The organism is Kibdelosporangium philippinense, assembly GCF_021390435.2.
GTDB classification, from domain to species: Bacteria; Actinomycetota; Actinomycetes; order Mycobacteriales; family Pseudonocardiaceae; genus Kibdelosporangium; species Kibdelosporangium philippinense.
Map to the genome: position 1 here is coordinate 1 of NZ_JAJVCN010000004.1, position 56,223 is coordinate 56,223.

General features: G+C 63.7%; 58 protein-coding genes and 2 pseudogenes. 42 read left to right on the forward strand and 18 right to left on the reverse strand.

Annotation, left to right across the window (positions count from 1 at the left end):
• Positions 1–253: 253 nt before the first annotated feature.
• The 8 genes and pseudogenes from LWC34_RS42850 to LWC34_RS42885 form a co-directional block, all read right to left on the reverse strand.
• Positions 254–990, reverse strand: a pseudogene (locus LWC34_RS42850) (IS630 family transposase); the annotation flags it as partial.
• A gap of 28 nt (positions 991–1,018) precedes the next feature.
• Complete coding sequence (locus tag LWC34_RS42855; RefSeq protein ID WP_443667751.1) at positions 1,019–2,362, reverse strand: IS701 family transposase; 1,344 nt, start codon at positions 2,360–2,362, stop codon at positions 1,019–1,021.
• A gap of 130 nt (positions 2,363–2,492) precedes the next feature.
• The gene (locus tag LWC34_RS59360; protein WP_443667761.1) at positions 2,493–2,882 is read right to left on the reverse strand and encodes a hypothetical protein; all 390 of its coding nucleotides are present in this window, start codon (positions 2,880–2,882) and stop codon (positions 2,493–2,495) included.
• Positions 2,883–2,921: 39 nt separating this feature from the next.
• Positions 2,922–3,119 carry a hypothetical protein gene (locus LWC34_RS42865; RefSeq protein WP_233731044.1) on the reverse strand — a complete coding sequence of 66 codons (198 nt, stop codon included), beginning with the start codon at positions 3,117–3,119 and terminating at the stop codon, positions 2,922–2,924.
• A 45-nt stretch (positions 3,120–3,164) separates the two neighbouring features.
• Positions 3,165–4,067, reverse strand: a complete 903-nt coding sequence (locus tag LWC34_RS42870; protein WP_233731045.1) for an amino acid ABC transporter permease — start codon at positions 4,065–4,067, stop codon at positions 3,165–3,167.
• Positions 4,064–4,720, reverse strand: a complete 657-nt coding sequence (locus LWC34_RS42875) for an amino acid ABC transporter permease (protein ID WP_233731046.1) — start codon at positions 4,718–4,720, stop codon at positions 4,064–4,066. The genes LWC34_RS42870 and LWC34_RS42875 overlap by 4 nt, the downstream gene beginning before the upstream one ends.
• Positions 4,721–4,795: 75 nt before the next feature.
• The gene (locus LWC34_RS42880) at positions 4,796–5,689 is read right to left on the reverse strand and encodes a glutamate ABC transporter substrate-binding protein (RefSeq protein ID WP_233731047.1); all 894 of its coding nucleotides are present in this window, start codon (positions 5,687–5,689) and stop codon (positions 4,796–4,798) included.
• Positions 5,690–5,757: 68 nt separating this feature from the next.
• A complete protein-coding gene (locus LWC34_RS42885; protein ID WP_233734019.1) occupies positions 5,758–6,486 on the reverse strand; it encodes an amino acid ABC transporter ATP-binding protein in 729 nt (242 codons plus the stop codon).
• Between the two features lie 161 nt (positions 6,487–6,647).
• Here LWC34_RS42885 and LWC34_RS42890 point away from each other — a divergent pair, with 161 nt between their 5' ends.
• Both LWC34_RS42890 and LWC34_RS42895 read left to right on the forward strand, forming a co-directional pair.
• Positions 6,648–7,316 (forward strand): response regulator transcription factor, encoded by a 669-nt coding sequence (locus LWC34_RS42890; protein WP_233731048.1) that lies wholly within the window; start codon positions 6,648–6,650, stop codon positions 7,314–7,316.
• 4 nt (positions 7,317–7,320) lie between these two features.
• Positions 7,321–8,718: a sensor histidine kinase gene (locus LWC34_RS42895; RefSeq protein WP_233731049.1), complete on the forward strand. Its 1,398-nt coding sequence runs from the start codon at positions 7,321–7,323 to the stop codon at positions 8,716–8,718.
• Here the strand turns inward: LWC34_RS42895 and LWC34_RS42900 are convergent.
• Positions 8,715–9,623 (reverse strand): TAXI family TRAP transporter solute-binding subunit, encoded by a 909-nt coding sequence (locus LWC34_RS42900; protein WP_233731050.1) that lies wholly within the window; start codon positions 9,621–9,623, stop codon positions 8,715–8,717. The genes LWC34_RS42895 and LWC34_RS42900 overlap by 4 nt on opposite strands.
• A gap of 67 nt (positions 9,624–9,690) precedes the next feature.
• Between LWC34_RS42900 and miaB the strand changes: the two genes are divergently transcribed.
• The 3 genes from miaB (at position 9,691) to LWC34_RS42915 (ending at position 13,807) form a co-directional block, all read left to right on the forward strand.
• Positions 9,691–11,175 (forward strand): tRNA (N6-isopentenyl adenosine(37)-C2)-methylthiotransferase MiaB, encoded by a 1,485-nt coding sequence (gene miaB / locus LWC34_RS42905; protein ID WP_233731051.1) that lies wholly within the window; start codon positions 9,691–9,693, stop codon positions 11,173–11,175.
• Positions 11,172–11,651, forward strand: a complete 480-nt coding sequence (locus tag LWC34_RS42910) for an Rv2732c family membrane protein (protein ID WP_233731052.1) — start codon at positions 11,172–11,174, stop codon at positions 11,649–11,651. The genes miaB and LWC34_RS42910 overlap by 4 nt, the downstream gene beginning before the upstream one ends.
• 140 nt (positions 11,652–11,791) lie before the next feature.
• Entirely contained in the window at positions 11,792–13,807 is a 2,016-nt protein-coding gene (locus LWC34_RS42915) for a M6 family metalloprotease domain-containing protein (RefSeq protein WP_233731053.1), read from the forward strand.
• A gap of 56 nt (positions 13,808–13,863) precedes the next feature.
• On the opposite strand, the gene LWC34_RS42920 is transcribed toward LWC34_RS42915, so the two are convergent.
• Positions 13,864–15,261: a DUF349 domain-containing protein gene (locus LWC34_RS42920; protein WP_233731054.1), complete on the reverse strand. Its 1,398-nt coding sequence runs from the start codon at positions 15,259–15,261 to the stop codon at positions 13,864–13,866.
• A gap of 178 nt (positions 15,262–15,439) precedes the next feature.
• Between LWC34_RS42920 and LWC34_RS42925 the strand changes: the two genes are divergently transcribed.
• The 5 genes from LWC34_RS42925 to LWC34_RS42945 all read left to right on the forward strand — a co-directional run bounded on the left by LWC34_RS42925 (position 15,440) and on the right by LWC34_RS42945 (position 20,508).
• Positions 15,440–16,141, forward strand: coding sequence for a class III extradiol dioxygenase subunit B-like domain-containing protein (locus LWC34_RS42925; RefSeq protein ID WP_233731055.1), 702 nt, complete (start codon positions 15,440–15,442; stop codon positions 16,139–16,141).
• On the forward strand, positions 16,138–17,040 hold the full coding sequence (gene miaA / locus LWC34_RS42930) for a tRNA (adenosine(37)-N6)-dimethylallyltransferase MiaA (protein WP_233731056.1): 903 nt from the start codon (positions 16,138–16,140) through the stop codon (positions 17,038–17,040). The genes LWC34_RS42925 and miaA overlap by 4 nt, the downstream gene beginning before the upstream one ends.
• 10 nt (positions 17,041–17,050) lie before the next feature.
• A complete protein-coding gene (gene dapF / locus LWC34_RS42935; protein WP_233731057.1) occupies positions 17,051–17,887 on the forward strand; it encodes a diaminopimelate epimerase in 837 nt (278 codons plus the stop codon).
• Positions 17,888–18,031: 144 nt separating this feature from the next.
• Complete coding sequence (hflX, locus tag LWC34_RS42940; protein WP_233731058.1) at positions 18,032–19,453, forward strand: GTPase HflX; 1,422 nt, start codon at positions 18,032–18,034, stop codon at positions 19,451–19,453.
• 23 nt (positions 19,454–19,476) lie between these two features.
• The gene (locus tag LWC34_RS42945) at positions 19,477–20,508 is read left to right on the forward strand and encodes a hypothetical protein (protein ID WP_233731059.1); all 1,032 of its coding nucleotides are present in this window, start codon (positions 19,477–19,479) and stop codon (positions 20,506–20,508) included.
• A gap of 549 nt (positions 20,509–21,057) precedes the next feature.
• Here the strand turns inward: LWC34_RS42945 and lexA are convergent.
• The gene (lexA, locus tag LWC34_RS42950) at positions 21,058–21,726 is read right to left on the reverse strand and encodes a transcriptional repressor LexA (RefSeq protein WP_233734021.1); all 669 of its coding nucleotides are present in this window, start codon (positions 21,724–21,726) and stop codon (positions 21,058–21,060) included.
• Between the two features lie 246 nt (positions 21,727–21,972).
• On the opposite strand from lexA, the gene LWC34_RS42955 reads away from it, so the two are divergent.
• Complete coding sequence (locus LWC34_RS42955; RefSeq protein ID WP_233731060.1) at positions 21,973–22,461, forward strand: LysM peptidoglycan-binding domain-containing protein; 489 nt, start codon at positions 21,973–21,975, stop codon at positions 22,459–22,461.
• On the opposite strand, the gene LWC34_RS42960 is transcribed toward LWC34_RS42955, so the two are convergent.
• Positions 22,462–22,827 carry a hypothetical protein gene (locus LWC34_RS42960; RefSeq protein ID WP_233731061.1) on the reverse strand — a complete coding sequence of 122 codons (366 nt, stop codon included), beginning with the start codon at positions 22,825–22,827 and terminating at the stop codon, positions 22,462–22,464.
• A 223-nt stretch (positions 22,828–23,050) separates the two neighbouring features.
• Here LWC34_RS42960 and LWC34_RS42965 point away from each other — a divergent pair, with 223 nt between their 5' ends.
• From LWC34_RS42965 to LWC34_RS42995, 7 genes are all read left to right on the forward strand, one after another.
• Positions 23,051–24,370: a CHAP domain-containing protein gene (locus tag LWC34_RS42965; RefSeq protein ID WP_233731062.1), complete on the forward strand. Its 1,320-nt coding sequence runs from the start codon at positions 23,051–23,053 to the stop codon at positions 24,368–24,370.
• 17 nt (positions 24,371–24,387) lie between these two features.
• A complete protein-coding gene (locus LWC34_RS42970) occupies positions 24,388–25,692 on the forward strand; it encodes a tachylectin-related carbohydrate-binding protein (protein ID WP_233731063.1) in 1,305 nt (434 codons plus the stop codon).
• Positions 25,693–26,285: 593 nt separating this feature from the next.
• On the forward strand, positions 26,286–26,759 hold the full coding sequence (gene nrdR / locus LWC34_RS42975; protein WP_233731064.1) for a transcriptional regulator NrdR: 474 nt from the start codon (positions 26,286–26,288) through the stop codon (positions 26,757–26,759).
• Between the two features lie 113 nt (positions 26,760–26,872).
• Positions 26,873–29,674, forward strand: coding sequence for a vitamin B12-dependent ribonucleotide reductase (locus tag LWC34_RS42980; protein ID WP_233731065.1), 2,802 nt, complete (start codon positions 26,873–26,875; stop codon positions 29,672–29,674).
• Between the two features lie 83 nt (positions 29,675–29,757).
• Positions 29,758–30,267, forward strand: a complete 510-nt coding sequence (locus LWC34_RS42985; protein WP_233731066.1) for a hypothetical protein — start codon at positions 29,758–29,760, stop codon at positions 30,265–30,267.
• Positions 30,268–30,350: 83 nt separating this feature from the next.
• Positions 30,351–30,605, forward strand: a complete 255-nt coding sequence (locus tag LWC34_RS42990) for a type II toxin-antitoxin system Phd/YefM family antitoxin (protein WP_233731067.1) — start codon at positions 30,351–30,353, stop codon at positions 30,603–30,605.
• A complete protein-coding gene (locus tag LWC34_RS42995) occupies positions 30,602–31,012 on the forward strand; it encodes a type II toxin-antitoxin system VapC family toxin (protein WP_233731068.1) in 411 nt (136 codons plus the stop codon). Before LWC34_RS42990 ends, LWC34_RS42995 begins: the two co-directional genes overlap by 4 nt.
• Here the strand turns inward: LWC34_RS42995 and LWC34_RS43000 are convergent.
• Positions 30,974–31,522 carry a hypothetical protein gene (locus LWC34_RS43000; RefSeq protein WP_233731069.1) on the reverse strand — a complete coding sequence of 183 codons (549 nt, stop codon included), beginning with the start codon at positions 31,520–31,522 and terminating at the stop codon, positions 30,974–30,976. The genes LWC34_RS42995 and LWC34_RS43000 overlap by 39 nt on opposite strands.
• Positions 31,523–31,921: 399 nt before the next feature.
• Between LWC34_RS43000 and LWC34_RS43005 the strand changes: the two genes are divergently transcribed.
• Together LWC34_RS43005 and LWC34_RS43010 are read left to right on the forward strand one after the other, a co-directional pair.
• Complete coding sequence (locus LWC34_RS43005) at positions 31,922–32,794, forward strand: RNA polymerase sigma-70 factor (RefSeq protein WP_284051879.1); 873 nt, start codon at positions 31,922–31,924, stop codon at positions 32,792–32,794.
• A 10-nt stretch (positions 32,795–32,804) separates the two neighbouring features.
• Positions 32,805–33,806 carry an NAD(P)/FAD-dependent oxidoreductase gene (locus tag LWC34_RS43010; protein WP_233731071.1) on the forward strand — a complete coding sequence of 334 codons (1,002 nt, stop codon included), beginning with the start codon at positions 32,805–32,807 and terminating at the stop codon, positions 33,804–33,806.
• Here LWC34_RS43010 and LWC34_RS43015 read toward each other — a convergent pair.
• Positions 33,772–34,308: an O-acetyl-ADP-ribose deacetylase gene (locus LWC34_RS43015; RefSeq protein ID WP_233731072.1), complete on the reverse strand. Its 537-nt coding sequence runs from the start codon at positions 34,306–34,308 to the stop codon at positions 33,772–33,774. The genes LWC34_RS43010 and LWC34_RS43015 overlap by 35 nt on opposite strands.
• A gap of 23 nt (positions 34,309–34,331) precedes the next feature.
• Between LWC34_RS43015 and LWC34_RS43020 the strand changes: the two genes are divergently transcribed.
• The 3 genes and pseudogenes from LWC34_RS43020 (at position 34,332) to LWC34_RS43030 (ending at position 36,199) form a co-directional block, all read left to right on the forward strand.
• Positions 34,332–34,961 (forward strand): hypothetical protein, encoded by a 630-nt coding sequence (locus LWC34_RS43020; protein WP_233731073.1) that lies wholly within the window; start codon positions 34,332–34,334, stop codon positions 34,959–34,961.
• An 89-nt stretch (positions 34,962–35,050) separates the two neighbouring features.
• Positions 35,051–35,793 (forward strand): annotated as a pseudogene (locus LWC34_RS43025) (ADP-ribosylglycohydrolase family protein).
• A 103-nt stretch (positions 35,794–35,896) separates the two neighbouring features.
• Positions 35,897–36,199 carry a helix-turn-helix domain-containing protein gene (locus tag LWC34_RS43030; RefSeq protein WP_233731074.1) on the forward strand — a complete coding sequence of 101 codons (303 nt, stop codon included), beginning with the start codon at positions 35,897–35,899 and terminating at the stop codon, positions 36,197–36,199.
• A gap of 19 nt (positions 36,200–36,218) precedes the next feature.
• Here the strand turns inward: LWC34_RS43030 and LWC34_RS43035 are convergent, their stop codons facing one another.
• Entirely contained in the window at positions 36,219–37,100 is an 882-nt protein-coding gene (locus LWC34_RS43035) for a DNA adenine methylase (protein ID WP_233731075.1), read from the reverse strand.
• Entirely contained in the window at positions 37,097–38,641 is a 1,545-nt protein-coding gene (locus LWC34_RS43040; RefSeq protein ID WP_233731076.1) for a hypothetical protein, read from the reverse strand. Before LWC34_RS43040 ends, LWC34_RS43035 begins: the two co-directional genes overlap by 4 nt.
• Before the next feature lie 370 nt (positions 38,642–39,011).
• On the opposite strand from LWC34_RS43040, the gene LWC34_RS43045 reads away from it, so the two are divergent.
• The 10 genes from LWC34_RS43045 to LWC34_RS43090 all read left to right on the forward strand — a co-directional run bounded on the left by LWC34_RS43045 (position 39,012) and on the right by LWC34_RS43090 (position 45,626).
• Entirely contained in the window at positions 39,012–39,248 is a 237-nt protein-coding gene (locus tag LWC34_RS43045; protein ID WP_233731077.1) for a hypothetical protein, read from the forward strand.
• A gap of 8 nt (positions 39,249–39,256) precedes the next feature.
• Positions 39,257–39,772 (forward strand): DUF6879 family protein, encoded by a 516-nt coding sequence (locus LWC34_RS43050; RefSeq protein ID WP_372496825.1) that lies wholly within the window; start codon positions 39,257–39,259, stop codon positions 39,770–39,772.
• Between the two features lie 25 nt (positions 39,773–39,797).
• Positions 39,798–40,625, forward strand: coding sequence for a helix-turn-helix domain-containing protein (locus tag LWC34_RS43055; RefSeq protein ID WP_233731079.1), 828 nt, complete (start codon positions 39,798–39,800; stop codon positions 40,623–40,625).
• 129 nt (positions 40,626–40,754) lie between these two features.
• Positions 40,755–41,906, forward strand: a complete 1,152-nt coding sequence (locus LWC34_RS43060; protein WP_233731080.1) for a radical SAM protein — start codon at positions 40,755–40,757, stop codon at positions 41,904–41,906.
• Positions 41,903–42,481: a 3'-5' exonuclease gene (locus tag LWC34_RS43065; protein ID WP_233731081.1), complete on the forward strand. Its 579-nt coding sequence runs from the start codon at positions 41,903–41,905 to the stop codon at positions 42,479–42,481. Before LWC34_RS43060 ends, LWC34_RS43065 begins: the two co-directional genes overlap by 4 nt.
• Complete coding sequence (locus LWC34_RS43070; protein ID WP_233731082.1) at positions 42,459–43,322, forward strand: aldo/keto reductase; 864 nt, start codon at positions 42,459–42,461, stop codon at positions 43,320–43,322. The genes LWC34_RS43065 and LWC34_RS43070 overlap by 23 nt, the downstream gene beginning before the upstream one ends.
• Positions 43,322–43,969 carry a dTMP kinase gene (gene tmk / locus LWC34_RS43075; RefSeq protein WP_233731083.1) on the forward strand — a complete coding sequence of 216 codons (648 nt, stop codon included), beginning with the start codon at positions 43,322–43,324 and terminating at the stop codon, positions 43,967–43,969. Before LWC34_RS43070 ends, tmk begins: the two co-directional genes overlap by 1 nt.
• Positions 43,969–44,328: a hypothetical protein gene (locus tag LWC34_RS43080; RefSeq protein WP_233731084.1), complete on the forward strand. Its 360-nt coding sequence runs from the start codon at positions 43,969–43,971 to the stop codon at positions 44,326–44,328. Before tmk ends, LWC34_RS43080 begins: the two co-directional genes overlap by 1 nt.
• Before the next feature lie 53 nt (positions 44,329–44,381).
• Positions 44,382–44,936, forward strand: a complete 555-nt coding sequence (locus LWC34_RS43085) for an ATP-binding protein (protein WP_233731085.1) — start codon at positions 44,382–44,384, stop codon at positions 44,934–44,936.
• A gap of 408 nt (positions 44,937–45,344) precedes the next feature.
• On the forward strand, positions 45,345–45,626 hold the full coding sequence (locus LWC34_RS43090) for a hypothetical protein (protein ID WP_233731086.1): 282 nt from the start codon (positions 45,345–45,347) through the stop codon (positions 45,624–45,626).
• 33 nt (positions 45,627–45,659) lie between these two features.
• Here LWC34_RS43090 and LWC34_RS43095 read toward each other — a convergent pair whose 3' ends face one another.
• The gene (locus LWC34_RS43095; RefSeq protein WP_233731087.1) at positions 45,660–47,708 is read right to left on the reverse strand and encodes a tetratricopeptide repeat-containing protein; all 2,049 of its coding nucleotides are present in this window, start codon (positions 47,706–47,708) and stop codon (positions 45,660–45,662) included.
• Positions 47,709–47,759: 51 nt separating this feature from the next.
• Positions 47,760–48,308, reverse strand: a complete 549-nt coding sequence (locus LWC34_RS43100; RefSeq protein WP_233731088.1) for a hypothetical protein — start codon at positions 48,306–48,308, stop codon at positions 47,760–47,762.
• Between the two features lie 499 nt (positions 48,309–48,807).
• Between LWC34_RS43100 and LWC34_RS43105 the strand changes: the two genes are divergently transcribed.
• The 9 genes from LWC34_RS43105 (at position 48,808) to LWC34_RS43145 (ending at position 56,207) form a co-directional block, all read left to right on the forward strand.
• On the forward strand, positions 48,808–49,035 hold the full coding sequence (locus LWC34_RS43105) for a hypothetical protein (protein WP_233731089.1): 228 nt from the start codon (positions 48,808–48,810) through the stop codon (positions 49,033–49,035).
• Positions 49,036–49,050: 15 nt separating this feature from the next.
• A complete protein-coding gene (locus LWC34_RS43110) occupies positions 49,051–49,380 on the forward strand; it encodes a hypothetical protein (protein ID WP_233731090.1) in 330 nt (109 codons plus the stop codon).
• A gap of 8 nt (positions 49,381–49,388) precedes the next feature.
• Complete coding sequence (locus LWC34_RS43115) at positions 49,389–49,706, forward strand: hypothetical protein (protein ID WP_233731091.1); 318 nt, start codon at positions 49,389–49,391, stop codon at positions 49,704–49,706.
• Positions 49,703–49,906: a hypothetical protein gene (locus LWC34_RS43120; RefSeq protein ID WP_233731092.1), complete on the forward strand. Its 204-nt coding sequence runs from the start codon at positions 49,703–49,705 to the stop codon at positions 49,904–49,906. The genes LWC34_RS43115 and LWC34_RS43120 overlap by 4 nt, the downstream gene beginning before the upstream one ends.
• A 219-nt stretch (positions 49,907–50,125) precedes the next feature.
• Positions 50,126–50,773 (forward strand): hypothetical protein, encoded by a 648-nt coding sequence (locus tag LWC34_RS43125; protein ID WP_233731093.1) that lies wholly within the window; start codon positions 50,126–50,128, stop codon positions 50,771–50,773.
• Positions 50,774–51,187: 414 nt separating this feature from the next.
• A complete protein-coding gene (locus LWC34_RS43130; RefSeq protein ID WP_233731094.1) occupies positions 51,188–53,365 on the forward strand; it encodes a type IV secretory system conjugative DNA transfer family protein in 2,178 nt (725 codons plus the stop codon).
• A gap of 115 nt (positions 53,366–53,480) precedes the next feature.
• Positions 53,481–54,293 carry a replication-relaxation family protein gene (locus tag LWC34_RS43135; protein WP_233731095.1) on the forward strand — a complete coding sequence of 271 codons (813 nt, stop codon included), beginning with the start codon at positions 53,481–53,483 and terminating at the stop codon, positions 54,291–54,293.
• The gene (locus LWC34_RS43140; RefSeq protein WP_233731096.1) at positions 54,290–55,351 is read left to right on the forward strand and encodes a DNA-methyltransferase; all 1,062 of its coding nucleotides are present in this window, start codon (positions 54,290–54,292) and stop codon (positions 55,349–55,351) included. The genes LWC34_RS43135 and LWC34_RS43140 overlap by 4 nt, the downstream gene beginning before the upstream one ends.
• Before the next feature lie 19 nt (positions 55,352–55,370).
• Complete coding sequence (locus LWC34_RS43145) at positions 55,371–56,207, forward strand: antirestriction protein ArdA (protein ID WP_233731097.1); 837 nt, start codon at positions 55,371–55,373, stop codon at positions 56,205–56,207.
• The last annotated feature ends 16 nt before the right edge of the window (positions 56,208–56,223 follow it).

Consider the following 56,223-nt stretch of genomic DNA (forward strand, 5'->3'; position numbering starts at 1 on the left):
CTACCAAGGGCTCCCCGCCCATCTTTCCCCGGGTCTCACCACTCCCCAGCACATCGACCAGCGCTCGTCCGAGCAGCTTCGCGGCTCAACAAACGAACCAGAATCTTGGTGAGATTACCTCATTGTAGGCACGTAGATAGAACGCATCATTCGTGACGCCTTTCTGTGACACTCGTCAAAACAAATAGGTTGATCGGCGTTGCATTGGAAAGGCGTTCAAGGGTCCTGCGCCTGAATTTTCGAGTTCAGGTGCTTATGTTGTTTTGGTGTTTGGTGGGACGATCTTGCTGAGGTGGTCGGCGAGGGAGTTCAGGATCTCGTCGGCGGTTTTGGTCCAGGTGAAGGGTTTCGGGGCTTGGTTCCACGTGTCGATCCATTCCGTAATGGCCTTTGGAGCGCTGTCACAGATGTGTGCACGCCACGGCGGATGAGTTTGTCGGTCAGCAGGCCGAACCAGCGCTCGTCCTGGTTCATCCAGGACGAGCCGGTCGGAGTGAAATGCACGTGGAACCGCGGGTGTTTACTTAGCCAGGTCTTGATATCGGAGGTGTTGTGCGTGCCGTAGTTGTCACACACCAGGTGCACGTCGAGCTCTGCGGGTACGGCCTTGTCGATCGTGACGAGGAACTTGCGGAACTCCACCGCGCGGTGACGGCGGTGCAGTTCGCTGATGACCGTGCCGTCGGCGATGTTGAACGCGGCGAACAGGCTGGTGATGCCGTGCCGCAGATAGTCGTGTGTTCGTGCCCGGCATCATCGGCAGCACCGGCAGCACCGGTTGCGAGCGATCCAGTGCCTGGATCTGGGACTTCTCGTCCACGCACAGCACCACCGCCTTTCTCCGGCGGATTGTGGTACAGGCCAACGACATCCACGACCTTGCCCACGAACTGCGGGTCGGTGGACAGCTTGAATGAGTCCTGCCGAGAAGGTTTGCGGTTTGAGATCGAACCTCTTCCAGATCCGCCCGATCGTCGATTTGGACAATCCGGTGCGCTAGTACGGCAGCAGCCATTCGTTAGCTGACCTGGGTGATCTTGATGTCGCGGGCGAGTCTGGCGCGTTTGTGGAACCAGCGTGATCGTGCTTGATGCCTGCGGCGCCAGTTCACCCAGTGGGTTGCGTGTCCAGGTGGTCGGGGTGTGGTGGTGCCGGCGATCAGATGCTTGATTTCGGGGATGGTGAGCGGGATCAGGCCGGGATCAGCGGGTGGGAGCTGGTCGGGGTGTAGGGGTTCGGGGGCTTGACTGTCGGTGCGGTCGCGGAGCAGTGCGGCGGTGACCGCGCAGACCGCAAGAGCGGCGCATACAAGCACGGCGTGTCGGGCGATCGCGGTGTAGAGCCTGACCTGAGCCTGGTCCAGGCCGAAACAGTCTTTGCCGAACTCGAATCCTTCCTCGACAGGCCAACGCAGCCCGGCGGCGCGGATCAGCCGGGTCTTGGTGAGCAGTGCGCTTTCGGGCACGTAGCAGTAGTGGAAGGCCAACTCGCCGGTGCGCAGGTGTTTGCGGATGAGGAGGTAGTGGCGGGCCGAGTTGGTGGCGATCCAGGCCCAGGCATACCACCGGTCGCCTTTGGAGCCCTTGCCGGCCGAGCGGATTTCCCACTGTCGCTCGCGTTTCAGCAATGTCTTCGTGGCCTGGTCGCAGGACAGCTCCATGCCGCTGGACAGGATGATCCGGAAGTTCTTCTGAACCCGCAGCACATAGGCTTGCTTGTCGGCCTCGAAGTGGGCCCGCAACTCGGTGCAGCTGCCGTAAACCTCGTCCCCGCAGTAGAAATCAGGCCGGAACCCGTCCGCGGCCACCGTCGTGCAGATGTCGATGGCCAACTGTCCTTTGGTGCGGAACGTCAGATCCAGGGGAAGCGCCGAGCGCAGCGACGTCACCGGGTCGCTGATGTGCTCTTCGGGAATCCACTGTTGGAACCCGATCAACGCATGCCCGACACCTTCGCGCACATAGGACAGGTGCACCGTGTTGATCCCGTTCTCCACCCGACCCGCGCAGCCCAGATGCTGCCGTTTGACACCCGCGGTGGCTTCACCTTTCTTCTGCTGCCCCGTCTCATCCAGCGCCCCGATCACCAACTTCCCGCGCCGGCGCCCGCCCTTGCGGGCCGCTTCCTCCAACCCGGACACCGCGAACCGCCGGATCTGCGCCATCGCCTCGGCCTCGTCCCACACCGCCCGGTTCAGCAGCCGCTGCGTCCGATCCGGTGTCCGGTCCCCGACATACTCAGCGATGGTCCAGCCGTTCCGTTTCGGCAGCTCGCTTGTCACCGCCCGCACGTACTTACGCGCCTGCACGAACGGCTCGATCCGCCGAAAACACGAACGCAGCCGTTCGGACAGCTCACCCAGTTTCCGCCCAGCCAACCGAGCACCTATCCTGGCAGCCGCAGCCGCCTGCGATCCTGTAGTTCTCACAAACACATGATCAACAGGCGGCTGCCCCATGTCGCCACCGGCCCCAGCTACACATCCCCACAGGTCACAACCCGAATGGCTGCTGCCGTACTAGGCCATCGACGCGCGCGACCAGTGCGTGTCGATGGCCCAGCGCGGACACCAACGTGGCCACCACAACATCCTCGACCCGATCCGGCAGGATCGAGGCGGGCGCCCCGAGCGAGGCGCGTCGAGCAGGCCTTTCAGTCGGTCCCGGACGAACCGCGCCCGCCAGCGGTTCACTGTCGCCTGGGCGACCCGCAACTCGGCGGCAACCTGTTTGTTCGTCCCCCTGGGCGCAGGCCAGCACAATCCTGGCGCGCACCGCCAGAAACTGCGCCGTCTTGGCCCGCCTCGCCCAGCGCGTCAACTGCGCACGCTCCTCGTCGCTGAGCACCAGTTCAGCTTTCTCCTGGCCTGGCCGCGAGCGCATCGGCCAAGCCCGCCAGCCGATCAGCAGCGAACGCGAACGTCACTTGCCCACCGTCATCGTGGTCAACCCCACACCGGCCGCCACCGACGTGTTCGACGCGTCATCAGCACACGCCAGAATGATCCGCGCCCGTTCGGCCACCGATGGCCGCGCTTCATCAGCAGCCCGGCGCCCCCACTCAGCACGCTCCACATCGGACAAGACGATCTCCACAGCCCGCGGACCACGATGCGACATGAAAACAGCCTATAGATCTAGACTCGAAATTTCTGACGCAGGACACTAGTGGAAAGTGGGCGTCGAATCAGTGATTTCAGTGCTAAAACTCGCAGGTACCCTGGCGCCGTCCTCGATCGCTGTCGGACCGGCTGGACCTTTGGTCTCGATGTGCTTCTTGCTGCGCTGTTCCCGCTTGCTGAGGTAGTTCGCCAGCCAGGAGAGCAGAAGACACATTGTGATGTACATGGCTGCGACCACGATCGTGATCGGCACGAGTGGACGGCCGAACTCGATGATGCCACCGAGGTACTGTGCGTAACGCAGCAGCTCGTCGTAGGTGATCAGGTATCCGAGTGCGGTGTCCTTCAAGACGACCACGAGCTGGCTGATGATCGTCGGCAGCATCGCCCGCAGCGCCTGGGGGAGCAGCACATTCGTCATCACCTGCGCCTTGCGCATGCCGACCGCGTACGCGGCCTCGGCTTGACCGCGCGGCAAGGAGAGGATGCCCGCTCGAAACACCTCTGCGAGCACGGATCCGTTGTACAGCATCAAACCAAGCACGACCGCCAGGAACGGTGATCCCACCTGCATGCCGTAGTAGAAGACGAACATCAGGATCACAGCCGGCGTGGCGCGGAAGAATTCGACAATGACCATCGACGGCACGCGGAAGATGGCGTGATCGGAAAGCCTGCCGGCAGCGAAGATCGCACCGAACGCCAGCGCCAGTATCGAAGCAAGAGCAAACGCCTTCAGCGTGTTGCCCAGCGCGGACAGCAGTGACTCCTGAACAGTCTTGTACTCAAGCCAGGTCCACTTGGAACCGTCGAACTGCCCGGTGAAAGCGAACCGGTAGACGATGAAGGCGACAAGGCCGATGACCACGAGCACGCCGGCAACAGCGTACAAACGGTGGCGCACGCGGGCTTTGGGCCCGGGAATGTCGAACAGTGCCGAGTTCATCGGGCCACACTCCAGCGCTTCTCGAGGCTGCGCTGCAGCAGCGTCAACGGGACCACTAGCAATACGAAGAAGAACGCCACCCACAGCAAGCCGATCAGCGCGTCCTCGCCACGTTCGGAGAGATAGTTGCGGATCGCGCCAGCCTCGACGACGGAGAAGCCCGCGGCGATCGTGGTGTTCTTCAACAAGGCGATCATCGTGCTCATCAATGGCGGTACAACGGAACGCGTAGCTTGTGGCAGCACGATGTTGGTCAGCGACTGTCCAAAAGTGAGCCCGAGCGCTCGCGAGGCTTCGAGCTGGCCGACTGCGACGGTGTTGATACCGGAGCGGACTACCTCGCACACGAACGCGGCCGTGTACAACGTCAGCGCTGTGATGGCCACAGCGAAGGGGGAGTACAACTCCCGGTCGACGATGTCGAGCAGCGGGAAGGCGAAGAAGAAAAAGAAGAAAACTAAGGTCAGTGGTGTGTTGCGGGCTACGGTCACATATACGGCCCCCGCCGCCCGGAAGATCGGCACCGGACTCACTCGCAGCATCGCGAGGAAGGTACCCAGGATCAGCGAGCCGACTGCGGCCAGCAGGAACAACAGAATGGTCCTGCCGAACGCGGGCAGGAAGACGTCGAGATTGTTCAGCAGGACGTTCATATGATCCTCGTCGACGACGGGTTAGCAGACCGGCCGATGACCACCATGGCGGTCATCGGCCGGTTCACATCGGAGTCAGGACTTGTCGAGCACCGGCTTGGTGGCCGGGGAACCCGACTGGCCCAGGGTGTTGTTGTAGATGTTCTGCCAGGTGCCGTCGTCGAGAGCTGTCTGCAGGATCTCGGTCACTTTGGTCTTGAGCGCCGCGTCGGTCTTTGGCAAGCCGATGCCGTACGGTTCAGAGGAGAAGGTCTTGCCGACCACCTTGAACTTGTCCTTCTCACGGGCCGCGTAACCCTTGAGGATTGCGTCATCGGTGGTGACGGCGTCGACCGCCTTCTGCTCGAGCTGCGTCACGCACTGCGAGTAGCTCTGCAGCTCCACTATGTTGTTTGGCTCGGTCAGATTGTCGGTCTTGACCTTCTGGATCGGCGTTGAGCCCGAGATCGAGCAGACCTTCTTGCCCTTCAACGTCTCCGGGCCAGTGATGTCGGTGTTGTCCTTGCGGACCAGCAAGTCCTGGCCAGCGGTGAAGTACGGGCCAGCGAAGTTGATCTGTTCTTTGCGCCTTGCGTTGATCGTGTACGTGCCTACGTAGTAGTCGACATCGCCATTGGCGATCGCAGCCTCACGGCCTGCCGACTGCACGACCTTGTACTCGATTTTGGTCTCTGGGTCGAAGCCAAGCTTCGCGGCGACCAGCTTGCCGATCTCGATGTCGAAACCGCTGAACTTGCCTGTGGTCGGGTCCTTGTAGCCGAGGCCAGGCTGGTCTTCCTTGACCCCGATGACGACCTTGCCGCGAGCCTTCATCTTGTCGAACGTCGCCGAACCTGCCACGGTCACGTCGGCGGCCGCCGACTGCTGAGGCGCTGCGGAACCGGAGTCTCCGGGAGCGCCTTCCTTGCCGCACGCGGTCAGTGCGAGACCACCGACCAGCAGCCCAACTGCCAGGGTACGAACCCTCATCGTTCTCTATCTCCTGCTCTGCTGTTCCGCGCGGCGCCGATATCCCTGCACACGCCGCCTGTCCATCCTCAATGCGTCAGGATCTTGCCAAGGAAGTCCTTCGCGCGGTTGGACTTCGGGTCAGTGAAGAACTCGTCCGGAGTGGAATCCTCAACGACCTCGCCGTCGGACATGAAAATCACCCGATCGGCTGCTTTGCGCGCGAAGCCCATCTCGTGGGTGACGACCAGCATGGTCATCCCCTCCTTGGCGAGGCTGGTCATCACGTCCAGCACCTCCTGGACCATTTCCGGGTCCAATGCGGAGGTCGGCTCGTCGAACAGCATCACCTTCGGACGCATCGCCAGCGCCCGCGCGATGGCCGCCCGCTGCTGCTGGCCACCGGAGAGCTGGGCCGGGTACTTCTCCGCCTGGTTGGCGATACCGACCCGCTCGAGCAGTGCCATCCCCGTCTTGCGGGCCTCGTCCTTGGAGACCTTGCGGACCTTGACCGGCGCGAGCGTCACGTTGTCGACGATGCTCTTGTGCGCGAACAAGTTGAACGACTGGAACACCATGCCCACGTCCGCACGCAGCCTGGCCAGTTCCTTGCCCTCGGCGGGCAGTGGCTTGCCGTCGACCTCGATCACGCCGGAGTTGATCGGCTCCAGCCGGTTGATCGCCCGGCACAGCGTCGACTTGCCAGACCCGGACGGGCCGAGCACGACGACGACCTGACCCTTGGGAATCTCGAGGTTGATGTCCTTGAGGACATGCAACGGCCCGAAGAACTTGTCCACCGCCTCCATCCGAATCATCGGAGGCGCGGCAGCGGCTTCGGTCATCGATCCTCCCAAAACTCCACAAGCGTGCGTTGGCGGAAACCTAGGGGCCTCGGCTCACACAGTCCAGCGACCTTGAGCAACACTTAGGGTCTCAACTCTGTCACATGGTCATGACACCTGCGGAGGGGACACGCGTGCGAGTGCTCCTTGTCGAGGACGACGACCGGGTCGCTCAGGCGCTGGTCCCGGCGCTGGTCAAGCGTGGCCTGGCGGTTCGGCGGCTCGCCCACGGGCGTGGCGTGCTGGATCTTGTCGCCGAAGTCGACGTGATCCTGCTGGATCTGGGCCTTCCCGATATCGACGGGATGACCCTTTGTCGTCAGATCAGGGCGGTGAGTGACGTCTCGATCATCGTCGTCTCCGCGCGTGGCGAGGTGGATGACCGCATTCTGGCTTTGCAGGCAGGCGCCGACGACTACTTGGTGAAACCGTATGACGTCGGTGAGTTGGTTGCCCGCGTGCACGCGGTTCGGCGCAGGAGCACGGATCGTGGTCAGTCGAACACGGAACCCATTGTGTTCGAGGATGTCCGCGTCGACATCGGCAGGCACGAGGTCACCGTCGCGGGCAAGCCAGTTGGATTGTCCAGGAAAGAATTCCAAGTACTGACACTCGTGATGTCGGCACGCGGCGCGGTGTGCCCGCGCGATCAGATCCTCGCGGAGGTGTGGGGCCGCGGCGGTGCGGCGGAGAACCGGTCGTTGGACGTGCACGTGGCCACGTTGCGCACGAAACTCGGGCGGCCCGCGCTGATCGAGACCGTGCGCGGCGTGGGATACCGGCTCGCTGGCCGACCGGAGTGATGCGATGCGCGTCCGGCTGCTCGGCATCGTCCTGTCACTGGTCGCTTTGCTCGTCGTCGGCCTCGGTGTGCCGCTCGCGCTAAGCGTCGCGCAACGCGAGCAGCAGTTCCTGTTCCTCGACCGGCTCACCGACACCAGCCGATACGCCTCGCTGGCGCAACGGCCGTTGCTCGACCAGGAAGCCGAAGCGCTCCGGGACGAGTTGATCAGTTTCCGTACCACGTTCGACATCGACGCCGTCGTGTTCGACCGGGACCGGCAACCTGTCGCCAGTTCCAACGCGCTGGGCCAGGGGGAGCCGTTCCAGGCCGACCAGGTCACGCAGGAGTTGAACAACGCGCTTGGCGGCAAGCACCCCGAATCGGCGTCGTTGTTGTTGCCCTGGAACACCGACCTGTTGGTGATCGCCGAACCGGTGCTGGTGGACGGTGAAGTCCAAGGCGCGGTGATCACCCGGTCGCCGACGGGCGCGGCACGCGGACGGGTGGTTTTCTGGTGGTCCGTCATCCTTATCGGTGGAATTCTGGCGCTCGGTCTGGCGGTGTTGGTCGCGTTGCCGTTGGTCGGCTGGACCTTGCGGCCGGTGCGCAGACTCGATCAGGCGACGGGTTCGTTGGTCGCCGCGGTGATGAGCGGTCGTCCGGTGCCGCCGGTCGATGACGGGCACGGTCCCGCGGAACTCAGGCATCTCAGCAAATCCTTCGACCAGATGGCCGCGAGTGTCAGCGATACCCTTGCGGCGCAACGGGCTTTTGTCGCCGATGCGTCACATCAGTTGCGGAATCCGTTGACTGCCTTGCGGTTGCGGCTGAGCAACCTGGAAGGGCATGTCGACGAGGAAGAGGCCGAGCACCATGTCGCCGCGATGGCGGAAACCGATCGGCTGAATCAGATCGTCGACGACTTGCTGGCGATGGCCCGTGCCGAAGGGATGGGCGGGGAACTCGTTGCGGTGGATGTCGTGGCGACGGTGAGTACGCGGATGACCGACTGGGAGGCGGTCGCGGATTCCCGTGACGTGTCGTTGGAGCTGTCGGCTTCGGCGGACGAGGTGTTCGCCACGGCCGCGCCGCGCAGTGTCGAGGCAATGCTGGATGCCTTGCTGGACAACGCTTTGAAGTTCACCGCCGAGGGTTCGTCGGTCACTGTCGGGATCGCCGAAGATGACACGAACGTGTACATCTCGGTGCGTGACCATGGACCCGGGCTGCAGCCGGAAGAACTCGAACGGGCGACAGACAGGTTCTGGCGCAGTCCGGCGCATCAGAACATCGGTGGGTCGGGTCTCGGGCTCGCGATCACACGCAGGCTCGTCGAGCGGGCAGGCGGGGAAATCGGGCTGGACCTTCCAGATGATGGAGACGGCGGGCTGCGGGTGACGATCCAGCTGCCGAGGGCCTAGATACGTTTTTCGTCTCGATAGAACTCGCGGGCGCCCGGGTGCAACGGGACCGGCTGCGTTTCCACCGCCGACCGGATGTCGATCGAGTTCGCCGCCCTGCTGACCGCCGCGAGCTCCTGCTGCGCCGCGAAAATGGCCTGAGTCAGTGCCTTGGCCGCGTCCGCGTTCAACCGGTCGGTCACCATCAACAGGTTCGGCACGGTCAACGTGGTCACCGGAACTGTGTTCTTCGTCCGGTAGGTCGACAACGGGATCGTCGCGGCGCCGTAGTACCGGTACACGCCACGGATCGTCTTCATCTGCTCGCTCATGTCGAGCAGGCGGATGTCCTCGTCCTTGCCCAGCGCGACGATCTCGTCGGTCGGCAGGCCGCCGGACCAGAAGAACGCGTCGATCGCACGACTGCGCAGCGCGGCTGTGGACTCGGGCAGGCCGTACTCCAGACGGGTCGCGTCGATCTTGGTGATGTCCAGTACGCGGTTGGCGATGTTGATGACGCCCGAGTTCGGCGCGCCGACTCCGATCCGCTTGCCGTTCAGGTCGGCCATGGTCCGGATCGGCGAGTCCGCGCGTACGACGATGTGTAGATAGTCGTCGTAGATCCGGGCCAGGGCGCTGAACTTGTCGTTGCGCCGGTCAACCGCTACGTCGGCCGCGCTGAACGCGATGTCGGCCTGGCCCGATTCGAGCCGTTTGACGTTGTCGATCGAGCCCTGGGTGGACAGCACAGTCGGCGTCGGCATGCCGGTCTGCTTGTTCCATTCGCTGGCCAGCGAATGGCCGAGCTTGTTGTAGACGCCGCTGGGGAACCCGGTCGCGATCGTCAGCCGGAGGTTCTCGGTCACGCTGGTACAACCGGCCAAAACCAGCAGGGCGGTAATCAGCGTGACGAGCTTTCGAGACACGGTCTCGATGGTGCCAGACGCGGGAACTACCCTGGATGGGCGCGACACTATCGTTTGAGGAGCAATTGTGACTCGGAGTTACGCCATTCGCACGTTCGGTTGCCAAATGAACGTGCACGACTCCGAACGGCTGGCCGGCATGCTCGAAGAAGCCGGGTACACGGCCGCGGGCGGTGACGAGACCCCTGACCTGATGGTCCTCAACACGTGCGCGGTCCGCGAGAACGCGGACAACAAGCTCTACGGCAACCTCGGCCACCTGCTGCCGACCAAGAAGGCCAACCCCGGCATGCAGATCGCGGTAGGCGGCTGCCTCGCGCAGAAGGACAAGGGCGAGATCGTCAAGCGCGCGCCATGGGTGGACGTGGTGTTCGGCACGCACAACATCGGCTCGCTGCCGGCGCTGCTCGAGCGTGCCCGGCACAACGACGAGGCGCAGGTCGAGATCCTCGAGGCGCTCGAGGTCTTCCCGTCGAGCCTGCCCGCGCGGCGCGACTCGGCCTACTCCGGCTGGGTGTCGATCTCGGTCGGCTGCAACAACACGTGCACGTTCTGCATCGTGCCGTCGTTGCGTGGCAAGGAAAAGGACCGCCGTCCCGGCGAGATCCTCGCCGAGGTTCAAGCTCTTGTGGACGAGGGCGTGCTTGAGGTGACGCTGCTCGGGCAGAACGTCAACTCCTACGGCGTCGAGTTCGGTGATCGGCTGGCGTTCGGCAAGCTGCTGCGCGCGGCCGGTGAGATCGACGGGCTCGAGCGCGTCCGGTTCACTTCGCCGCATCCCAAGGACTTCACCGACGACGTGATCGCGGCGATGGCCGAGACCCCGAACGTCTGCCACCAGCTGCACATGCCGCTGCAGTCCGGCTCCGACCGGGTGCTCAAGGCGATGCGCCGCTCCTACCGCACCGAGCGCTACCTCGGGATCATCGACAAGGTCCGTGCCGCCATGCCGGACGCCGCGCTGACCACCGACATCATCGTCGGCTTCCCCGGCGAGACCGAGGAGGACTTCCAGGGCACGCTCGACGTGGTCCGCCAGGCGCGGTTCATGGGCGCGTTCACGTTCCAGTACTCCAAGCGTCCCGGCACGCCCGCCGCCGAGATGGACCTGCAGGTGCCCAAGCAGGTCGTGCAGGAGCGCTACGACCGGCTGGTCGCGCTGCAGGAGGAGATCTCCTGGGAGCTGAACAAGGAACTGGTCGGCAAGACCCTCGAAGTCCTGGTGTCCGCCGGAGAGGGCCGCAAAGACGCTGACACGCTCCGGATGAGCGGCCGGGCCAGAGATGGTCGGCTGGTGCATTTCACGCCGGGAGAGACCCAGATAAGGCCCGGAGACGTGGTCGAGGCGACGGTGACCTACGGCGCGCCGCACCACCTCGTGGCCGACGGCCCACTGGTGAGTCACCGGCGGACCCGTGCGGGTGACAACTCCGAAGCCGGTCTGCGGCCGAAGACCAACGGGATCAGCCTCGGGCTGCCCGGCTTCGGCACGCCACCGGCCGCATCGACGAATTCTGGGCCAACCACCGAAGAGGGATGTGCTGTCCGATGAGCGACGTCGACCACCTGCGCGAAGAGATCGACGCGGTGGAGCGCAAGGCGATTCGAACGGTCGACCTCGGCGCGCGGGCGATCGTGATCTCGGCCGCGGTGATGGTGCTGCTGATCGGCCAGCTGCTGCCGTGGATCAATGGCGCGAACGGCTGGCAGGTGCTGCTTGGCCAGGTCGAGGGCAAGGCGGGCGTGGTGCCACGGCTGTTCGCCGCGACTTCCGTCGGGTTCGGCGTGCTTGCCTCGATGCTCGCGTTGATCACCCGCCGGTGGGCGCTGACGTGGGTGTGCGCGATCGGTGGCTGGTTCGCCTCGGTCGACGGCGTGCTGGCGATCTGGTCGCGTCAGTCGACGCCGGACGCCTCGCCCGGCATCGGGCTGGTCATCGCCGAGATCGCCATGGTCGTCATCGCGACGTACTGGTTCCGCACCGCGTGGTCGCGGCCCGACCTCCCACACACCGACACGACCGCCTGATTTTTCCTTGAAACGGCCGACTTTCGGCCGATTGATCGGCCGTTGAGCGCGCTCATAAGCTCGCGGGACAGGCTTTTCTTTCCCTGCTTCCTTCCGGAAGGAATGTCATGTCCCCACCTGGCCGTCGTTTGCTTACGCTAATGGCCGTCACCGGGTTAGGTCTCGCGTTGGCCACGGCGCCGTCCAACGCCGCCCCCGGCAGACCGTGGCCGAGCGCGGCTGAGGTCTTAGCCCCCGTCGACCCGCAGAACTGGGAGAACCCCGACGCGATGACGTGGGAGGACCTGCGAGGAGTCCCCGACATCGACTGGTCCGACCCGAACCGCAAGGGTTCGGTCCGCACGATCAAGGCGGCGCTCGTGCTCGGCGACTACCCGAACGAGCAGTTCGCCATCACCAGGGCCCGCAACACCGACATCTACAACAACCCGCGCTCGGACCTGAAGCTGGACCCGAAGCAGGTCGCGAACTTCTACCGCGATTTCCTGAACAAGCCACAGGACATCAACCACCGCCTGACCATGCACGGGTACTGGATGGAGGTGTCGAACGGGCGCATCGGCGTCACGCTCGACGCGTTCGGCGTGTACCGGATGCCGGGCAAGAAGCACGAATACGGCTTCAACGAATGGGATCAGGCATCGGGCAGTTGCCCGACCGGTGACCGCTGCAACCGCAGCCTGCGTACCGACCTCGGCGGCGCGTGGCGCACCGAGCAGGGCGCGGACGTCGAAAGCAAGTATGACGTGATCTTCTACCAGACCGCGGGCAACGACGAATCCTCGACGTGGCAGGAATTCGGCGAGATGAAGTTCGCCAACTGCGAGTCGATCCCCGCCGAGTTCGGTGGTCCGGATCCCACGAAACCGCGCTGTGCCAAGACAAGGTACGTGCCGTGGACGACATGGCAGGCCGCGGCGAACCACTGGCCGAACGCCTCCGGCAAGTCCACGACACAAGCCGAGAGCTCCGGCCTCGGCACGTTCTCGCACGAGCTGAGCCACGTCTTCGGTATCGGCGACAACTACAACAATCCTTACGGCACACCGCAACGCCGTGCGGGCGCGGGCCCGTGGAGCATGCTCGACCGCGGAACCTTCAACGGGCCAGGCGGTCCGCACACGCGGTTCCACATTCCCGCAACGCAAGGTGGCGCCGCGGGCGTGCAGCACACGTTGCGCGACAAGATGAAGCTCAACATCGTCGACGAGGCGAACCTCCTGCGGCTGTCGCGGGAAGCCCTTGCCACATCGGGTGTTGTGGTGATGAACGTGACCGCACGCGCGGTCCCGATGGGACCTGCCGGGCGACAAGGCTTGTCTGGCGCGAACATCACGATGAACCGCGACCAGTCGCCGACGTGCAACACCTCCACGGATCCCTTGTGCGACGGCGGAAACTACAACAACTACACCGTCGAGGTGGTCGACCGGATCGGCTACGACTCCTTCACGCCGGACTCCGGTGTGCTGCTGTCGAAGACCAAGAACGCGGACGCGACACCGTTCGTGTGGGTCGTCGACTCGCACCCGGAGGACATCCGGAGTGTCGACTTCGTCCGTCCCGATGGGACGAAGCAGTACTACACGATCGGCGACTACCGGCAGTTGTCGGACGCCTTGTTCCACGCGGGAACCGGCTCGGGCTCGAAGTACGAGTACGTCGACACGGCCAACCGGCTGCACTTCTACATCATCGACGTCAACCGGGACGACAAGGGCGTGCTCAGCTACAAGCTGGCCGTGCGGTCGCTTGACGGCCAGGGCCCGCACGTTCGCGGAGTTTCCCTCAGCCGGGGTAACCCGGTCGGGCGGGTGCCTGCCGAGATCGCCACGTGTCAGTTCCCGTTGCGCAACACCGGCCAGGTCCGGCCGTTCACCAACGGGCACCCGGAGAACGTCAGCGCCTACGTGGACTCTGACGTCTACCGGCTGTCGGCTTCGGTTTCCGGCACCGGGTGGAGCGTGAACCTGCCGTCGGAGATCGTCACCGCCAAGGCCGGGACCACGGTGAACGTGCCCGTCAACGCGGTTCGCGCGGCCGGTGGCATGCCGCACGCGACCGTCACGCTCACCGCGAAGTCGGAGAGCAGTGCGACCGCCACGAGCACGGCGACCTGCCAGCTCTCGGTGATCAACACCATGCCGGGCCATTAAAAGACTCGTGAGTGGTTATCGGGGTTCTAACCCTGATAACCACTCACGAGGGTTTTTCAGCGGGTCGCGACGGCCTGTTCGGCCGCGGCCAGCCACTCACGCCACTGCGCGGCCTGCGCCTCGGCCTGCTCGGCCCGGCGGTTGTCGCCAGCGGCACGGGCCTTGGCTGCCTTGGACTCGAACTCCTCGACACGCTCGCGGAACTGCGCCGCACGGGCCTGCGCCTCGGGGTCGGTACGCCGCCACTGCTGGTCAGCGGCCTGGCGGACCTTCTCCTCGATGGTGCGCAGGCGGCCTTCGAGCTCACGGACCCGCTCGCGCGGGACCTTGCCGATCGACTCCCAGCGCTCCTGGATGCGGTGCAGGTGGGAGCGGGCCGAGTCGAGATCACTCGTGTTGATCTTCTCGGCCTCGGCCAGCAGCTCTTCCTTGGCCTTGGCGTTCTCGGTGAACTCGGCGTCCCGCTCGTTGAAGGCCGACGAGCGGCGCGCGAAGAACTTGTCCTGCGCCGCACGGAAGCGCTGCCACAGCGCGTCGTCTGAGTCCTTCGGCGCCCGTCCGGCCGCCTTCCACTCGGTCATCAGCGCCTTGTAGCGGCCAGCGGTCGGGCCCCAGTCCTCCGACTCGGCCAGCTGCTCGGCCTCCTCGACCAGTTCCTGCTTGCGCGCCTTCGCCGTCGAGCGCTGCCGGTCGAGGTCGGCGAAGTGCGAGCCGCGCCTGCGGTTGAAGGTGTCGCGGGCCTTGGAGAACCGGCGCCACAGCTGCTCGTCGGTCTTCCGGTCGACGCCGCGGATCGTCTTCCACTCGTCGAGGATCGCCCGCAGCCGGTCACCGGCCACCTTCCACTGTGTCGAGTCAGCCGCGATCTTCTCGGCTTCCTCGGCCAGCTCCTGCTTGCGCGCGACCGACGCGGCCCGTGCGGCCTCGCGGGCGTGCTTCGACGCCTCGATCGCCTGCTTGGCGTGCGCGAGCACGAACTCGACGCGGGCAGCCAGCGCGGCCAGATCGCCGACCACGGCCGCGCCGACCAGGCTTTCCTTGATGTGCTTCGCGCTCGTCAGCGACTGCTTCGGGTCGCCTGCCCCGGATACGATCCGGGCTTCGAGCAGCTCAACCTCGGTACGGATGTCGTCGAACCGACGCGCGTAGTGCGCGAGCCCTTCCGTCGGTTCGCCCGCTTGCCATGAGCCGACCGAGCGCTCGCCGTCCGCGGTCTTCACGAAGACCTCGCCCGACTCGTCGACACGACCCCACTTGCCGGGGTCGGTTGACGCGACCGGAACCGGCGCGGGTGCTGTGAGCGCGCCTGCCGCGACCGGCTCGGCCGGGGCCGCGTCAGCCGGGGCCGGATCAGCGGCAGCGGTCTCGGCCGGAGCAGCCGGCTCAGCCACAGCCACCTCCGCAACCTCGACCTCAGCCACGTCCGTGCTCTGGGTTGTTTCCCTGTCCGTCATCGCCGGTTCCTCCTCGCCTGCGTGCCCGCGCCTCCCACGGGCGCCCCGTCGTTCGCCGGGGCCCAGCAACGTGGAATCCGGTCGCGAAGGCGACAGGTTCCGCGCGCATTCAAACAGGTCAACGCCCGAGTCGGAACCACCAGGCTCAGCTCTGATCATCCTAGTAACGTTCCTCAGCGTGATCGTCCGCGCCGTCGTCGTGCCTTACGCCCCACTTTTAGTGCCCGAACTGGTGGTCGGACAGGTGCCTGAGGTGTCCGAGGTGCGGCGGGCGTGCGTGGCCGCGGTCGGCGCGCTGGCGGCGAGTTCCCGCAGGTGGATCGCTGTCGCGCCGGGATTTGGCGAGGTCGCGGACGATGCGGCTGGCAGTTTTCGCGGCTTCGGCGTCGATGTCCGGGTTCGGCTGAACCAGAACACGGAGGGTGACTTCGACCCGGCGTTGCCTTTGCCGGTTTTGATCGCTGGGTGGTTGCGGGAGCAAGCAGGTGCACAGACGGTGAGCGTCCAGTTGGTCTCACCCAGTGCGACAAGTGCGCAGTGCCGGGCGTTGGGCGAACGTCTCGCGCGGGCGGCGAACAGTCCAGTTGGACTGCTTGTGCTCGGAGACGGCTCTCCTAAGCACGGTGAGCGCGCGCCGGTCCGTCCGGACCCACGGGCCTCGGATTTCGATCAGCAGGTCCACACGGCGTTTAAAAACGCTGATACGGAGGCATTGCTCGCTCTGGACGAGGGCCTGGCAGCCGAATTGGGCGCACAGGGACGGTCCGCTTGGCAGGTTCTCGCCGGTACCGGTTCCGGATGGCAGTGCGTGTCCAGCGAGCTCATGGTGCCGTTCGGTGTCGGCTACCACGTCGTTGTCTGGGATCGTGTCGAGCCGTGAGCAGACCCATCGCCATCGTCGGCCCCACCGCGACCGGCAAGTCCGACCTGGGCATCGCGCTTGCCGAAAAACTCGGCGGCGAGGTCGTCAACACGGATGCCTCGCAGCTCTACCGCGGGATGGACATCGGCACCGCGAAGGTCACCACAGCCGAACGTGCGGCTGTCCCGCATCACCTGCTCGACGTCTTGGAGCTCACCGAGACCGCGTCGGTCGCCGCGTACCAACGACATGCTCGCCGGATCGTCGAGGAGATCCAGGCCGCGGGCAAGGTCCCGATCCTGGTCGGCGGTTCCGGCCTTTACGTCCAGGCTGTACTGGATGACCTGGAGTTTCCGGGTACCGACCCGCAGATCCGGTCCAGGCTGGAACAGGAACTTGAAACCGTCGGCGCTCCGCTGATGCACGAACGACTGGCCGCGCTCGATTCGATCGCGGCTGGCGCGATCCTGCCAACCAACGGGCGCCGCGTGGTCCGTGCGCTGGAAGTCATCGAACTGACTGGCCGTCCGTTCTCCGCGACGATGCCTAAGCCTGGGCCTGCGCGTTATGGCACGGTCCTGATCGGGCTGGACCGCGAGCCGGCCGAACTGGACGCCCGGATCGACGCCAGGGTGACCAGGATGTTCGCGGCCGGATTCGTCGACGAGGTCCGTGAGCTGGAGAAACTTGGGCTTCGGGATGGCCTGACCGCGTCGCGTGCGCTCGGCTACCAGCAGGTTCTCGCGGCCTTCGACGGTGAGTACGACCTGGATGAGGCGGCGAGGTTGACCGCGCAGGGGCACCGGCGGTTCGTGCGCAGGCAGCGGTCCTGGTTCCGCCGCGACAAGCGGATCACGTGGCTGGACGCTGGTGCCGAGGACCTCCTCGACGAGGTGCTCCGGATCGTCACCCCGTAACCTGAGTGGGGTGCAAGACATCGACTTCGTCAAGGGACACGGCACCGAGAACGACTTCGTGGTGCTGCCTGACCTCGACGGCACTCTGGACCTGACCGCGTCGCGTGTTCGCGCGCTCTGCGACCGCAACCGCGGGCTTGGCGCGGATGGTGTTCTGCGCGTTGTCAAAGGCGCCGCGGTCGCGGACGCGCCGTCTGATGTGGACCCTGACGGCTGGTTCATGGACTACCGCAACGCTGACGGGTCGATCGCCGAGATGTGCGGCAACGGTCTTCGGTTGTTCGCCAACTATCTCGTGGACGCTGGGCTTGCTGAGCGAGGCGAGTTCGTGGTCGGTACCCGGTCGGGCCCTCGGCCGGTCGAGACGCACGACGACGGCTCTGTCACGCTCCACATGGGACCGGCTCGCGTTTTCGGGCGTTCGCACGCTTCCGTTTCCGGTGAAGGTTTTGCCGGTGTGGCAATCGATGTCGGCAACCCGCACTTGGCTTGCTTGATCGACAGCGATCCCGCGGACCTGGATCTGACCGTTCCACCCGGACACGATCCGGTGCTGTTCCCGCATGGCGTGAACGTGGAACTGTTCCGCCGCAAGGGACCTGACGCGATCCAGATGCGCGTGCACGAGCGTGGGGTTGGCGAGACCCGGTCATGTGGAACGGGAACGGTCGCTGCTGTGGCCGCGATGCTGCACCTCGCCGACCAGCCGACCGGTTGGTCCTATGTGGACGTTCTAGGCGGTCGGGTGCGGGTGGAGATCACCGAGGACGGCAGCACGCTGACCGGTCCCGCGGTGCTCGTCGCTCGTGGCACCCTCGACCGGCGCTGGTGGGAGTCGGCTTCCTGAGTTTCGTCAACTATCCACGTCATGGGAACGAAACGGGTGGTTCCCAGCGTTGTAACGGGTGCGATAACCAGTCGGCGGAATCGGCTGATCGTGCGACTATGGGTAGGAACGATAAAGACGACAGGTAAGGACAGGGCTTACTCAATGACGGAAGACTACGCGGAAGAACTGGTCTCGACGGGGGAATTGGAGCTCGAGGACAGGTCCGCGCTACGTCGAGTGGCCGGGCTGTCCACCGAACTTTCCGACATCACCGAGGTCGAGTACCGGCAACTCCGACTCGAACGAGTGGTTCTGGTCGGTGTGTGGACCGAAGGGACCGCCGAGCAGGCCGACGCGTCGCTCACCGAGCTGGCGCGGCTGGCCGAGACGGCCGGTTCGGAGATCCTCGAAGGGCTGATCCAGCGGCGTGACCGGCCAGACCCGGCAACGTACGTCGGTTCGGGAAAGGTCGACGAGATCTTCCAGACCGTGCTCGCGACCGGCGCGGACACGGTGATCTGCGACGGTGAGCTGTCGCCGGGCCAGCTCCGCCAGCTTGAGGCACGCCTCAAGGTGAAGGTGATCGACCGGACCGCGCTGATCCTGGACATCTTCGCGCAGCACGCGCGGTCCAAGGAGGGCAAGGCCCAGGTCGAGCTGGCACAGCTGCAGTACCTGCTGCCGCGCCTGCGCGGCTGGGGTGAGTCGCTGTCCCGGCAGGCCGGTGGCCGTGCCGGTGGCGGCAACGGCGGTGTGGGTCTGCGTGGCCCCGGTGAGACCAAGCTGGAAACCGACCGGCGGCGGATCCGCGCCAAGATCTCCAAGCTCAGGCGGGAGATCGCGGCGATGTCCGGCGTACGGGCGACCAAGCGTGGCCGCCGGGTGGCCAACGAGGTTCCGAGCGTCGCGATCGCCGGTTACACCAACGCGGGCAAGTCCAGCCTGCTCAACGCCATCACCGGCGCGGGCGTGCTGGTCGAGGACGCGTTGTTCGCCACGTTGGACGCGACAACCCGCCGCACCCAGACACCGGACGGCCGGACGTACACGCTGACCGACACGGTCGGCTTCGTACGGCACCTGCCGCACCAGCTGATCGAGGCGTTCCGGTCCACGCTTGACGAGGTGGCCGACGCCGACCTGCTGGTGCACGTGGTCGACGGCGCGGACGACAACCCGGAGTGGCAGGTCAACGCGGTGCGCGAGGTGCTCACCGAGATCGCCGAGCGCAACGACACGCCGATGCCGCCCGAGGTGCTCGTGGTGAACAAGATCGACGCGGCGGACGAGTTGCAGCTGGCGCGCTTGCGTCACCTGTTGCCTGGCGCGTTGTTCGTCTCGGCACACAAGGGACTCGGGCTTGACGAACTGCGTGAGCACTTGGCCACGGCACTGCCACGGCCGAACGTCGAGGTCGACGTGCTCGTGCCGTACGCCCGTGGCGAGCTCGTGGCCAGGGTCCACCGGGAGGGTGAAGTGCTCGCCGAGCGTCACACCCCGGAGGGCACCCAGCTGCACGCCAGGGTGAACGGCGACCTGGCCGGGGCACTTGGCCAGTTCGCAAGCAACGTGGCACCGGCCTGAGACGTCTACTGCTCGTGATCGGGGTGAAGAGAGTCTTGGCGTGGGGAGGCGCCCTGGCTCTCGCTGTGGCGCTCGCACCGGTGACCGCCGCGCACGCGGACCCGGTCGAGCGCTGCAAGCTCAACGTGAAAAGCATCGGAGAGCTGTCCGGCCTGGCGTCGGACGGCTCGAAGATGTACGCGACCAACGACGGCGGCACGAAGGTCAGCGTGAGCGTGCTGAGCAAGGACTGCAAAGTCGAACGCACGATCACCAACAAGCTCGACCCATTCGACGTCGAAGACATGGCGGTCGCCAAAGACGGCACGATCTGGCTGTCCGACACGGGTGACAACAGCAAGAAACGCGAGACCGTCGCGTTGATCGCGTTGAAGCCGAACGGCAACGCGACGCTGTACCGACTGACCTATCCGGACGGTCAGCACGACGCGGAAGCGTTGCTGCTCGACCAGAAGGGCGTTCCGTACATCGTCACCAAGGAGCCGTTCGGTCCCGCCGAGGTCTACCGGCCCGAAGGTGAACTGGCGAGCCCAGGGCCGACCAAACTGACCAAAGTGGGCTCTGTGGACTTCAAGACCACGGAGACTCCCGGTGGCCCGACCCGGATCCCGCACGCGATCGCGACGGTGCTCGTGACCGGCGGCGCGGTGAGCGCTGACGGAAAGGTTGTGGCGCTTCGGACCTACACCGATGCGTATCTGTTCAGCGCACCGGATGGGGACATCGCCGCGGCTTTGAAGCGTGAGCCCGTGCGGGTTGGACTGCCTGACGAACCACAGGGCGAGACGATCGCTTTCGAACCGGACGGCACGTTGCTGACTGGTTCGGAAGGCGTTGGCCAGCCGATTCGCACGATCGCTGGAGCGACCGGAATGGTGTCGCCGAATCCTCAGGGCGGTAACAGTCCTGGGAATTCCGGTGGTGCGGCGGGGGATGCCAATGCCGCGTCGGCCACTTCGGACTCAGGGTTCCCGTCGTGGCTGGCGATCATCATCGGTGTGATCGTCGTCCTGGGTGGACTGGCGTTCATGGCCCGCAAAGGCACCAGCCGCTAGTGGCTCATACTGGGCTTCCGGTCTGTCTATAATGGACGATCAATCGTCACATGCGTCACACCTGTTGCACAAGTTGATGCCGTGAAGGTCACCTTGACGGCGTTCACGCCCCTAATTCGGCCCTCATGAACAGTCGCGAGCGTGACCAGCGCCGGACGATACAGGAGGCGGCCTTCCCGCCAGGGAAATGCCTCATTCGAGTCAGGCCAGCGGAGACCGGCTCCGCCGAATAAACGCGGCAACCTTACGAGACAAGCCGCTAGCTCCGCGTGATCTTGGCCAGGGTCGGCGTCGTGCAGGTCGAGCCGCAGGTGACGTCGTTGTCCCGCAGACCGAGCGGCCGGAACACACCGATGTCCTTGCCAGCTGGTCAGTGCGCGACCTGCTCGGGTGCTATCGACTTGCATTGTCTGACCGCGAGCGCGCTGCCACCCAGCATTAGCCCAGCCACGACCACACCGCCGAGCAGTCTGCTCCAGGCAGTGCGACGCAACGGTTTGCCTACCGAGCAAGCTCCCGCGACGCGGGAGATCGCTCGTTGGTGACTTTTCAGAGGCGCCTGAGAACCGCGACCACCTTGCCGAGGATTGTGGCCTCGTCGCCGGGGATCGGCTCGTATGCCTCGTTCTGCGGCAGCAGCCAGACATGCCCGTCGCGCAGCTTGTACGTCTTGACCGTGGCCTCGCCGTCGATCATCGCCGCGACGATCTCGCCGTTGTCCGCGACCGACTGCTGGCGCACCACGACCCAGTCGTCGTCCGCGATCGCCGCGTTGATCATCGAGTCACCCGCGACCTTGAGCAGGAACAGCGAGCCCTCGCCGACGATCTCCTTCGGCAACGGGAAGACGTCTTCGATGGCCTGTTCGGCCAGGATCGGCCCACCGGCGGCGATCCGGCCGAGGACCGGGACGTACGCGGGCGTCGGTGCCGGGGTGTCCTCGCCGACCAGTTGCGCCGCGTCCGCGTCGGGCGGCAGGACGCCGATCGCGCGCGGGCGGTTGTGGTCCCGGCGCAGGTAGCCCTTCCGCTCCAAGGCTTTGAGCTGGTAGGCGACCGATGAGGTCGACGTGAGGCCGACCGCCTCGCCGATCTCCCTGACGCTGGGGGGATAGCCCACCCGTTCGACCCACGCTCTGATCACTTCGAGCACCGCGCGCTGACGCGGCGGCAGGGTGCCCGAGTCCAAGTCGTCAGCCTGCTCAGGGAAGGGGCGGATGTTGTCGCCCTGCTCTGGTGTCTTGCTGCGCTGCGGCACCGCTTCCGCCTCCAAAAATCCTCGCCCACCTGTGGGCGAGCTCGATCATCTTCACCGACCGTAGTCCGCTTCGACCTGGAGATCAAACACCTGTTCGAGGGACACGCCGAGCAGATCTCGATTTTTGTCGGTGGTTGGTGGTACACATTCGCACGAACGTTCGATCGAACCGGTGTTCGATCTCAGGGCACGCGAGAAGGGTACGACATGGCGGCTCCGGTACGCACGAGGATCGACCTGTCGCAGCTGGAAACCCGGCCAGTGCTCCGGCTGGTGCCGCCGCTGCCCGAGGTCGACGAACCCAAGAAGCAGCAGGCACGCCCCCGCAAGGCGCGCCGGGTCGAGACCAAGACGCGGCGCGTCGCAGGCCGCCGCCCTTCTCATTCGCGAGTGGTGCCGTGCAGCCCAGCGGTCCGGCGCCGACGGCGAGTCGCGGCATCCATCCTGGTTGGAGCAGGCATGTTCCTCGCGGTGCTCGGCGTCGGCGCCATGGCCAACGCCTTCACGGCCAACACGGTTCCCGACCAGACGGCCGTCGTGTGGGTCCAGCCCGGCGAGACCTTGTGGGATGTCGCCGAGCGTTCGGCCCCGGGCTACAACCCCGAGGCCGTCGTCGCCCGGATCCATGAGCTCAATGAGATCCCCGGCAACATCGTGCTGGCCGGTCAAGCGTTGGAGGTTCCGTCCGCATCCTGATCACCATGAATGGTGGATCGCCTCGTGGTGATGGGCGAACGGCGTGACGTCGACATCCCCAGGCTTCAGCCGGTCCTTCGAAAGACGGTTCACCCGTCGGCGGATATCGGTGAGTTCACCGCGAAGCCGTTGACGAGCGCGGCGTTCGGTGATGGCGGACAGCCGGGCGACCTCGGTATCGCGGGGCAGTGCGCGCGGGTAGCGATAGAAACTGACTTCGCGGCGAATGGCTTGCGGCCACGGCCGTCGGTCGTATGCCTCGGCCAGACATGCTGCGCTGTAACGAAAGCCTCGCGCTGTGGCGATTCGCCATGGCCGCCAGCCGCCTGGCCATGGGCCGGTCCGGTGATGTGCGGTGCGGGACAACCCGTGCTCCCTCGTGACACCGCCAGGCTTTTCCTGGCGTCGCTAGAAGAAGCCGCTCGGGTAGGTCCGCACATGATCGACTTTACCGGTTTTTCCCGCTCGCTCGCATTCAATTTTGTGCACGTGGCGCGGAATCGAAAGAAAACCGGGAGAACACTGCGTGATCGGGCTGATCTACTCCTGGCCGTACCCCGCATCCATGGGACCACAGGAGTGATTTCCGTTGCGCGCACACCTTCTTTCGCATGCCCGAAGATTGTCGGCGATCGTGCTGACGTTCGTCTTCGCGGTGGCCGGAATCGCTGTCGCCACAAGCGTTCCCGCCTACGCGGACGCCACATGTGCCGGTAGCGTCTCGGTTTACGGCGTCCTGCCGGACGGACGGCTGACCTACACGGCGATCGACCCGAAGAACGGCAACGTCCAGCGCACTGTTGTCTCGTCGAAAACCCTTGGGTTCACGCCGAAAGCGATGGCCACGCTGAACTTCAACACCATCCTGGTCAACTCGGCCGGTGGTGTGCTGTACCGCGTCGACGTCATCACCAACAACACCTCGCTGACGTTCAACGATCCGGTCTCGATCGAAGGTGGCTGGACCCACAACCTGCTGACTTACGACGGCCACGGTCATCTGTACGGCACGACCTCAAGCGGAACGTTGTTGCAGTACGTGGTTTCCCAGCCGAAACCGAGTTCGCCGCACATCGGCCAGCGCCGCGAGATCGGCACCGGCTTCACCCTCAAGACCCTTGCCGCCGCCGCGGACGACTGGCTCGTCGCCACCGCGAGCGATGGCCAGCTGATCAGCTACGCCATCAACGCTTCCGGTGGCTACAAGCGGTACCAGTTGGACGACAAGGGCTGGCAGAGCTTCGAGAACTTCGTCTCGCCCGGCGGTGGCCTGTACTACGGCAAGAACCCTGACGGCGCGATGTACTGGTACGAGGACGGCAACCCGACCGACGGCTCCGGCACCGACATCACCTACCACCTCGACGACCCGGTGTCCTCCCGTGGCTGGACACAGAACCTGCTCTCCGCCGACCCGGCCGGGTGCAAGGCCTCGACGCCGGTGAACACCGTGCGCAAGCGGATCGGCGACATCGCGACCGGTGAAATCGGCCAAGCCGAGTCCGGTTGCGACAAGTACCACCCGGGTTGCGATCGTGGCGACAACGACTGGTGCGCGATGTTCGCGACCTGGACCTGGCACGCCGCCGGCGTTTCGAACGTCCCGAGGTCAGAGTGGACAGCCCGTGGACTTGGCGCGTGGGGCATGCGGAACAACCTGTTCAAGGCTCGGTCCGGCAGCGCGAAGGGCAGCCCGAAGATCGGTGACTGGGTGATCTACGGGACGCCGGTCGACGAGCCAGGCGGACACGTCGACGTGATCGTCGCCGTGCACCCGGATGGAACGCTGAGCGTGGTCGGCGGCAACGTCAACGACAAGGTCACGCGTAAGCACATCGATCCGGACACCGCCCGGTCCGGCAGGCTCAACGCCCCGATCTCCGGCTACGTCGCGCCGCCTGGCGCCTGATCGTCAGGAACACGACCATGAGTCTCAAGAAGACACTGCTGGCCGCGGCCACGATCCTGAGTCTGGGCGCGACGACGGCGAACGCGATGCCGGTCGGGGAGATGTCCCCACAGATCATGTACCCACACGATCCCTGTGTGGCCGGTGGGCCGACAGCGGCTGACAATGCCGCGGCCGCAAGGCTCAACAACGTTCTGACAGGCAAACTCCGCAACGCGATGACCGGATATCGCGTGTCCTGCGCACGGATCGTGCTCGACACGGTCCGCGACAGCGGCCTCGGCCAGCGCGCCGAAGTCATCGCGATCACCACGACGATCGTCGAGTCGTTGCTTGAGAACATCAACGAGGAACTCGATCACGACAGCCTTGGGCTGTTCCAGCAGCGAGCGCACTACGGCACCAGGGCGCAGCGGCTCAACCCGGTGTGGTCGACCAACGCGTTCCTCGACGAGATGCTGCGTACGCACCCGGACGGTGAGTGGCGCACCGATCCGATCGGCGACGTGTGCCAGAAGACGCAGCGTTCTGCCCATCCTGACCGTTACGCCAAGGAGGTCGCGGACGCACAGCGGATCGTCGCGGAACTCAGCAGCGAGCCGATCCCGAAGACCGTGTCGATCTACGGTGCGCTGGCTGACGGCAGGCTGACGTACTCGACGATCAACTCAGCCAACGGGAACCGCACCAAGACGCTGGTCTCCAGCGACAATCTCGGGTTCACGCCAAAGGCCATGGCGACGCTGAACTTCAACACCGTCCTCGTCACCTCGCCTGCCGGTGTGCTGCACCGGGTGGACATCATCACCAACAACAACTCGTTGCACTTCAACCCACCGGTGGCGATCAACGGCGGCTGGACGCACAGCATGCTGACCTACGACGGGTACGGCCACCTGTACGGCATCGCGGGCAGCACCCTGATGTCCTATGTGGTCTCGCGGCCAAAGCCAAGCGATGTCCACATCGGACAGCGTGCCGTCATCGACACCGGGTTCACCATGCGGACGCTCACCGCGACCGGTGACGACTGGCTGCTTGGCGTCACCACGACCGGTGTGCTGCGCTCGTACCGGATCAACGCGGACAACACGTGGGCCGGTGCGACGCTCGGCGAGAAGTGGGCCGGGATCGACGAGGTCGTGTCGCCGGGCGGCGGCCTTTACTACGGCAAGACCCGAGAGGGCGGGTTGTACTGGTACGTCGACCGCAACCCGTATGACCTGAACGGGTCGGATCTGGTCGGTCACTCGAACGACCCGGTGGACGCCAGCGGCTGGACCCAGATCCTGCTGTCGGCTCAGCCGTTCAACACCGCCTGAACCGAACAACTTACCCACTCCGGCTCACTGACTGAGCCACCTGGTGCCCCGCGCTCGCCGAGCGCGGGGCACCAGTGGTTTGCCTCGAAGGGTTCGCCGGCCGTCTCGACGGCCCAGCTTCCCGCTGGCCGTACCGGTCAAAGGCACCGGTACGCCCGGTACAGGCACCTTTGCCCGGCACACCCAGCGGAAACCTGGATCCGCCGAATACGACCAGCAACCCTCCGAGGCAAACCACTAGCATGTGCGGACCGTGGCGAACGGCCCTCTTGGAGTTCGCTCGAACGGCTGATTGTCGGCGTCGGTCCGGTCTGGATGGACACCACGTGTGGCGTAGAACACAAGGAGTCCACGGCAGTGTGACTCGCCTGTGAGTCGCGCCGTGTCGACTTGCATCCGATAGGCCTCGGGCATACTGTCACCCCTACATCTAGTAGTTACACCGCTGTAAGTAGTCCACAGGTTGGGGCTGGAGCCGGGCAGGTTGTCCACGTTCCATCCACAAGTCGATCACCAACCAGGCTGTTGCGGTGACGCACGGGTGTTGTCAGGTGACTGTCAGTGGTGTTCATGAGAGCGAAGAGGTGCCAGCGATGAGATGCCCGTTCTGCCGGCACTCCGACTCTCGGGTCGTCGACTCACGGGAGGTCGACGAGGGTCAAGTGATCCGGCGCAGGCGGTCGTGCTCGAGCTGTGGCCGTCGCTTCACCACCGTCGAGGAGGCCGTGCTCGCGGTGGTCAAACGCTCTGGGGTGACCGAACCGTTCAGCCGGGACAAGGTCGTCCGCGGTGTGCAGCGCGCCTGCCAGGGAAGGCCGGTGGACGAGGACGCGTTGCAACAACTGGCACACAAAGTCGAGGAGACCATCCGGTCGAGCGGCGCCGCCGAGATCCCGAGCCACGAAGTGGGGCTCGCCATCCTCGGCCCGTTGCGCGAGCTCGACGAGGTCGCCTACCTGAGGTTCGCGAGTGTGTACCGCTCGTTCACATCGGTTGAGGATTTCGAGAAGGAGATCGCGGATCTGAAGGAAGCGATCGCCAGGCGCGTGGAGACGGAGCAGAAGTGACGACCCGTAAGACGCGCGCACGCAGCACAAAGAATTCGGTGCAACCGGATCGGACGGGTACCCCGGCCGTGGCCGCGCCAGTTATCGCGAGTGATGAGGGAGAGGGACTGGTCATGACGGAGACGGTGGGTGTGCCCGCTGGGGGAGATCAGCAGGTCAAGGGCCTGCGGATGCAGCGGGTCTACACGACCGAGGGAGTGCACCCCTACGACGCGGTCACGTGGGAGCACCGCGACGTGGTGATGACCAACTGGCGTGACGGATCGGTGAACTTCGAGCAGCGCGGCGTCGAGTTCCCCGACTTCTGGTCGGTCAACGCGGTCAACATCGTTACCAGCAAGTACTTCCGTGGCGCGGTGGGCTCGTCGGTGCGGGAGAGCAGCCTGCGCCAGCTGATCGACCGGGTGGCCAAGAAGTACGTCGCCGCCGGTCTCGAGCACGACTACTTCGCGTCGCCCAAGGACGCCGAGATCTTCGAGCACGAGCTCACCTACATGCTGCTGCACCAGGTGTTCAGCTTCAACTCGCCGGTCTGGTTCAACGTCGGCACCGCGTCGCCGCAGCAGGTCAGCGCCTGCTTCATCCTGTCGGTCGACGACACCATGGAGTCGATCCTCAACTGGTACAAGGAAGAGGGGCTGATCTTCAAGGGCGGCTCCGGCGCGGGTCTGAACCTCTCCCGGATCCGTTCGTCCAAGGAACTGCTGTCCTCCGGCGGCACAGCCTCCGGCCCAGTCTCGTTCATGCGTGGCGCGGACGCGTCCGCCGGGACGATCAAGTCCGGTGGCGCGACCCGTCGTGCGGCCAAGATGGTCGTGCTGGACGTGGACCACCCGGACGTCGAGGAGTTCATCGAGACCAAGGCCAAGGAAGAAGCCAAGATCCGCGTCCTGCGTGACGCCGGCTTCGACATGGACCTCGGTGGCAAGGACATCACCTCGGTCCAGTACCAGAACGCCAACAACTCGATCCGTGTGTCCGACGAGTTCATGCACGCGGTTGAGAACGACGGCAAGTTCGGCCTGCGTGCCCGCGGCACCGGCGAAGTAATCGAAGATGTCGAGGCCAAGCAGCTGTTCCGCAAACTGGCCAAGGCCGCGTGGGAGTGTGCCGACCCAGGCATCCAGTACGACAGCACGATCAACGACTGGCACACCTGCCCGGAGTCGGGCCGGATCACCGCGTCGAACCCGTGCAGCGAGTACATGCACCTGGACAACTCCAGCTGCAACCTCGCGTCGCTGAACCTGATGAAGTTCCTGCGTGAGGACGGCACGTTCGACGCGCAGACCTTCGTCAAGGCGGTCGAGTTCGTGATCACCGCGATGGACATCTCGATCTGCTTCGCGGACTTCCCGACCGAGCCGATCGCGGACACCACCCGCAAGTTCCGTCAGCTGGGCATCGGTTACGCCAACCTCGGCGCGCTGCTCATGGCGACCGGTCACGCGTACGACTCCGAAGGCGGCCGCTCGCTCGCCGCGGCGATCACCTCGCTGATGAACGGCGTCGCGTACCGTCGCTCCGCCGAGCTCGCCGGTGTCGTCGGCCCGTACGAGGGCTACGCCCGCAACGCCGAGCCGCACATCCGCGTGATCCGTAAGCACGCCGCGGCCAACGACCTGATCCGCACACTGGCCAAGGACGACACCGCGATCCAGCGCATCGCCGGCGAGGAATGGCGCCGTGGCCTGGAGATCGGTGTCCGCGACGGATGGCGCAACGCGCAGGCGTCCGTGCTCGCGCCGACCGGCACCATCGGCCTGATGATGGACTGCGACACGACCGGTATCGAGCCGGACCTCGCGCTGGTCAAGTTCAAGAAACTGGTCGGCGGCGGCTCGATGCAGATCGTCAACCAGACCGTGCCGCGCGCGCTGAAGGCACTGGGATACCAGGACGAGCAGGTCGAAGCGATCGTCGAGTTCGTCTCCGAGCACGGCCACGTCGTCGACGCGCCCGGCCTGCGCCGCGAGCACTACGAGGTGTTCGACTGCGCGATGGGCGAGCGCTCGATCGCGCCGATGGGCCACGTCCGCATGATGGCCGCGGTGCAGCCGTTCATCTCGGGCGCGATCTCCAAGACGGTCAACATGCCGGAAGCGGCGACCATCGAGGACGTCGAGGAGATCTACTTCCAGGGCTGGAAGCTCGGCCTGAAGGCGCTCGCGATCTACCGCGACAACTGCAAGGTCGGCCAGCCGCTGTCGGCGGGCAAGTCCGCCCGCACGGACAAGGGTGCGGAGAAGGAGACGGTCGTCGAGTACCGGCCGGTCCGCAAGCGCCTGCCGAAGAAGCGTCCGTCGCAGACGGTGTCGTTCACCGTCGGTGGCGCGGAGGGATACCTGCACGCGGGCTCGTACCCCGACGACGGCCTCGGCGAGATCTTCGTCAAGCTGGGCAAGCAGGGTTCGACCCTCGCCGGTGTGATGGACGCGTTCTCAATGTCCATTTCGGTCGGTCTGCAGTACGGAATTCCGTTGGAGTTCTACGTTTCGAAGTTCCAGAACCTGCGCTTCGAACCGGCTGGCATGACCGACGACCCGGACGTGCGGATCGCGACCAGCGTGCTCGACTACCTGTTCCGCAGGCTGGCGCTGGACTACCTGCCGTTCGAGAAGCGGGCCCAACTGGGCATCTACACGGCGGACGAGCGTTCCGCACAGGTCGCCAGCGACTACGGCTCGTCCGATGTGGACATCGAAGGCATGCGGTCCACTGTGGAGGCGTCAACGGCCGCGGCTCCCGCGCCGAAGAAGGAGATCGAGAAGGCACACAGCTCGACCGAGCTCCTCGAACTCCAGCTCGGCACGGTTGCTGACGCTCCGCTGTGCATGACCTGTGGAACGAAGATGCGTCCCGCTGGTTCGTGCTACGTCTGCGAGGGCTGCGGCTCCACCTCCGGCTGCAGCTGACCGTCTGGTTTCGGGCGGGGTGCAAACCGGGTTCGGTTGGCACCCCGCCCTTTTTCGCTTGTCCCGCCGACGACACTGATTACATGACGTACGTCCTGGCGGGCTACCGCGTTGCCTCCCGAGAGGCTCGGCCAGACTGGCAGGAAGCTGGCCTGCCCAACACCGAGCTGGTCTCGATGAGTGATTGTGTCGTCGACCTGCTCACGGTGGATTCGCAGGAGTGGAACGACTGGTTCGGCGACGTGGAGTCGGCGCGTGTTCAGGCGAACCGGGCTGGCCTGCATGTGCTTGGGGTGGGGATCGCCGAATCGGATATTCCGGCCTTCGGTTTGCCTGAACGGCGGACGTCCATCCCTGACGGCCAATTGCTTGGTTTCGAGCTGGTTGGTCATGACTGCGGCACCTGGCACACCTGGACCTGCCTTGGTGGTCTTGTCCGTGATGTCGAGCAGGCGACCGGCGTTCGTCCTGGGCAATGGGGCTTGATCCAGGACGAGCGGCAAGCGCGCCGTGCCGCGGACTGGCTGACGGCTTCCAACCTCGGCGACCCCAAGGTTTTCCATTGGGTCGCGGCCATGCTGTTCGCCGTCTGAATACCCTGCGCGCAGTATCGCACCCTCGCACCCACCAAAACTTCTGTCTAGACTGTCTAGATGGTGAGCTGAGGAGCGTGGGGATGAGCGGACATTGGCAGTTACAGGAGGCCAAGCAGCGGTTCAGCGAGCTGATCAGGTCGGTCGAGACCGACGGTCCGCAGTTCGTGACGAGACATGGAGAGGAAGTCGCAGTGGTCATCGACGTCGCCGAGTACCGGCGTCTTCGAGGTGGTGGGGACTTCAAGGCGTTCCTGCAGGCAGCACCCGACGTGGACCTGGAGGTTCGCCGGCCGTCGGCGCCTGCTCGAGCAATCGACTTTGGTGAGGGTGAGTGAGCTTTCTTCTCGACACGAACGTCGTGTCGGAAATCCGCAAGAAAGTCCCGAACCCCGGCGTAGCCGCGTGGTTCGCGTCTGTGCGGGCGGGCGAGTTGTTTCTGAGCGCGCTGGTCGTCGGTGAGATCAGACAGGGTGTCTCACGGCTGGCCCGCCGTGACTCCGCCCGGGCCGAAGTCTTCGAGCAGTGGCTCCGCCAGTTGGTCGACGTTTACGGCGACCGGATCGTCCCGGTGACGGCGGAAGTGGCTGAGGTGTGGGGACGCCTCAACGTCGCCGATCCGCTGCCGGTCGTCGACGGACTGCTGGCCGCCACCGCGCTGGTGCACGACTGGACCTTAGTGACGCGGAACGTCGACGACATCGCTTCAACCGGTGTACGTCTCGTCAACCCCTTCGCCGAATAACGGTTCGTAAGCCGTGTTCTCCGGGGTGAAGATCAGGACGTAATCCTTGCCTGGCCCGGTCGCGACTTCACGAAGGCGGGCAAGGACTTCAGCCTCGGTCGGCAAGGTGAGGCCGAGGGCCGCGGCGGCGCGGTCCCGCCGCTCCGGCAAGTCTGGCTCGTCTTCCAGGAACTCGGCTGCGGCCTCGGCGCTCTCCTCCGCGGTGAAACCGGGGCAGTCACGCCACCAGGGCACGACCAGCAGGAGACGCAGCAGCTCCGGCAGGCCAATCGCGACAAGACCCGCGCTGCCTTCGGAATCCGCGTACAGCACAGGGCGTTCCTCGCCGCCGTCCCCGCAGAAGAAGAACGTGCCTCCGGAGCCGTCTCCTGCGAAACCTTCCAACGCCGCACCCGACGCGAGATGGACCTCCTCGACGTGCTCGCTCCGGTCAAGCTCGAAGTCGCCCGGCCACGCCAGGAACGTGGCAGCGTCCTTGTGTTCAGTGATAGCCAAGATCAACGATTGCATGGGGCACCATAGCCTTGCGCACCTGATTCGAAGTGACGGCACCGTAGATGTCCTTGGGCGGCCGGATCCGGGTGGCGGACCGTAGCCTCGCGCTCCCATCGCAGTGGCGCGTTGTAGCTTTGAATGGCCGGATCGCGGTGGCGCGCCATAGCTTTTGGGCGGCCGGATCGCGGTGGCGGACCGTGGCTTTGGACTACACGATTGGAGTGATGCACCACAGCCTCGACTGCCCGATCGCAGTGGCGGCACCACAGATAGCCGTGGACCGCCTGATCGAAGTGGCGGACCGTAGCCGTCGACTGCCCGATCGAAGTGTTCGAAGCCGAGTTTGGAACCGAGCGGCGAGCTAATTCGTTGCCGAAGTGGAAGGCGTGCGGGTGGCAGCGCAGCGGTGGTCGGATGACTGAGCTGTTCGAGGGCCAGCGGGCCCGGATGTTCAACATCGCCTACCGCATGCTGGGGTCGGTCGCCGAAGCGGAAGACGTCGTGCAGGACGCGTTCCTCAGATGGCACGGCGCGGATCAATCCAAAATCGCCACCCCACCGGCCTGGCTGACGAAGGTCGTCACAAACCTCTGCCTGACAAGGCTTTCATCCGCCCGCGCACGACGGGAACAGTACGTCGGGCCGTGGCTGCCGGAACCGGTGCCGACCGCTGATGGCGCGTTGGGTCCATTGGAGACGGTGGAGCAGCGTGAACTCGTCTCGCTGGGTGTGCTGGTGGTCTTGGAACGGTTGACGCCGCCGGAGCGCGCCGTGTTCGTGCTGCGCGAGGCGTTCGGGCATCAACATCGGGAGATCGCCGAGATTCTCGACATCGATGAGGCTCACTCGCGGCAACTCCACAGCCGGGCCCGCAGGCACGTCGCCGACGCGCGCAAGCGTTTCCCCGCCGATCGGGCTCGGCATGAGGAGATCGTGCGCCGGTTCCTCGATGCAACTTTGCGAGGCGATGTCAAGGGTCTCGAGCAATTTCTTGCTGATGATGTTGTTTCGTGGGCCGACGGCGGCGGGAAAGTCACTGCCGCGCGACGGCCGATCGTCGGCAAGGCCAAAGTTCTGCGCTATATGCTGGGGTTTCAGCGGCGGCCTGAGCTCAAGGAAATCAGCGCCGAAATCGCGGAGATCAACGGCCAGCCCGCCTGGGTGCTGAGTTGGAACCATATGACCGCCGTGTTCGTTGCCGAGATGGAAGGCGAGCGGGTGGCGGCGCTGCGTGCGATCCTGAACCCGGACAAGCTGCGAGCTGTCACGAACTGGCGCCCTGTTTAGTCAGACAGTCATGACAGTCGTGATCCTTGGCGCTGGCTACGCTGGCCTGAGCGCCGCCGGTGTTCTACGCCGCGCCGACGTGGACCATGTCCTGGTCAACCGGACCGACTACTTCGTCGAACGAGTCCGGCTGCACCAGGTTGCCGCTGGCCAGGACGTCAGGCATTGGCCGCTCGAAGGCCTGGTCGTGGGCACGGTCGATGGCCTCGACTTGCAGAACAAGGTTGTGCACGTCGGACCGCGCGAGATTCCGTACGACACCCTCGTGTACGCCCTGGGCAGCAGCGCTGACCTGGACTCCGTGCCCGGTGTTCGCGAGCACGCCTTCGCGGTGGCGGACCTGGAGTTGGCCAGCAAGCTGCGGGCCCAGGCGCTGGACGAGGTCGTGGTGGTCGGCGCCGGGCTGACGGGTATCGAGACGGCGGCCGAGCTGGCCGAGACCGGCGTGCACGTCACCCTCGTCGCCGACGGGCCGGTCGGGGGTTGGCTGTCTGCGCGGGCCCAGAAGTACCTGATGAGGGCGTTGGCCAGGATGGGCGTCGCCGTGCGGAGGGGTCGTGTCGTCAGGGTCGGGCCGGACACGCTGCAGTTGGGCAGTGGCGAGGAGCTGTTCGGCACCGTCGTGTGGGCGGCTGGGTTCCGGGTGCCGGATCTGGCGCGCGCGGCTGGGCTCGAGGTGGATGAAACGGGCCGGATCGTGGTTGATGACTGGCTGCGGTCGGTGTCGCATCCCGACGTGTACGCGATCGGCGACGCCGCGACGGGCACGCGGATGTCTTGCCAGACGGGGCTGCCGATGGGCAAGTACGTCGGCAAGCTGATCGCGGGCCGGACGGCGAAACCCGTCAGGATCCGTTACGTCTGGCAGAACATCAGCCTTGGCCGCCGGGACGGCGTCAGTCAGTTCACCCGGGCGGATGACAGTCCACTGTGGGCTGTAATGACGGGGAGAATGTCGGCTTGGTTCAAGGAAATCATTACTCGCGCAGCAGCTCGGTCAGCGCGTCGTTGAATACCTCGAAGGCGGCCGCGTCGAACAGCACGAATCGAACGGCCGTGATACTTGACGTTTCCGTGGCGAGAACCGTTGTCAACGCGATCTCGGCGGCGGATTTCACCGGCCATCGGAAGATGCCGGTGGATATCGCCGGGAAGGCGATCGTCTTCGCGCCAAGGGAATCCGCCACTTGAAGCGAGTTGCTGTGACAGGCCGCCAGCAAATCGGATCGGTCTTCATCCTTCGACCACACTGGGCCGACCGTGTGCACGACCCACTTGGCGGGCAACCGGCCCGCGGTGGTTGCCACAGCTTGGCCGGTTGGCAGGCCGCGGCCGTATTTGCTCGCGCGCAGGGCTCGGCAGTCGGCCAGGATTTCCGGGCCGCCCTTGCGGTGGATCGCGCCGTCGACGCCGCCTCCGCCAAGCAATGACGAATTCGCGGCGTTCACAACGACATCCGTTTCCTGCTCGGTGATGTCGCCCTGGACGAGCTGGATATTCCGCGCCGAAACCATGTCTTGAGGCTAGCCTGACGGCCATGCGCACATCGTCCGATTTTCAGCTCCGCATCGTGACGTCCGGCCCCGGCAGCTTGGTCGAGGTCCGTCCGATGGTGGCCGGAGCGGACGTCATCGCGCAGGCTGACAATGACTTTCCGGGTGCGGACCCGATTTCCGTCCTGCTTGCCCTGCAGGCAGGCGACGAACCACACGAAGTGCGGCTGGCCGAAGCGGAATGCACCGAGTTGTGCTGTGGCGCGCTGCACGTGACCATTCGGCGTGATGCCGACCAAGTGGTTTGGGGGCCGTGGCGCAACACTTCGGACACGGGCACGGAGTTCGAAGAAGTGCGCTTTGACGCCGTGGCTTATGACGCGGAACTTCGTCGTGTGACTGAGGATCACAGCTGGGAGTGGCCCGCACGCACGGTCGCGCGTCTGCTCGAAGCCGAGCTGCGCCAGCACGGCGATCACTTCGCTGCATGGGATTGCGAACTCAACGGAGTCAACTGCCTTGATGGGGTCGTTGTCGTTTTCACGTATCGAGCCAACCAGCGGTTCCGGATCGACTTCGTGCTCACCGATCGGCCACCGGCCGAGCAGGTCGTAGGACTCGCCGGGCTTGTCCTCGCGGGCGACCCGCGCAAGCTAGGCAAGGCGATTGGGTAGCTCTAGGATTGGCAGTGATGCCAATTGAATCCGCTTATCGAGCATTGGATGGTTTATCTGTCGGGGACGCCCTTGGCGCCCAGTTCTTCATGGTCGGTCGCTCGCTGTCCGCGTTGATCGCGGGGAACCCGCCCACGGGTCCGTGGGAGTGGACTGACGACACCGAAATGGCCTGCAACCTCATCACCGAACTACGTGATCACGGTGCGGTGGAACAGGATCGGCTCGCGATGACGTTTGCTGATCGCTGTGAACCGTACCGTGGCTACGGCGCGGGGGCGTTCGTAATTCTGCACAAGATTCGGAAAGGTGTTCCGTGGCGGGAGGCTGCTGGGCCTGCCTTCAACGGTTCCGGATCGTGTGGCAATGGCGCCGCGATGCGAGTAGCTCCGCTGGGCGCGTACTTCGCCGATGATCTCGACAAAGTCGTTGAACAGGCAACGCTTTCCATCAGCACCCTGAGGGGATTGTCGGTGCGGTCGCTGTTGCCCGTGCCGCGGCGATTGCCTGCACATCCCGGCCGGAGCCTAGAGATTTCCTCGAACGGGTGCTGGACGGTTTAGCGAAAGGCTTTACCCGCAAGGGAATCAGGCATGCACGGGCGCTCATCGGCAAATCTGTCGAACAGGCCGCGTATGAACTCGGCAACGGGTCGCGCGTGACCGCGCAGGACACCGTCCCGTTCGCTTTGTGGGTCGCGGCAACGTATCTCGATGATTACCCGAAGGCGATCGTGAGCTGTGTCGAGGCCGGGGGAGACGTTGACACGACCGCCGCGATTGTTGCCGGACTGGTCCACACAGGACTGATATGGGGAGGGCCGGGGGAGTAGCCATCCCCCGGCCCTCAGCTCGCCGCCATTCGGTGCCGCCAGCACTTTTAAAGGAGCGGATCACGTATGAAGGCCCCGCGTCCTACGATTGGACCACTGGCCCATGATGGCGGAGCTCCTTCGCCGTTATTCGAACCGCCCAGATCTCCTCGGACCGCTGGTCAGTGCGTTGCGGCGGGTTAACGACCCCGCCCAAGATGGTCACGAAACGGTCACAAACATCCAGGGCAGGACGGCCTCATCTACCTACACTCACAAGATCCTGACCCCCACACAGGTCAATGAGATCATCGAAGCTTACAAGTCAGGCGCTACAGCCAAGGTCCTCGCCGAGCGCTACGACGTTCACATCCAGACGATTAAGAAGAAGCTGAAGAAGTACGGCATACGACGACAGCCAACATAGGTGTCAAGGCATCACCGACCTAACCCTGAGCCTCGTCTAGCTCAGGTGGAACAACCAGGCCGTCAGAAAAGACCATGATCTCTTTGGTCTTGACAACTCGATGAGCTGAATAGTTCAGCGAGAAGAGCGAACTTCGACGATCTGAGTAGAGATCCTTAACTTGGGATACATTGTCATAGGTAAGCACCCACTTCGTGTCTGCGTATCCGTTAAGACACTCGGCCAGCTTCGCGTGATCATCATCGCCAAAAGAGTTCAGATAGAGCGATCCAGCCTTATCGAAGTACGGTGGATCTGCATAGATAAAAGTGCTTGGCCTCCGCGCATGCTTCTTGATAACCTTGATTCCATCGGTGTTCGTAACGCTAATTCTGCGCGCATGAAGACCGATTACGCGAATTCGCTCAGTCAGGGTTTCCTTGTTGAACCGCGCGTCGATCTTGTAGTTCCCAGTCTGATCCATCCCCCCAATAGGGCCGCCGTTGAGAACTCCGGACCGATTTGTCCTGTTGAGGTAGAATGTAGCGAAACCTAGCTCGAAGGGGTCTGCGGAGGGGTCGAGGTAGAGCTCCTTCTGTCGACTCCACTCTTTCACTGTAAGCTCAGCCTTCGTAATTCGCTCGGTAAATCTGGCTGGTTCAGCGACGACCGCCGACCAGAAGGCGTAGACTGCGGGATCGAGGTCGTTAATTACGATCCGTTGAACCTGCCCTGTCACCAGCAGCGCGAGAGCGGCACCAGCACCGCCCGCGTAGGGCTCTACATAAGTCCCCTGGGTAAGATCGTTCGCCCGAACAAAAGACTTCAGCCTCGAGTACAGCGACCCTTTCCCGCCAGGGTAGCGCAGCGGCGAGATTGTTACACGACGCAATTGACTCTTGTCAGCAAGTGCACCGCTCATGGGGCCAGGACCACCTTCATCAGCTCGTGCATCGTGCTCCAGCAATTGCGCACATCTTCAGCTTCTGCATGAACTTTATGGTTATGATTTATCGCATTCAATGCATCTGTTGATGCTGAATAATATCCGCTCACCTTTCCCGATGCTAGCTTCCGAACTACCTGCGCGAGAGGTCGATGGCCTACGGTAGGCAAATAATCTTCAAGCCACTTGAGGCAATGCGAAAGATAAACAAACCCATTTACATTCTGCTGCGTCCGTATATCAACGCCAACATTGTCGGCGTACGCCTTGATAGACTTCTCAAGAAACGTTCTCAAGAGATCCATGGTTGCGTTGGGGTAGATAGTGATGTTAATTCGCGACAATTCCGCCAATATGAGACTAACCGAGGCAGGGAAGGTGGCAGGCACAGAAATGTCGGACGTATCCAGATTTATTGGTCGCTTCGACTTGACTGAAGGTTTGTCGCCTGCGGACCCCTTGTTGCCGCCGACGCCGCTCGCTCCAGTGCCACCCGGAGGTCCCGTACCAGCACCGGAGCCTCCCGTAGAACCACCTGTGCTGCTCGCGCCAGAACCAGGCGTCGAAGCCATGCCTGCACCACCCGGGCTTCTATTCGAGCTCGCAGCAGGACTGTTGCCGCTTTGACCACCGCCCGTAGGCTCCTCCTCGTCCTCATTGAGAAGGTTTCGCAACTCGGCTAGATATTCCTGATATTTCGGACTGGTGGTCTTGTTGAGCTTTCGAGTGTCTATATATTTACTCTTAATGTCGCCGACTATCTTCTCAACCAACCCGCTAAAAACATCTTCAGGAAGGGTGGTGGTAATGTTGTAGTCTTGATCAACCGTCAGACCGAGGATCCTCAGAAAGTCGTTGTTCGGATACAGGCGTTCAAGTACGGAGACCGGGAACTTCCGACTCGCGATATAGCTCTTAAGCTCCAGGTCGCCATACGTAGCCGAGCGGAAAACTTGAAGAAACCGACTCCGGAGGATGAACTTCTTGACCTCGACAGTGGGGTATTGCTCAATCAGGTCCAACGGCGACTTTCCAGCATCGAGTTGAGCTTGAAAGAAGGCCGCCTGTCTATTCGGTGACCATGCGCGGCGCTGGCTCCCCGTGTGAATTGCTCCCACGAGTCTACTCGCGTCATCTTCATTGGGGGCAAGCTTGACTTGGATCTTTCTCAACGAGTCTCGATTAGGAATCGTTGCTGCAATCCGGCTTATCTGAGACTGGAAGACCGGCGCAAGATATGGGTTCTGGATCGTCTTCAACGCGGCAACTCGCCGGTTACCTTCCACGACAACCAGAACCTTGTTCCTTCGAATAACGATCGGGATCTCATGAGTCAGGTACCCAACCTTGGAGATTCCGTCAACTAGCGTCAAGACTCCCTCATTGCTGAAGAGATCTTGAACGATATCTCCTTCGGTCACGTTGTCAGACAGTTCAAGTCGGACGTTGTGGGGGTCAAGCTGAAGGTCATCGACAACGTCAACGGTTAGCTCTTTCCATGTCGACATGTCGATCATTTACACCCCTCCATCAGCCTTAACCAGCACGTTGGCCGCCCCTTCACGATCTTGACCACCTTAGTGGTGCAGCCAAGCATCCCTTCATACCGCCACTGCTCCGATCGGGTGACTCACCTAGATCCACTGCTGGCATAAGCGTTGAACGGCCGTGAATCGATACATATGCGCGCAACCCTTGTCCATGACGTGACCATCTCGCGACGTGCGCTGCAAATGGGCCCACGGCTCACATCTCGTCGTTGCCCCGATGTTTCCGCACGTCAAGCCCACGATCAGCGCCTACCTATCCTGCTCCCGTTGACGCCCGTGATCGCCTCCGTCACGATGGGTGAGCAACAACCCGCAAGTTGCTCGCATAGGAGGCAGGATGCGCGCCAGGTTCCTCGGCAAGGACCCCGACTCACAGGTCGACAACTCGCCGACGCTGTTCGCCACTGACCGGACCGACCGCGTGACGTACATCGCCCAGGGCTGGAAGGTGACCGACCCGCAGGTGTTGGCCGACATTGGGCCAGTCCCCGACCATGAGACCCTGATCGAGATCCCCGAGGAAGTCCTGAAGTTCTACGCCCGCCGCTCTGCTCAGGAGGAGGGACAGTCCTGACCGAGCTGATCAAGCCAGGTTCGGAGTTCAGGCAGCTCTTCCACACCTTCGAGCACACGGCCTTCCGCCTGGAGACCTTCGACCAGTACGACGCGACGTACGAGAACGAATCTCTGCGCAAGTTCCTCGCTGGCGAGCCGGACGATCTGCCGTGGATGCAGAGCTGGCTGGACATGCTCCGCGAGGCGACGGCCGCGGGGCGACGCTTCAGCCGGGTCCGTGTGGTGACGATGCCGCTCACGGACTACAGCCGGTTCGGTGTCTGGTGCTCGCAGTTCACCGGTGGAGCTGGCGAAGACATCCGCTATCTTCCTCGCGACTTCGCCGGCGAGTTGCCGCAGCACGACTACTGGCTGTTCGACTCGCGCAAGTTGGTTCGGATGCACTTCGATGACCGCATGGGCTTCCTGGGCGGTGAAGTCATCGAAGATCCGGACGAGATAGTTCAACACAACTACTGGCGTGATGCTGCGTGGCATCACGCGGTGCGGCGGGACGACTTTGCCAAGGAACAAAGCCTCTGATGTCTCGAACGTTCATGAGGCACGCATGGCGCTCGGCGGACGGCTCCGCGAGCTGCGCGAACAAGCCGGACTGACCGGCAAGCAGCTCGCGGAGCCTCTGTCATGGCAGACCTCGAAGGTCTCCAAGATCGAGAACGGCAAGCAGACACCGAGCGTCAGCGACATCGAGGCGTGGACGAAGGCGACGAGCAGCGAGGGTCAGAAGGCCGCGCTGCTCGCCTCGCTCCACACCCTTGAGGTTCAACATGCCGAGTGGCAGCGCATCCTTCGTGGTGGTATCCGGCCGCGGCAGAACTCACTCGCCGAGCTTGACCAGAAGACGCGGCTCTTCCGTGTGTTCGAATCGACCGTGATTCCCGGCCTTCTCCAGACAGCCGAGTACGCCCGCGTTCGCTTCGCCGAGAGCATCCGCATCTTCAAGCTGCCGAACGACATCAACGAGGCGGTAGAGGGCCGCATCAAGCGGCAAGACATCTTCTACCGGCCGGACAAGCGCTTCCACTTCATCCTGACCGAGGCCGCCCTGCGCTTCCGTATGTGCGCGGCGCCGGTCATGCTCGGCCAGCTTGACCGGCTCGTCTCCATCTCCGGGCTTCCCAACGTCAAGCTCGGGATCATCGGCTTCGAGACCCAGTACACCGCGTCCCCCTGGCACGGCTTTTGGATCTACGACGAAGACAAAGTGCTGGTCGAGACGTACTCGGCTGCCCTTAACCTTGCCCAACCGCAAGAGGTCGAGCTGTACGCGAACGTCTTCAACGAGCTGGCGGCCGTCGCCAGCTACGGCCGGTCCGCCCGCGCCATCATCACGCGCGTCATGGACGACCTGACAGAACACCTTCCGGGCGAGTAGCGCCTAGTTGCTCCTGCATCTCACTACTTCTTATGTTGCGAGCAACTACGAGCAACTTGCTGTGCTGACGCGTGTCCACTTGCTTACTCTCCAGGAGCCCTCACCCGGCTGACCTTGGAGAAGAGCAACGTGATCACGCCCGTGCCCCTGCTCAGCAAGGACCAGATCAACCGCTTGCCCGAGCGTGCCCAAGAGGTGGTCGAGTACCGCAAGAGCGGCCTGAGCCTGAACCACATCCAGGGTTGCTCGCTCGGGTGCGCCTACTGCATCCGGCACACGTACGGCTTGTGGGACGCGAACCAGCCGGTTGCCCTCATGTCCGACGCGCAGGCCGTGGAGGAGCTGGTCAGTCACCGCTACTTCCAGCCGCACGTTACGCCGGTCCAGCTATTCAACCGGGCGACCGAGCCGTTCTTGCCCAAGGTGCGTCCGCACACCTTCGCGGTTCTCGAAGACCTGGACGAGCGCGAGCTGACGAACCACGTCCTGGTCATCACCCGCCACCAGCTCAAGCCGTACGACATTGACCGGCTGAACCAGCTGCGCCACCTCAAGGTGACGCTGCTGTTCACGTACTCCGGCATCGACAACGAGAAGATCGAGCCGTACCCGTCGCACGTCGCGGCCGACTCGCTGAAGCTCATGAGCGCGCCATCGGTACGGAAGTACCGGACGGTGCTCTACTGGCGGCCCCTCGTCCCTGGCCTCAACGACACCGATGAGCACCTGGCCGCCGCGCACGAGTTGAGCAAGCACGCCGACGCGACCGTCTTCACCGGCCTGTTCTACCGCGCCCAGATCGCCGAGTACTACAAGGCGAACGGCATCCCGGAGCCCTACGACAACACCGCGCGCCGAAAGATCGTGCCCGAGACGCTGGAGCGTCGCGTGCTCGATGCCTTCTCCCACTCGTCGGCCTTGTTCCGCAAGACGTCGTGCGCTGTCTCCTACGCTCATGGTCTTCCCGACTACAACGGCCACTATGGCATCCGGGAACTGTGTGACATCTGCCCGCTGAGTCAGCTTGAGCTGTGCGCGGGCGCTCATTGGACGCCGACCGTTGAAGACGTACACCAAGTCGCCAGCGTGTTGCCCGAAGCGAGCAACCTGAAGGTCGTAGACATCACTGAACGGGCCGTCGTCGTGTCCGGCCTGGAGACCGAGCAACCGCGCTACTTCCTTCAGCACGCGCTTCGGTTCCAGGTTCACGACGAGCGTCACCCGCACCACGCGAACCGGCACGGCCGCGCTGACATCGGATGGAAGGAAACTTCGGCATGACCCACTGGACGACGCTGGACTACGTGGTCGTTGACGTTGAGGGCAACGGCCAGCAGCCGCCTGACTTGGTCGAGCTGGCCGCGGTGCCCATCGTGGGGGGGATCATCGGCGAGCCGAAGAGTTGGCTGGTCAAGCCGGACCTACCGATCGCCCACTTCGCCCAAAGGATTCACGGCATCAGCAACGCGCAGGTGGTCGACGCCCCGGTGTTCGCCTACGTGGAAGCCGACGTACTGAAGGCGCTGGACGCCTCTGCTCTCGTCGCCCACAACGCCCACGTTGATGTCGGCGTTCTTCAGCGCAAGCTCGGCGACTGGGAGTGCCCAGAAGTGTTCGACACGCTCAAGCTCGCCCGGCGCCTGCTGCCTGACCGGAAGACGTACAAGCTTGGCTCACTGGTCGAAGAGTTCGACCTGGGTCACGGCCTTGAAGGGGAAGACCAGCCGCACCGGGCCACGTATGACGCCGTTGTGACAGCCCGGCTCTTCGTGCATCTCGCAGGCCGGCGGAGCCTCGAAGAACTCCGGGATCAACCGACAGGGGGTAGCTCTGATGACGAGCCAGCTCTTTTCTAGCTCGAACCGCCTCGGCTTCGGCTCCATGCAGCTCACCGGCCCTGGCCACTGGGCCGCACCGGACGACCCGGAACAGGCTATGCAGGTGCTCCGAGATGCGGTCGACGCGGGCGTGACGCACATCGACACCGCCGACGCCTACGGCCCGTTCACTGCGGAGAAGTACATCCGAAAAGCGTTGCATCCCTACCCTGAGGGCTTGGTCATCGCCACTAAGGGCGGCCTCACTCGCCAAGGTCCCGACCGGTGGGCACCGTGTGGGCGGCCGGAGTACCTGCGCCAGTGCGTCGAGATGAGTCTTCGGCGGCTCCAGGTCGAACGGATCGACCTGTACTACCTCCACCGCATCGACCCCGCCGTTCCCTTGGAAGACCAACTCGGCGTGCTGCGGGACATGCAGGCTGAAGGGAAGATCCACCACATCGGACTGTCCAAGGCGGACCTCGGTCAGATCCGTGAGGCCAGCGAGCTGATTGCCGTCGCGGCCGTGCAGAACAAGTACAACGTCTCTAACCGGGTGTTCGAGGAGGTTCTTCGCTACTGCGAAAACGCCAGTATCACTTTTGTGCCATACGCCCCGCTGGCATCAGGTCGGCTCGCGGAGCCTCACGGTGTGCTTCACGAGCTGGCTACCCAGTACAGCGCGACGCCTGCCCAGCTCGCACTGGCGTGGCTGTTGCACCGGTCGCCCGTGATGATGCCGATCCCCGGAACCAGTTGCAGCGCGCGTCTCCACGAGAACCTGGCGGCCCATCAGATCAACCTCACCCGCGAAGGCATGGCCGCTATCGAGGTGGCGGCTACCAAGACCGTGCGGTCAGAAGTCGGGAAGGGGCGATGATGAACCCCCGGCCCTTTTCTGACCATCAACGCGGCTTGTTCGTCAGCGTCGACGGACCGGGCGGCGCGGGGAAGACCACGATCGTTCACCACCTGGCCCAGATGCTCGTTGCCGAAGGCGCACACGTCCACGTGACCGCCGAACCATCCAGCGGACCTATCGGCAAGCTCGCCTGCGACTTGACCGAAACGGTCACTGGGCACGCGCTCGCCTGCTTGTACGCGGCCGACAGGTATCACCACGTCGAGACCGAGATCAAGCCGCACCTGAAGAGCGGCCACACGGTCATATCGGATCGCTACATCGCGTCGGGCCTCGTCATCCAGCGCTTCGATGGCGTTGACCCCGCGTTCTTGTGGCAACTCAACGAAGAGGCTGAACAGCCGGACCTAACGGTCATCCTCGAGGCCGACCCGAAGGTGATCGCTGAACGCCTGAGCGAGCGCGGTCCACACAACCGCTTCCAGTACACGCCTGGCAGCAGTCAGACCGAAGTGGAGTTCTACCGGCAAGCAACCGAGACCTTGAACCGCGCGGGTTTCGAGGTACTGCAGGTGGACTGTTCCAGCCGCCCGCCCGAGCAGTCCGCGGCGATTATCCGCAACCAGCTCGTGGTCCTGCTCGCTCGGAACGAGGTGTCGAGCTGATGAACCAGCCGGTCACGAACGCCGACGCGATACGGCTATACCCGGAGCTTCAACAGCTCCTCGATGTACGGGAAGCGGGGTGGATCTTCCGGACGATCCAGGACGCTGGTGGTCCCATTGAAGGGATCGCGGGGAGCTTCAGCCGCCAGCAGTACACGGACGCGATCTTCGTCTTTGACCGCACGAACGTCAGTGCGGCCCGCGTACTTGCCGACGAGTACGGCGGCGGGTGCGTCTGGTCCAAGGAAGGCTCCGACATCCAAGAAGTCGTCTTCGAGCTGCTTGGGCTTCCCGAACCAGGCGAGCCGGGGGCTCCGTCGCTCGTGAAACGTTCAAGCCTGCTCTGGACGCCGCGATGAGCGTCCCCGTGCAGGTGAGTAGAGCTCTCCCCGTTCAAGCCGAGGTGCCCCGGATGCGTGAAGAGCCTCGGTTTCTCGCCACCCTGGAGCTGGTGGCCCTGCCTACGGCCGTCGCGGTTGCCCGCATGTTCATCGCTGACACCCTGCGCCGTTGGGACGCGCTCTTCATCGAGGAGCACATGGAGACGGTCGGCATCGAGCTGGTGACGCTCTCCGTCGAGGCGACCAAACCGCGCGAGGGTACGAGCTGGCAGGGCATCACGGAACTCAAGCCCATCAAGTTGAGGCTGCTCGGCTACCAGCGGCACATCGTCTTCGAGGTCACAGACGCAGGCGATGAAGCGCTCGTCCTCCCTGATGACCGCTACGCGGATGAGTCGAGCGGGCTTGGGCTGGTTGACGTGCTGGCTAATCGCTGGGGTTCATCCGTGACGCCGCGGGGCCGGGTGAACTGGGCTGAGATAGCGGTATACGAGCGAACAGAAGCCGGACTGCCCAAGCGCGAACGCAGGCCACTGCCTGTGCCGCCCGGGTCTACCGAACAGCCGGCGCCGGACGTAGTCCGCGAGCTTCTTCAGAGGATTCGGGACGGACTAGAAAGCCTGTAGCCATGGAGAATGAACCATCCAGCTCAGTCGAGCCAGTTCACTGCCGACCCTCGCGCGGTATTTGGCCGACGTGCTACGGGTACATCAGGGGCCGCAACCCGAGCGATCAAGAGATACTGCGGATGCGCGCCACCATGACGTGGTTCTGTTTGCAGAACGAGCTGCACCTGTCTCGGATCTACCATGATTGGCAGGTCGAACCTGACCGGCTGAAGTATCCTGGCCTGCTTCACGCGCTTGATAGGGCCGATCAACCTGGCACACACAGTCTTTTTCTCGCGGACCTCGACTTCATCCGCGAACCTTCCGGAATACTCGGCGTCTTGGCCGAGGTGATCGTCAAGAGCATGCCTCACCTTCAAGTGCGATGCTTCGTGGATGAACGAGCCTTTAATTGGGAGAGCTTCCATGAGTAGCCACCGATTCCTTTACCTTTGCGACATTCAAGGGCAGCAATACGTTATCGCCGAGACCGATTATCTTTCCGGCCTGCCGGGGATTGCAGCCGACGCGCGGGCGACCTTCTCGGTGGATACGCTTGGCTGGCTAATCCTCAATAAGCAACAAGACAAGTCAGGTCAACGGTTACTGTCTCCGGAGGCCGACGAGATGGACGATGACAACTATAACTCTGTCGTTCTCGAACTCTTTGGGATGCGCTATGCGGTACTCGCCGCCCGAGGCAGGTAAGTTACTTATGTCTCTAACGCTGTGAAACACAAACTAATCGTCAAGTCGCTTTGAACTTGCACTCTCCATGTCTTCGGCTCGCGCCCATAACATGATCGGCATTTGTACGCGCCGATCCCCGATCGTATACCGACGCCTACCACGTTGGATAACAAACTTGCGACTAGGGCCCGCCGCTTCGTCTAGTTCTGCACGATCCAGCTCTATGCCAATCTGCAGGGGAAGCTCACCCTGCGTGGCCACAAGTCGAACCTCATATGAATCGTGTGGTCCCGCGACAACCGCCACAAGTGTCCTCAGCGGATCGACACCGACGACAGTCAAAATGGCCGCGACTGCCTTATAGAGTGCTTCTACATGCCTATGGATTGCCCAGGCATCAGGCTCTAATTCATCGATGCCAAGTTCTCGACGCAAGAGATCCACTAAATGAGAACCAAGAAAACGGAAAATGGATCCAAATGATTCAAGTCGTCGCTCAGTGGATACACTTGGCGTGTTATGCGCATATTCAACGATCTTTTCAGCAACTTTCAACAGTCCGCTGAATAACGCTTGCCGCAACTCGGGTGCCCGCTCGGACGTCAAGCCGCGCACGATCGAACGCGCGAGCTGGTGCAGCCTGATGAAGTCATCTTCGACGGAGACCAAGAAGCGATCGCGAAGTATTAAGACTGCACGTTTCGCAATAACTTTACGCTGTTCGATTCTCGTTGTCTTATATTGATCGACGTACTTGAGGCCCAATACAAGGACGCTGCTATGAATCGAATCATCCCCTAAGTGTGCGATCATTTCCAGTAGCAAGCGAGCCGCAGGATCCACGGCATTCAACGCTGCCAATGTGTTTCTGTAAATGGCAACCAGGTTCTGATGACCGTCTTGTGACAACCCATCGAAAACCGTTGTGGCCACCTCGCGCAATCCCGAACAGAATCCATTGATGGAGATCGAGTCATCCTGACCAAGCAGGCCACATGCGGCCGTTATCGCCATCGGATGATAAGCGAGGACGCTGGCGAGTCGACCAGCCTCGGCCTTTGTGCAGCGCGGAAGTAATTTCAAGATGAGGGCGACGCTTTCATCCGGTTCAAGCTGAGCGACAGCAATAGCGTATTCTTCCGGAATTTCCGAAAGCCGCTGACCCGAAGTCAGTACCACGGTAGTTTTAGCCGTTGATGGAACGAGGCGTGGCACGAGGCGAGCATCAGTAATGTTATCTATAAACACATACCATGGCGAATTCTGGACGACGTAGGTCTGAAACGTAGATTCCAGCGCCGCAAGACCATGGGGAGGTTGTTCGTGACCGACGCTTCTCAGGACTTCGAATAATGACCGCTCCAACTGCTCATCGCTACCCGCGTTGATTCGGACTGTCACTCCGCCCGGATGTTTTTCGGTCTTCGTCAGTTCTTCGGCAACTTTTGTCTTGCCCATTCCTGGCGGCCCAACGAAGCAGATGACCGGTACTTTCAGTTCTCGCAGCCGTCGAAATCGAGATTCTATATGCGTTCTGTGTACGTATGGTTCGTTACCGCGGCCTCGATCTAAGTCGAGCCAAAAGCGCTGACTGGTTGCAGCAAGTGGATCAATAGGTGACGTTTGTCCAATTGAGGTGTTCTCATGTCCAAAATCGGGGTCAAGCATGATCTTCGCCAGCGATCGCCGCAGCTGCGTGACGTGCGGCTGGTGTGTTCGGCCCCGAGGTGGGAGAACGGCGGCCTTTTTCAACCGCTGAATGATCTTCGAAGAGTGCTTGCCGTCGACACCATCAAGATCCAGCGGTTTGACTTCGGGCAACGATGGTGCGCCATCAAGGTTGAAGAGAAGGTAAGCCGCGTGCTGGTTGCTTATGGCCCCGTTGAAATCGCCCTCCAAACGATCGATCGCCAGTCGGAGCAGTTGTTCCAGAGCGTCGGACGGATCGGTCTCCCAGGCACCGGGCAGGACGCGCTCGGCCACGGCCCAAAGATGCGGCAGCTCAAGCGGACCGTGGCCTTCAAGCTTCTGAAAGGCGCGCGACGGTACTCGCTGAACTACGTCGTTCAGCTCGCCAGCAAGGTCACCAATCCCAGGCACGTGTCTCAGTATGCCTTCGACCGAGACATTGAACGCACCGTGACGGCGCTGCTACTGTGCGGGTCCGCTACGGTAGGCGTCGCCTCGCCCTCGGGAGCGCTCGATCTCACCCGCAACCTCCCATGCCTTAGGTTCATCTAACCAGTCGGGTTGCTCCAGGCTGAGAGACATGAGCGTTTCGTACGCGGCGTCCCTGACCTCTTCATCTTCGTCATGAAGGAGCGACGTCCAGCGATTTATGACGTGATGTTGCTTCTCACGGTCATTGGCCAGTTGAATCGCCAGCGGCTCGGCAAGCGCGTTGACGGCCATCAGTTTCGTATCCTTATTTCCGTTCTCGATGAAGGCGTCGAAAAACTCTTTCGCTTTGTCGGGTGACTGCTCGATAAAGTTCAAGAGGTCGCGCTCAATTACCCCACCCAACTCTTGCGCCTTCCTGTCTCCCTTATTGGGATCGTCATAGTCGGGAAATCCCGCACCCTCCACGCATTTTATAAGCGTGATCAGATACTCGATCGGCAGCTTCTCAAAGTTAAATACTCCTGTAGGCAGCTCCTCCTCTTCCAATCTCTCTGGCGTTGATGTGGGTTCATGCTCCATAGCGATTCCTTATTTACAAGATCAACTATGGAACATGGCTTCGACTTTTGCAATATGTCTACCATGCGTGCGAGAGCATCGTCGGCCTCGTCAAGAGTTTGCCGCACGGGTTGCCGCATGCAGTATGTGCGCCAACCCGTGTGGCAAACCCTGTCTCCAGCGGCGGGCGCCTTGTTGAATTTGTCTTGTCCCACTTCGTTGCTTGATAACTCAATATCCAAGGAGGCGATGTGTCCCCTATATGGGAGATCGGTCTCATCATGGCCGCCTATTTACTGGGCCGCGCTCAGCAATTCATGCGCGATGCCAGGTCAGTCATGGGGACCGACAGGAAAGACAAGTAGTAAAGAGAATGCGTGGATGTTGAGAGCGTCCACGCATTCTTCTCCAACACCGAAAAGGAGGACTTCCGATGTCCCACCCCCTCAGTCGCCGTACCAGCGGCGATGCACTCGAACGCGCAAGCGGTCGTCCCTCACCGTCTCGCCTTGAGCGAGCCGTGCGGAGCGAAGTTGACCTTGTTCACGGCCGGGCGATCGTTCAGGCCGCCCGCACCCAGGCCGTGGAGTACGTCGCGTACACGGCGCTGCGGGCCGTCGAAGGGCTGACCGAACTCGAGGCACAGGCGCTCCAGCGCAACCCGCTCGGCGATGCCCGGTACAAGGCGATCGTCGATACGGTCACAGGCACCCTCGCCCGGATCGTGGCCGAGACCGGGATGGGCTGAACCATGGAAGGCTTCTTGATCTTTCTGCTGGTCACGGGATCGCTGACCTTCCTGATCTGGGTCGGCTACGAGATCGGTCAGGACCGAGCCCACGTCGAGCGGAAGCCGCTCGACGTGCAGCGGGACGTCCTGGACGCCGAGTGGATGGCGCTGGAGCAGGCCCGCAAGGTCAACGAAGTGTTCTTCTGGGCGCGTGACGCGATGCGGCGAGCCGAGCACGAGGCTGGCAGACCGTCGAGCCGTGAGCCGTCGTGGCCCGCAGAGGCCGGCCGTCCTCGCTTCCCTGGGCCGAAGTGGCCTGATGAAGACTCCGGCCCTTCCGTTGTCGATGGCCGGTGGGAGTGAGGCCAGTCATGGACAAGAAGAGCAAGGGCATGGACGAGGTAGTCGGCTCGCTGGCAGACCTGCTCATCAGAGCGGCGCCGCTGGCCAAGCTGCTGAACTCGCCGACAACCGCAGCCGAGCACCGCGCTCGCTTACGGGAGGCGGTGGGGTCAGAGCGGTACTTCGAGCTCGCCACGGCGCTCAATCAGATGGCGTCCTGGCGAGCATGGGAGATCGCGCACGCCAAGGACGCGGCCACCCGGCAGAAGTTCACACAGGTCGGCTTGAGCGGCGTCAGCTTCGAGAACGGCAAGATCACCTTCCACCGGCACGGCGAGTCCTCGTGATCCCGTGGCTTCGCCGTGACCCCGGCACGCCCCGGCCACCGCTGGCCGGTCGGCTGATCGGCCTCGCGATCGGCGTGCTGGCGCTGTCGCTCGCGGCGTATGTGGCGCTGGACGTGTTGGCCGCGCTTATTCCTGTCGTGGTGCCGCTGGTCGTGGTCGTCGGCGTCTATTCGGTGGTATTCCGCAGGCGTTACAAGTAGCGCCTCAGCTTCACCCATTTCATTCTGCTATTCGTAAGACGGGAGACGTGTGCCCAGATGTACTCGCAAACAACTTCTCGTAGAGGATGAAGACCAAGCCCGTCGCGATCGCGAGGAGGGCTATCGGCGGCTCGGTATCGAGCTACGCCGAGTGTGGCGGGAAGCGTGCATGTCCGGCGTCTATCGCGACAGCCAGCTTTCCATCACGACGGTTCTGTAATGCAGTACCCGCCCGAAGGACGTCAGGCTCCGGCAGCCGGTTTCACCGGTCGAGCCGCGGTGGTAATGCGGCGCGCAGTCACGGCGGTGGTGTTCATCATCGCGGGGCTGACGTTCTGCTTTGGCTTCGGCAACGGGTATGCGGTGGGGGTCCAGCTCGGAGTGCCGGGCTGGATCGCCCCGCTGGTGGCCCCGTCCATCGACCTGTCGGTGGTCGCCTTGTTGGCCTCGATGCAGTACCTGAGGACGAACGGGTACGACGGACGGCTGCTTGGGCCGAGGCTGTTGCTGCTGTTCAGCGGCACGGCCACCTTGGCTATGAACACGGCGCACCCGATCATCATCGGCGCGTACGGGCAGGCCTGCTTCTACGCGGTCGCGCCGTTGTTGCTGATCGGCTGGAGTGAGGTCGGCCCCCGCCTGCTGGCCTCGATGCACGGGACGACCGCAGAACCGTCTCCAGCCGTCCCGGACGACCAGGCCGGCGCGGACGCGGAGCTGGTAGCCCGAGCGCGGCAGCTTGACGCCGAGCACCGCGAACAGCACGGCCGTCCCATCACCCGGGACAAGCTGCGAGCGGCGCTGAAGGTGTCGAACGCGGTGGCGAGTGACGTGCTGAGGAGCATTCGAACACTGCGCAAAGATTAGATGATTTAACGACCATTTAACACTTGTCGCGTTTGCATGCGCCGCAATAGAGGCGAGCTTGTTCCTGTCGGTGTTGTGTAATCCTGAAAGTTAATTGCAAAAGTATAGTGCTTTAGGCCACAATCAAAAGTGAGCCGCGAACCACGTCGGACACTAACTTGATCGACCAGGATCAAGCAGTGCCGTAATGACGCGAGAACAGCGACTCACCGAATTAACACATCCCGCGAAACGAGTCCGGGGATGCAATAGCTATTACACACCTTCTCGCCATACCAAGTCAAGGCGTCGATGGTTCAGTTTTGCCTATTGTATCCCCTCTGTTTCTCGGTGTTACCGAAAGGAGGGTTTCTCTTATGCGTATCGTTGATGTAAGTCAGCGTAATATTAACAACGCCGTTCAGGTTGCCGCCTATGCCTGAGCTTGAATGGCGCGAAGCCTTTCCGCCCGATGGGTTGAGCCTGGCCCGTCTGACCGGGATGGTGCGCGTACTTGCTGGTCGCCCGCAGCTCGGCGTGCGGCGGCATCAGCCGGTGGTCGTGTTCGAACTATGGATCAGCAAGGACACGGTGCGCTGGCTTGTCGGCTTTGACGAGCAGATCGCGCGGCATCTCCCCGGCGACCTGTCCGCTCAACTTCCTGGACTCTCGCTTGTTGCCGTGAAGTCTTCGCCGCGCCAGGTGCCGGTCACGGCCCGGGAGATCCAGCCGTCGAGTCCGGCCTATCCGCTGCGGCTCGATACGGCGGGTGCAGTGGCGGCTGGCTTGCTGGGACTTCGTCGTCGCCTTGGGCAGCAGGAGGCAGTCGTGCTCCAGTGGGTCGTCGGCCCGAGCTTCACTCGGACGCAAGGGCCAGCCCGGTTCGCGCCGCTTGAGGCTCTGGGGATGGTCGAACCGCGCAAGCCTGACAGCAGTGAGCGCACTGCTTGGCGGGAGAAGATCGCCGAACCACTATTCGGGGTTCGGGGTCGCGTCGGCGCTGTCGCCGAGGACTCTCGGCGCGGCGCTCAACTGATCGGCCCGGCTGTCTCGGCGCTCTCGCTGGCCTCAGGACCATACGCACATATCGAAGGATGGTGGCAATCCAGCCGAATCGCCTCCCAGCTCTGGCGGGCGCAGGGCAAGCGCCGCACATGGAGCGGGAGCGTCAACGCCGCCGAGTTGGCCGTCCTCCTCGGATGGCCGGTGGAGGGCGTGACCGTACCGGGGCGCAGCTTCGTGTTCAGCCCACCACCGCGGTCATTGCTCGTTCCGGCCGACGACCTCAAGCAGGCCGAGGGCGACCGGATCATCGGCAGCAGCGTCCACGTGCAGTCCAAGGACATGCTCGTGCGGCTGCCCGTCAAGAGCACGGCAAGCCATGTGCACGTCATCGCACCGACGGGAGCCGGGAAGTCCACGATGCTCGCCCGCTGGATCTTGAGCGACATCGAGGCGGGCCGGAGCCTCTTCCTCCTGGAGCCCAAGGGCGACCTGGTGTCCGACGTGCTTGCCCGTCTTCCTCGTGAACACCTGCCGAATGTCCGCCTGATCGAGCCGGGAACCGCCAGCGCCGTCCTGGGTTTCAACCCGCTGGCAGGTCCGCGGGAAGATGCCGAGCGACGAGCTGACTCGCTGTTGCAACTGTTCCGCGAGGTGTTCGGCGCCGCACTCGGGCCGCGCAGTAGTGACGTGCTGTTGCACGCGCTGATCATGGCCAGCAGGTTGGAGGACGGGACGCTGACCGATGTGCCTGTCATCCTGACGGACAGCGGGTTCCGGCGTCGGGTGCTGGCCAAGACCACCGATAGCTTGACGATCGCGCCATGGGCGACGTGGTTCGACAGCTTGTCCGAACAGGAGCGTTCGCGGGTCGTCATGCCCATCCTGAACAAGCTCCGGGCTTTCACTGCACGCGATCCAATCCGCCGTCTGCTTGGTCAACCGGTTCCGAGCGTGCGGCTGAATGAGCTGTACGAGAAGCCGCTTGTCGTGCTGGTCAACCTCAACGCTGGCAGCCTCGGCCCTGAGACGACCCGACTGCTCGGCAGCCTACTGCTCGGCCAGCTCCGAGAGACGGTCCAGCGGCAAACGGCCGTACCGCAAGCGAAGCGACGCGCGGTGTCCGTGGTGGTGGACGAGTGGCAGACGTTCACGGCCGGAATGGACTTCGGGGACATGCTGGCCACCGCCCGAGGGATGGCGACCGGCTTCACGCTGGCCCATCAGCACCTGGCCCAGCTCAGTCCGTCGCTTCGCGCGGCAGTGCTCGCGAACACTCGTTCTCGCGTGGCGTTCCGTCCGGCCAAGGCAGATGCGAAGGATCTCGCGGGTGTTCTCGGAGGCCAAGCAACTGCCGAGACCCTGATGACACTTCCCGCCTACCACGCTGCCGCCCAGGTGCTCGTTAATGGAGCGACCAGCGCGCCGTTCGTCGTGCAGACACCTGACTTGCCGCCCGCCACCGAAAACCCCATAGCAGCCCGCTACGAGATCACTGAGCGCTATGGCGTCGATCCTTACGAGCTTGACGCGCAGCTCATCAAGAGGTGGCAGGGCGGAGGTGACACACCAGACGGAGCTATTGGGATGAAGAAGCGGAGGACGTCGTGAAGCGCTTCTGTTTCCCTACCGGTCGCCCTACCCATCGCATCACTTCGGCACGGCTCTCACGTGCGCAAACGCTCCGCTCGCGCCATCGACACATCGCCCCGTGCGGAGGCATCCAGTGAGCCGCCGAGGGCACGCCGCCCGGCTGCGGGACAAGCTGTCCGACCGGGACATGGCCATCCTTCGTGATCTTGAAGCCTTGCGTCTGCTCACCGGGAAGCAACTGCGTCGCCTCCACTTCCCGGACGGCGATCCCGTCACCCAGGCGCGGAAGGTTCGCGCCACGCTCAAGCGACTCAGCGACCTCGGCGTGATCGTCCGCCTGTCACGTCGCGTGGGTGGCATCCGGGCCGGAAGCGAAGGCTTCGTCATCGGTCTTTCCGGCTGGGGCCACGCGGTCCTCGGCCTCGACAGTCCGGTCCCGCGTCGGCATCGGCGGGTCGTCGAAACCAAGCCCGCCTTCCAAGCACATGTGCTCGCTGTGGCCGACCTGTACGTCGGCCTGGTGGAACACGCCCGGACGGGTTCCAGCGAGTTGCTGGAGTTCGCCGGAGAGCCAGAAGCGTGGCGCCGGTTCGGTGGCCTTGGCGGGCAGGCAATCACGCTCAAGCCGGACGCCTTCGTGCGGCTTGGTGTCGGGGATTACGAGCTGGCGAGCTTCATCGAGCAGGACATGGCGACCGAGAGCCTGCCGACGATCGTCCGCAAGCTGGCCGTCTACGTGACGTACTGGCGCACCGGCCAGGAACAGCAGACGCACGGGGTCTTCCCTCGGGTGTGGTGGCTCGTTCCGTCTGCCGCCCGGCTTCAAGCCGTCGCCCAGAGCATCAGCCGGGTTCCTAGCGAGGCCCGTGCGCTGTTCTCGGTGTGCCTCACCACCGACGCGCTTCCATCCCTGACCCAGCTCGAGCACGAAGGAGGTGCCCTATGAGTCATGCCCCCAACCTGCCGCTCAACAAAATCCTCATAGGGGACGCCCGTGCCCGACTGACAGAGCTGCCCGACGCTGCGGTGGACACCATCATCACCAGTCCGCCCTACTGGGCGCTGAGGGACTACGGGCATGACGGCCAGCTCGGCGCGGAAGCAAGCGTGGACGCCTGGGCTGACGAGATCGCAGCACTCGCCACGCAGTTCGCCCGCGTCCTCACGCCGACCGGAAGCCTCTGGCTCAACCTCGGAGACAGCTACGCACGAACTCCCAAGGACGGCGCCCTGAAGAAGAGCTTGCTACTCGCCCCTCAGCGGGTCGCGCTCCGGCTGGTCAGCGCTGGCTGGCTGCTGCGGAACCAGGTCGTCTGGTCCAAGACGAACCCGATGCCCTCCTCCGTCACCGACCGGCTGACCACGACACACGAGTTTGTCTACCTCTTCACCCGCGCGCAGCGGTACCACTTCGACCTCGACACCATCAGAGAGCCCACCGGACCGTCCGCGCCAGCGCTGAAGCGGCTGACACACACAACCTATCCACCCCGCGCGGCGGTCCCCGCTCTCGGCGGCGGCAACTCGCCCCGCATCGACCTCAACCAAGGACTCGCCAGCATGAAGGTGGACGGACGAGACAGCCACCCCTTGGGCAAGAACCCCGGCGACGTCTGGCGACTCGCCACCGCCAACTATCGAGGCGCGCACTTCGCCACCTTTCCGGCCGAACTGGTACGCCGCCCGCTGCTGAGCACCTGTCCCGAGCGCGTCTGTGTCGAGTGCGGTAGGCCGTGGCGGCGAGCCTTCCAGGTCATCGACGGCCGCAAGCTCTCCACTGGTCCGTTGCGCTCGGCGTGCGGACATCGGCGCTGGCGGCCGGGACGTGTCCTTGATCCCTTCATGGGCGCGGGCACCGTCGCCATCGCTGCTGAAGAGCACGGCCGCGACTGGATCGGCATCGAACTCAACCCGGAGTACGCCGCACTCGCCGAACGCCGCCTTGCCGACTGGCGCACCAAACACGCGAACAGCAAGCACCAAGGAAAAGGCGCTAACCCATAGCGAAAGGAGGGCAGGACCCATGGAACAGCAACCACATCAACCGAACGGAGGTGAGCACGACCGCTCCGAGGTCAACAGCTACGGCACCGACGACCCCGAGACACAGGCACACATCGAGAACGCGCGCATCGACGCGGCCAGAGAGCGACAGCAGAAGCGCGCGAAGCTCGAACGACTCATCGCACTCGGCATGAACCCCGATGACGCTGAGACTTTCATCGAGTTCGAGGACCAGATCACCGGCCGCACCGTGGAACCGCCCAAGCGAGAGGAGGAAGCCCCTTGGCCTACCCACGACACCGACGAATCGGCTGAGCGCGTGAAGCAGTGCGAACCCCGCATCTACGTGGCGGACATGGCAAGCGCCCAGCGCGGCATCTCCCACGGCCTGTGGATCGACGCCGACCAAGAGCCGAACGAACTCAACGACGACATCGCCGCCATGCTCGCCAGTTCGCCAACACCAGAAGCGACCGAGTGGGCAGTACAGGCAACCGAAGACTTCGCCGGACTCGATCTCCACGGCTATACCGACACCGCTCTCATCTCGATCCTGGCCAAGGGCGTCGCCGAACACGGAGCCGCCTTCAGCGCCTGGGTAGCGATCAACGGCACCGACGACCGGGCGATGCTCGAACGGTTTGACGACTTCTACGTCGGCAGCTACGAGTCCCGGGAAGCGTGGATGCGCGAAGTGGCGGACGACCTCGGCTGGCGAGAGCAGCGCGAACGCATCACCGACCCGTTGCTCCAGCCATACGTCACCCTCGATTACGCCGCGATGGCCGAAGACGCCGCCCGTAGCTGGGATGCCGTGACCGGCACCGACGGCCGCCTGTACGTGTTCATGCGCTGAGCCCTGAAGGGCCGCC

Excerpts from the sequence above, each read along its gene's own strand:
- LWC34_RS42920 (WP_233731054.1), bottom strand. The coding sequence starts at position 15,261 with ATGACGGACAGGGAAACAACCCAGAGCACGGACGTGGCTGAGGTCGAG.
- LWC34_RS59360 (WP_443667761.1), bottom strand. The coding sequence starts at position 2,882 with ATGCGCTCGCGGCCAGGCCAGGAGAAAGCTGAACTGGTGCTCAGCGAC.
- LWC34_RS42865 (WP_233731044.1), bottom strand. The coding sequence starts at position 3,119 with ATGTCGCATCGTGGTCCGCGGGCTGTGGAGATCGTCTTGTCCGATGTG.
- LWC34_RS43115 (WP_233731091.1), top strand. The coding sequence starts at position 49,389 with ATGGACAAGAAGAGCAAGGGCATGGACGAGGTAGTCGGCTCGCTGGCA.
- LWC34_RS43015 (WP_233731072.1), bottom strand. The coding sequence starts at position 34,308 with ATGGTTTCGGCGCGGAATATCCAGCTCGTCCAGGGCGACATCACCGAG.
- LWC34_RS43070 (WP_233731082.1), top strand. The coding sequence starts at position 42,459 with ATGACGAGCCAGCTCTTTTCTAGCTCGAACCGCCTCGGCTTCGGCTCC.
- LWC34_RS43030 (WP_233731074.1), top strand. The coding sequence starts at position 35,897 with ATGATGGCGGAGCTCCTTCGCCGTTATTCGAACCGCCCAGATCTCCTC.
- LWC34_RS42970 (WP_233731063.1), top strand. The coding sequence starts at position 24,388 with ATGAGTCTCAAGAAGACACTGCTGGCCGCGGCCACGATCCTGAGTCTG.
- LWC34_RS43080 (WP_233731084.1), top strand. The coding sequence starts at position 43,969 with ATGAACCAGCCGGTCACGAACGCCGACGCGATACGGCTATACCCGGAG.
- LWC34_RS43055 (WP_233731079.1), top strand. The coding sequence starts at position 39,798 with ATGGCGCTCGGCGGACGGCTCCGCGAGCTGCGCGAACAAGCCGGACTG.
- LWC34_RS42880 (WP_233731047.1), bottom strand. The coding sequence starts at position 5,689 with ATGAGGGTTCGTACCCTGGCAGTTGGGCTGCTGGTCGGTGGTCTCGCA.
- nrdR (WP_233731064.1), top strand. The coding sequence starts at position 26,286 with ATGAGATGCCCGTTCTGCCGGCACTCCGACTCTCGGGTCGTCGACTCA.
- LWC34_RS43130 (WP_233731094.1), top strand. The coding sequence starts at position 51,188 with ATGCCTGAGCTTGAATGGCGCGAAGCCTTTCCGCCCGATGGGTTGAGC.
- LWC34_RS43065 (WP_233731081.1), top strand. The coding sequence starts at position 41,903 with ATGACCCACTGGACGACGCTGGACTACGTGGTCGTTGACGTTGAGGGC.
- LWC34_RS43145 (WP_233731097.1), top strand. The coding sequence starts at position 55,371 with ATGGAACAGCAACCACATCAACCGAACGGAGGTGAGCACGACCGCTCC.
- LWC34_RS43125 (WP_233731093.1), top strand. The coding sequence starts at position 50,126 with ATGCAGTACCCGCCCGAAGGACGTCAGGCTCCGGCAGCCGGTTTCACC.
- LWC34_RS42990 (WP_233731067.1), top strand. The coding sequence starts at position 30,351 with ATGAGCGGACATTGGCAGTTACAGGAGGCCAAGCAGCGGTTCAGCGAG.
- LWC34_RS42955 (WP_233731060.1), top strand. The coding sequence starts at position 21,973 with ATGGCGGCTCCGGTACGCACGAGGATCGACCTGTCGCAGCTGGAAACC.
- LWC34_RS43045 (WP_233731077.1), top strand. The coding sequence starts at position 39,012 with ATGCGCGCCAGGTTCCTCGGCAAGGACCCCGACTCACAGGTCGACAAC.
- LWC34_RS42885 (WP_233734019.1), bottom strand. The coding sequence starts at position 6,486 with ATGATTCGGATGGAGGCGGTGGACAAGTTCTTCGGGCCGTTGCATGTC.
- LWC34_RS43040 (WP_233731076.1), bottom strand. The coding sequence starts at position 38,641 with ATGATCGACATGTCGACATGGAAAGAGCTAACCGTTGACGTTGTCGAT.
- LWC34_RS42910 (WP_233731052.1), top strand. The coding sequence starts at position 11,172 with ATGAGCGACGTCGACCACCTGCGCGAAGAGATCGACGCGGTGGAGCGC.
- LWC34_RS42980 (WP_233731065.1), top strand. The coding sequence starts at position 26,873 with ATGACGGAGACGGTGGGTGTGCCCGCTGGGGGAGATCAGCAGGTCAAG.
- LWC34_RS42870 (WP_233731045.1), bottom strand. The coding sequence starts at position 4,067 with ATGAACTCGGCACTGTTCGACATTCCCGGGCCCAAAGCCCGCGTGCGC.
- LWC34_RS42875 (WP_233731046.1), bottom strand. The coding sequence starts at position 4,720 with ATGAACGTCCTGCTGAACAATCTCGACGTCTTCCTGCCCGCGTTCGGC.
- LWC34_RS43020 (WP_233731073.1), top strand. The coding sequence starts at position 34,332 with ATGCGCACATCGTCCGATTTTCAGCTCCGCATCGTGACGTCCGGCCCC.
- hflX (WP_233731058.1), top strand. The coding sequence starts at position 18,032 with ATGACGGAAGACTACGCGGAAGAACTGGTCTCGACGGGGGAATTGGAG.
- LWC34_RS43140 (WP_233731096.1), top strand. The coding sequence starts at position 54,290 with ATGAGTCATGCCCCCAACCTGCCGCTCAACAAAATCCTCATAGGGGAC.
- LWC34_RS43100 (WP_233731088.1), bottom strand. The coding sequence starts at position 48,308 with ATGGAGCATGAACCCACATCAACGCCAGAGAGATTGGAAGAGGAGGAG.
- LWC34_RS43005 (WP_284051879.1), top strand. The coding sequence starts at position 31,922 with ATGACTGAGCTGTTCGAGGGCCAGCGGGCCCGGATGTTCAACATCGCC.
- LWC34_RS43000 (WP_233731069.1), bottom strand. The coding sequence starts at position 31,522 with ATGCAATCGTTGATCTTGGCTATCACTGAACACAAGGACGCTGCCACG.
- LWC34_RS43085 (WP_233731085.1), top strand. The coding sequence starts at position 44,382 with ATGCGTGAAGAGCCTCGGTTTCTCGCCACCCTGGAGCTGGTGGCCCTG.
- tmk (WP_233731083.1), top strand. The coding sequence starts at position 43,322 with ATGAACCCCCGGCCCTTTTCTGACCATCAACGCGGCTTGTTCGTCAGC.
- LWC34_RS42895 (WP_233731049.1), top strand. The coding sequence starts at position 7,321 with ATGCGCGTCCGGCTGCTCGGCATCGTCCTGTCACTGGTCGCTTTGCTC.
- LWC34_RS43090 (WP_233731086.1), top strand. The coding sequence starts at position 45,345 with ATGAGTAGCCACCGATTCCTTTACCTTTGCGACATTCAAGGGCAGCAA.
- LWC34_RS43010 (WP_233731071.1), top strand. The coding sequence starts at position 32,805 with ATGACAGTCGTGATCCTTGGCGCTGGCTACGCTGGCCTGAGCGCCGCC.
- LWC34_RS42985 (WP_233731066.1), top strand. The coding sequence starts at position 29,758 with ATGACGTACGTCCTGGCGGGCTACCGCGTTGCCTCCCGAGAGGCTCGG.
- LWC34_RS43035 (WP_233731075.1), bottom strand. The coding sequence starts at position 37,100 with ATGAGCGGTGCACTTGCTGACAAGAGTCAATTGCGTCGTGTAACAATC.
- LWC34_RS42915 (WP_233731053.1), top strand. The coding sequence starts at position 11,792 with ATGGCCGTCACCGGGTTAGGTCTCGCGTTGGCCACGGCGCCGTCCAAC.